This is a genomic window from Pseudomonas sp. PDM04 (assembly GCF_014851765.1).
GTDB lineage: Bacteria > Pseudomonadota > Gammaproteobacteria > Pseudomonadales > Pseudomonadaceae > Aquipseudomonas.
On the sequence record NZ_JACVAI010000002.1, the window covers coordinates 402,281 to 457,794 of the forward strand.

The following is a 55,514-nucleotide window of genomic DNA, read 5'->3' on the forward strand; positions in this document are numbered from 1 at the left end:
GAGTCCCGGATCATCGTGCCTTCCGGCCAGTACCGCGATATCCGTCACGTAACTCTCCAGGTCCGCCAGCACCTGCGCCGAGTTGCCCACCCGTATCGACACATCGATGCGCGGATAGCGCTGGAGGTAGTTGTCGACCATTTCGATCACGTGAAACGGCCCTACGGCCCCCAGCTTGAGCTCGCCACTGTCGAGCTGACCCGAATCACGCAGCAGGTTGTGCGCATCCAGATCCAGCGCAGCCATCGCCTGGGCGATGGGCAGCAATTGCCGACCGACATCGGACAACTCGATCCGCCGCCCGCGACGATGAAACAGCTCCAGGTTGTACTGACGCTCCAGGCTTTGAACCTGGGTGGTCAGTGTGGGCTGGCTAAGCCCCAGGGCACGCGCGCCAGCACTGAAACTGGCATGCCGTGCGACGGCCAGGAAGGCGCGCATTTTGGCGGTCGACATCCATAGACTCCATCAATAGTCAGCTGCGAAAAGCCATATTGAATTGATCGTATGACTGTCACGTGACATTTCTAGCCTGAGGCAACTTCCATCCCACTCCGGAAATGCCATGAAAAACCTGTCCAGATTCCTGCGTGTCGCCGCCTTGGCCTGCCTTTCGATCAGTGCTGCCAGCCAAGTGGCGGCCAGCGACAAACTCAGGATCGGCCTGATCCCTTCAGAAGATTCACAGGCCATGATCGAGTCCAGCAAACAGGTACTCAGCACACTCGAAAGCAAACTGGGCATGCCCGTCGAACCCTTTGTGGCGACCGACTACAACGGCATCATCGAAGCACTGCGCGCCGGCAAACTGGACGTGGCTTACCTGGGCCCGTTCTCCTACGTTCTGGCAACGTCGGTCGCGGATGTCGAGGCCTTCGCCGTAGCCGTCACGAAAAAAACCGGCCAGAGCGCCTACAAGAGCCTGATCCTTGCCCGCAAGGACAGCGGCATTCATCAATTGTCCGACCTCAAGGGTCACACCTTCGCGTTTGTCGACCCCAGCTCTGCGTCTGGCCATCTGTTCCCCAAGGCCGGGCTGGAACAGGCCGGGTTTGACCCGGGCACGCTGTTCTCGCGAGTGATCTTCTCCGGCTCGCACGACGCCAGCATCCTGGCAGTGGCCAACCGGAAGGTGGACGCCGCCGCCGTCGCCGACCGCATTCTGGCCAACGCCGTGGCCAAGGGTCTGGTGAAGCAGGACGACTTCGATGTGGTGTGGAGTTCCCGTCCGATCCCGGAGTCGCCGATGGTCTGGCGCAAGAACCTCGACCCGGCGCTCAAGCAGAACGTCGCGGCAGCCCTGGCTTCGATCAAGGACGTGCCATGGGGCGATCAAGGCCAGCTGGATGGCTTTCAGCCCACGACCGATGCCGCTTACGACGTCGTTCGCGACACGGCCAAAGTGCTCGATCTGGATTTACGGGGGCTGAAATGATCAGCATCCGCCAATTGACCAAGCACTACGGCTCGAACCCGGTATTGCGCGGGATCGATGTGGAGGTTGCAGCGGGAGAATTCGTGGTGGTGCTGGGGCAATCCGGGGCGGGCAAATCCACCCTGCTGCGCTGCATCAACCGACTGGTCCAGGCGGATTCGGGGACCCTCACCGTGGCCGGGATCGATGCGTTGGGGTGCCGCGACACCCGTGTGTTGCGACGGCAAACGGCGATGATCTTCCAGCACCACAACGTGGTGCCCAGGCTCAGCGTGCTCAAGAATGTACTGACGGGGCGCCTGGGCGCGGTGTCGACGCTGTCATCGATCCTGCAGCTGTTCCGACGCGAGGACGTCGCGCTGGCCATGCAGTGCCTGGCGCGCGTGGAACTTTCACACAAGGCCGGCGAGCGCACCGACGCGCTTTCCGGCGGGCAGATGCAACGCGTGGGTATCGCCCGAGCCCTGGCGCAGCAACCCAAAGTGATCCTGGCCGATGAGCCCGTGGCCAGCCTCGATCCCAAGACCGCACGCCTGGTGCTGCAGTACCTGCGAGAGGCTACGCGGGAACTGGGCATCACCGTCCTGTGCAACCTGCATCAGGTGGATTACGCCCGTGAGTTTGGCGATCGAATCATTGGCCTGGCGCACGGCAAGCTGGTTTACGACGGCAACGCTCGCGACATGACCGACGCCGACTTGCAACGCATCTACCCCGGCCAGGCGACGCACGCCGAGTGCGAGGCGGCAGGGGCTGTCGACGCGAAGGTCCATCCCGCCGAACTGAGGGTCTCAGCATGAAAAAGCAACACTATCTGTGGACCGTGGATCTGCCTCGCGGCACGCGTGGCTGGTTGTCCACCAGCGCGATGGTGCTGATCGTTATCCTGGCGCTGCAATGGAGTGCCTCGGGTGCGCAACTGAGCTGGGGTGAACTGGCAGCCGGGTTGCCGCAGATCGGCGATTTCCTTGCCCGCACCGTACCGCCTGACCTGAGCATTCTTCCCCGATTGCTGGCACCTGCGGTCGAGACCGTTCAGATCGCTATCTGGGGAACCTTGCTCGGCGTGCTGATCGCCGTTCCACTGTCGTTCCTGGCGGCACGCAACCTGAGTAAAACCCGCCTGGTCTTCCACGCCACCCGACAATTCCTCAATTTCACCCGCAGCATCAACGAACTGATCCTGGCCCTGGTCTTTGTCTCGGCCGTGGGCCTGGGCCCCTTCCCCGGCGTACTTGCGCTGGCCCTGCATGGCCTGGGCATGCTGGGAAAATTCTTCGCCGAAAGCATCGAGGAGATCGACCAGGGCCCGATCGAGGCGCTCCAGGCAACCGGTGCCCGGCCGTTGCAGGTCATCGTCTTCGGCGTGTTGCCGCAAGTCATCACTGCGTGGATCGCCGTGGTCCTTTACCGCTTCGAAGTCAATCTGCGCTCGGCCACGGTATTGGGCATGGTCGGTGCCGGCGGGCTTGGGTTCGAGCTGGTGAGCAGCCTCAAACTGTTCAAGTATCAGGAAACCGCGACCTGCATCATCGTCATCACGTTCATGGTGATCATCGCCGACGCCGTGTCGGGCAGGTTGCGCAACGCGATCCAGCGCGGCGCGCACGACTGAGCGCCACCCCAGCCAGCCCCACCTTGAATCAGGTATCGGTTCAGCCGATTGATACCTGCGAATTATCGATTTGAGCTGTTGTTGAAGCGCCCCGAGTATGGGGCCACTTCCAACAACAAAAACAAAGGATCCGCCATGATTGCCCGATTTCACAATCCGGTCGACACACGTTTCGGCTGGGGCAGCCTTCTGCAACTTGCCGACATGACCGAGAACCAGAAAGTCGCCCTTGTGACCTTTCCAGAAGCACGTGGCCTGGGATTGGTCGATCGCCTCCAAGACCTTCTGGGTGACCGCCTGGTGTATGTGATCGAAGAGGTGCAACCCAATCCGGACGTTGCCCAGCTTCGAGTGACCTATGAGCGCTTCTGGCAGGAAGCCGGCGAATGCGACGTGGTCATCGCGGTCGGAGGTGGCAGCGCCATCGATACGGCCAAGGCATTGATCGTTGGCACCGAGTCGGGTCGGTTCGATGAGCTGCTCGCGTTGCTGGCAACCGGCAAGCCCTTCGTTCCGCCACGCAGCAAGTTGCTGATCGCGGCCCCGACCACGGCGGGCACGGGCAGTGAAGTCACCCCCTGGGCGACGATCTGGGATTCGGCGAGCCAGAAAAAATACTCGCTGCACCTGGAATGCACCTGGCCCAAGGTCGCGATCATCGACCCGCAATTGATGCTCACGGTGCCGGGTACAGTCACCGTTTCGACCGGTCTGGATGCCTTGTCCCACGCGCTGGAGTCCGTGTGGAACATCAACGCAAACCCGGTCTCGGATACATTTGCCATCTCCGCCATCGCGGACATCCTCGAATGCCTGCCGCTGTTGCGTCGCGATCTGTCCAACCGCGAATTGCGCTCGCGCATGGCACTGGCCGCGCTGAAAGCGGGGTTGGCGTTCTCCAACACCAAAACCGCCCTCGCCCATTCGATTTCCTACGAAATGACCCTGCGCTACGGTTTGCCGCACGGGATCGCCTGCTCCTTCACCTTGCCGCTGGTGCTGGGCCTCGCCTGGGGCCACGACGAAGCGCGTGACCGGACCCTCCAGCGAATCTTCGGCAACGACCTGCAGAAGGCTCAAGGCCAGTTGCGTGAATTCCTGCATAGCCTGGAAGTGAAAACCGAGTTTTCCGACTACGGTGTTACGGCATCGCAAGCCGAGGAAATGATCAGTTACGCCATGCAGGGCGCAAGGGGCAAAAACTTCATCGGCTCTCAAGCCGCCTAGGACCTGCCCGCCACAACCAAGCACTGTCAGCGGCATCACCCGCCGCGACGATTTCCTGCCGCACTCACAAAAGAGTGCACCCGCCGACGCCAATCGGCGGGACCGAACAATAATAAGGAAAAGATCATGAATCGTGCCCAAACCATGCCTGCCCTGGCTGTACACACCGCCTCGTTTCGAGTCGCTCAATGGCGCATGCTGCTGGCGGCGATGTTCTGTTACCTGTTCTTCTACACCGGCAGACAAACCTTCGGTTTTGCCATTCCGGGCATTCAGGCCGAGTACGGGTTTACCAAGGAGCACCTGGGCTGGGCATCGGCTGCCATGCTGTGGGCCTACGCCATTGGCCAGGCAATCAACGGCAACCTCGCCGACAAGTTCGGCGGGCGCCGCATCATGACCCTGGGCGCCGTATTGTCCTGCGGTGCCAACTGGGTGACCAGCTTCGCCAGTAACTTCGCCGCCCTGATCCTGCCCTGGGGTATCAACGGTTATTTCCAGGCATTGGGTTGGGCACCGGGCAGTCGGCTGATCTCCAACTGGTGGAGTGCCGGCGAGCGCGGCAAGGTGTATGGCTTTTACGTGTTCGCCGCCGGTTGCGCCTCGGTGCTGTCTTACGTCACCTCAATCGTAGTGCTGGATGTGATGCACCTGGAGTGGCGCTGGATTTTCCGGTTGCCGGTGCTGTTGATGCTGGCAGGCGGCATCATTTTCTACCTGGTGGCCCGTGAACGCCCGCAGGACATGGGCTTCGAACCGCTCGCCGATACCGGTGTCGCCAACGCCGAAGACAAAAATCACGAAGTGGCGCACGGCGAAGAGGAAACTTCGGCGCAACGCTACAAAGCCGTGCTGAAAAACGTCCGGCTGATCATCGCCGCCGTGTCCCTGGGTTTCCAGAACGCGGCCCGCTACGGCCTGATCGTCTGGGTACCGGTGCACTTCCTGGGTGCCAACTGGAAAAGCGGCGACAGCATGATCGATCCGAAGTGGATCACCGTCGCCCTGCCCGTCGGCATGGCCATCGGCGCGCTCAGCAATGGCTGGATCTCGGACAAGCTGTTCGGCTCCAAACGCTACCTGGCGATCATGCTCTACATGTTTCTCGGCGCAGCCACCAGCCTGTGGATGTGGAGCCTTGCCCCTCACAGCGCGACCGGCCTCGTGGCGTTGTTTCTCTGCGGTTTCTTCGTCTACGGCCCTGCCTCCAGTTTTTGGGCACTGTGTCCGGACCTGGTCGGGGCGAAGCGTGCGGGCACCGCGACGGGCGTGATGAACTTCTCGTCCTATCTGTTCGCCGGCCTGGCGGAACCGCTGATCGGCAGTATGCTCGACAGTACCGGCAACACCTCCTTGATCTTTATCGTGGTCACCACGGCATGCCTTTGCAGCGCGGTGGTCGCACTGTTCATCCGGCGCTGATGCCCGGCTGAAACTTCAATGACTGGCGACTACTCAGGAACAGGATCTCTTCATGTACCAGTACCACAAATGGCTGCGTTCCTTTCATGCGGTGGCGAAGACGGGCAGCTTCACCCTTGCCGCCGAGTACCTGAGCGTCGGCCAGCCGACCGTCAGTGAACAGGTCAATGCGCTGGAGAAGAAGTTTTCCGTGGAGCTGTTTCACCGTCGCGGTCGTTTCATCGAAATGAGTTCGGCAGGACACAAGTTGTATGCCATCACCCAAGGCCTGTTCGGCCAGGAGGATGAAGCCGTGCAGTTACTGCAAAGTTTCAAGCAACGTAAAACCGGAATGCTGCGACTGGGCGCCGTCTCGCCTCCGATTGCAATGAACCTGACTTACGAACTGATGCAACGCCATCCGGATATCGAACTGGAAACCTCTTTCTCTCCTGAAAAGGAAACGCTGGATCGGCTCTTCAACTTCGATATCGACGTGGCGATTCTGGCCCTGTCCGAATTCGACCAGCGCTTTGATACGCAGCTTTACCGACGGTATCCGATCATTGCCGTTGTCCGCGACGACCATCCCTGGGCCCACCAGGAAGCGGTGCACGTCGAGCAGATCAGCGAGCAAAAGTGGGTCCTTCGGGAAAAAAGCTCACGCACCCGCCAGTTGGTCGAGGAAAGCTGCAAGCGACTCGACGTCTCGCTGAACTGCGTCATGCAACTGAACAGCCGGGAAGCCATCGTCCACGCCATCGCCAAGGGCATCGGGATCGGTTTCGTGTCTGCCGTGGAATACGCCGAAACCCCTGGCACAAAACCTATCACCTTCGTCAATCACCCGTTTTCCATCGACTACCACCTGTGCTGCCTCGGTATTCGCAGAAACCGGCCAATGATCGCCGAGTTGTTCGACTCAAGCCCGACGCCGGCAACCTGATTACGCAACACGTTCGAACCCTCCCCAGGCTTACTTCTTTTAGAAGAGGGACGGCCTGACCCTACCTCAAAATGGAGACTCACAATGCAATACAAACAACCGACTCAGTTGCAAGCCGTGGTACTGGATTGGGCGGGCACCGTCGTTGATTTCGGTTCCTTCGCACCCACGCAAATTTTCGTCGAAGCGTTTGCCGAGTTTGGCGTGGCGGTTTCCCTGGAGGAAGCACGCGGCCCCATGGGTATGGGCAAGTGGGACCACATCCGCACCTTGTGCAATCAACCGCAGATCGCCGAGCGATATCGTGCAGTGTTTGATCGCTTACCGACAGACGATGACGTGACGGCTCTCTACGAGCGGTTCATGCCGCTGCAGATCGAGAAGATCGCCCTGCACTCCGCCCTGATCCCCGGGGCGCTGGACGCCATCGCAGCCTTGCGCGACAAAGGCCTGAAGATCGGTTCGTGCTCCGGCTACCCGGCCGTCGTCATGGCCAAAGTGGTCGAACTGGCCCGTCACAATGGCTACGTTGCCGACCACGTGGTCGCCACCGATGAAGTGCCCAATGGTCGCCCCTATCCTGCCCAGGCCCTGGCCAACGTTATCGCCCTGGGGATCAGCGACGTCGCGGCCTGCGTGAAGGTCGACGACACCTGGCCCGGCATTCTCGAAGGCCGCAGCGCCGGGATGTGGACCGTCGCGCTGACCTGCTCGGGCAACGCACTGGGCCTGACCTACGATCAGTACAGGGATTTACCGTCTGACCAACTGGCCGAAGAACGGGCCCGCATCACCCGGATGTTCGAAGGTTCCCGCCCGCACTATCTGATCGACACCATCGTCGACTTGCCCGGGGTCATCGACGACATCAACGCCCGTCTGGCGCGTGGGGAAACCCCACAGCAAAGCTGATCGCCCTCAGGCCTGACCCATGGCGCAGCCGGCACGCTGGACTGCGCCAAGGGTATCGACGGCGATCCACGTTACATCCTTTGGCCGATCCATTATGGCGCCCTCGCCGCGATCACCAATACAGTGGAGCCTGCTTTCATGGCCTGGACACCGACCTTGTTTATGAAGGGCAACGCATCCTCGAGCAGGCCAATCCTTCGAACGACAAAAAAGGGAATCCACGATGAAAGGGTACTGGATCATTCTCGGGTCTGCCGTCACCGATACGGATGCCCAACAGGAGTACGCCCGGTTGTGGGCGCCCATCGCTGAACGATACGGCGCAAAGCTCAAAGCGCTGGACCCGGCGGCATTGCTGGAATCGCACAACAGCAAACGCGTATTGGCCGTCGAATTCCCCAGCTACGCCCTGGCGAAAGCTTGCTATGAGGACCCGGCCTACGCAGAAGCGAAGGCGTTTGCATTACGCGCGGCGCGGCGTGAATTGATGGTTATCGAGGGTATTTTGGGGGATTGAGGAGTGGTTGAGGTCAGCCGTGGGCCGAACACAGAGATTACTACCGGCGATTAAGCGCTCTCCTTTCACATAAAAGCGGCAAACCTTCTCCCCCGTAAACAAAAAGCGGGCGCCTTGGCGCCCACCTCCATTCACACCTTCGACTGCGCCCGCAATCGCCGCCCTACCACGTCCATCAGGTCAGATCCGTCCGGCAACGGGATGGCCAGTAGCGGAGAGAAATCTTTCAACACCTTGCTTTATACATATGGACATCCGTATATTCGCCTATCCATATGTTTAAGGCATCCGGCATGCTCACCCCTCCTGAAGTCTTCAAAAGCCTGGCCGACGAAACACGCGCCCGCGCCACCTTGCTGATCGCTCACCAAGGCGAACTGTGCGTCTGCGAACTGATGTGCGCCCTCGACGACAGCCAACCGAAGATCAGCCGCCACCTCGCCCAACTGCGCAGCAGTGGCCTGCTGCTAGATCGGCGCCAGGGGCAATGGGTCTACTACCGGCTCAATCCCGACCTTCCCGACTGGGTACACGAGATGCTTCGGCTGACGTTGCAGGGCAACGCCGAGTGGCTGCAGACCAACGCTTCGCGCCTGCAGAACATGGACGGGCGACCTGTCCGCGATGCGGCGTGCTGCTGAACCCCCAATGGGACTTTTCGACCCATGTCCGCAAGAGCTGAAGGAGCAATCATGCGAGTCCTGTTCATGTGCACGGCCAACAGCTGCCGCAGCATCCTCTCGGAGGCCCTGTTCAATCACCTGGCGCCACCGGGATTCGAAGCCGTGAGTTCCGGCAGCTTTCCCAAGGGCCAGGTGCTGCCGCGCAGCCTGACCACACTGCAACACGCCGGCATCGCCATCGACGGTTTGAACAGCAAGGGCAATGACGCCTTCGTGGATAACCCGCCGGACATCGTCATTACCGTGTGCGACAAAGCAGCCGGTGAAAGCTGCCCGGTGTATTTCGGCCCGGCGCTGAAAGCCCATTGGGGCCTGGAAGATCCTTCCGACGTAGCAGGCGATGAAGCCGTGATCGACGCTGCTTTCCGCGCCACGCTGGCACACATCGAGCAACGCTTCACCGCCTTCTTCGCCCTGCCCTTCAACGACCTCGACCGCGATGAACTCAAACGCGAACTGGACCGAATCGGCGCTCTTTGAGCCGGAGTCAACATGACTGAACAACTGCCCAACCTTGACCTCTCTCTGTTCGACGAATCGCCAATCGCATCCCGTGCGGGCGAACACAAACCGCGCATCCTGTTGCTCTACGGCTCCACCCGCGAGCGCTCGTTCAGCCGGCTGATGGTGGAAGAAGCTGCGCGCCTGCTGCAGCACTTCGGTGCAGAAACACGCATCTTCAATCCCAGCGGTTTGCCACTGCCCGACGATGTGCCGGTGGATCATCCCAAGGTGCAGGAACTGCGCGACCTGGTGTTGTGGTCGCAAGGTCAGGTCTGGTGCTCGCCGGAACGGCACGGCGCCATGTCCGCCGTGTTCAAGGCGCAGATCGACTGGATCCCCCTCGCACTTGGCGCCGTGCGCCCGACACAGGGCAAGACGCTGGCGGTGATGCAGGTCTGCGGGGGCTCGCAGTCGTTCAACGCGGTCAATCAGCTGCGCGTCCTGGGCCGCTGGATGCGCATGTTCACCATCCCCAATCAATCCTCGGTGCCGAAGGCCTACATGGAATTCGACGACGCCGGCCGGATGAAGCCTTCGCCGTTCTACGACCGGGTGGTGGACGTCATGGAGGAACTGGTGAAGTTCACCCTGCTGCTGCGCGATCACCAGGCGTATCTGGTGGATCGCTACTCGGAACGCAAGGAAAGCGCCGAGCAGCTCATGGCGCGGGTGAACCAGCGTTCAATCTGAGGTCAGCATGTGCATCGAAATCGGGGTGCATTGGCGACGAAATCGCGACCCTGTCAGCGCGCTCAGCCAAAACGCCTGCTCCTCAGGACGAATAAACCTCAGCCCCCTGCCGCACCGGCGCCTTGAACCTGTGCGGTTGCTGCCACGCCAGCTGCGCCTGGACATCCGCGACCGCCTCCAGGACGCGCTGCGCCCAGCGCTCATCATCCGGACGCACCACCACCACGCGAAACCCGTGGTCATGGCCTTCGAGCTTCACGCCCTCGGAATCATCGACATGCAAATCGATGTCGAAGGCTCGCGGCAGTTTCGAAGGTGCATTCAACAGCCCGCGTTCCGCCAGGACACGCTCGTGCCGTACGCTGTTGACCACCCCGTCGACATGGATGCCGTACAGCATCAGCCAGCGTCGGATGTAACCCGGTGTCCGGCCGGACGAGGTATAGACCCAGACACTGCAGCCCTGGCGCCGCAACTCACCCATCAGCTCGCGAGCGCCCCTGCGCAGCGGCTCGCCCAGCCAGCGATGTACACAGGCCGGAAGCCGGCTCTGCTCGGCCGCGCTGTGATGGGGCAGACAGGCCAGGGTGTCATCGATATCAAACGAAATACGCACGCGCTGGCACCCGGACATCGGGATGAAAGCCTGGGTGGCCTGCCACGCCTGACTCACGGCGTCGCGGCATTTATCGAGCATCGGATAGCGGCTCATCATGCGCCCCCCTGGTAAGCAGGCAGTTTTCGTTCGTAGAGGAAAAACTTCCTTGGGTCCGGTGACTGATCTTCCAGGAAAGCGGCGTATTTTTTCTTGATCTTGGGCAATTCATACAACGACTTGACACCATGCTTGGCGGAGTTGCGGATGACCGATGACGGGTTGAAGTAACCCTTGGCGTTGTCCAGCGTCAGCACGAACGGCGGCAACCCGGCGCGCATGAGCAGGTAGCTGACGATCAGCGAACCACTGCGGTGGTTGCCCTCGATGAACAGTTGCGGCTTGCTGAGAACGCGGACATAGACACCGGCCGCACGCTTCCACACCGACTCGCTGCGATAGGCGCAATACCAGTTGTAAAGGTCCTTGATGCCGCCCTCGACATTGTTGAAGAAGTGCGCTTCGGTGGCCTCCAGGTGCTGGGCGAATTCGATCCGGCGTGCCGGGTCCTTGCCGCATAGCACGGTGGCATTGATTTCCAGCATCAGGTTCAGGTGCTGAAGATGGAACAGGTCGACATCCTGTGCGACGTATTCATCAATCAGCGCATACCCCTGCAACACGTTTTGCAGCACTTCGTCGGTGAACGGGTCACGGGGTTCGGTGAACTGCATGCTGAGCTCGACAAAGCGGCCCTGTACTTCACGCAGTGCCCCTTCAATCGCGGCGAGATCAAGACGACGCTTGGCAAACATTGGCAATCCTGAGCAAGAGATCGGTAAGACGGAAAACGGCCGCACACCCACCAAAACCCTTGGCGGCATGCGGCCCTGGCCGGACGAGGTTGATCAGCTGAACTTGCCGCTGATGTAGTCCCCGGTCATCTGTTCGCGCGGGTTGTCGAAGATCTGGGTGGTAGGGCCCATCTCCACCAGATAGCCGGTGCGCGTGCCCTGGGAAATATCCACCGAGAAAAACGCGGTCGTGTCCGCGACACGGATGGCCTGCTGCATGTTGTGGGTCACCAGGGCGATGGTGTAGTCCTTCTTCAACTCGACCATCAACTCTTCGACCCGGCGAGTGGCGATCGGGTCGAGTGCCGAGCAGGGTTCGTCCAGCAGCAGGACTTCCGGTTCGGTGGCGATGGCGCGCGCGATACACAGGCGTTGCTGCTGGCCACCGGAGAGCGACAGGCCGCTGACCTTGAGCTTGTCCTTGACCTCATCCCACAGCGCGGCGCCCTGCAGGGCGTGCTTCACACGGTCACCGATATCGCCCTTGTAGCGATTGAGGCGCAGGCCGAACGCAACGTTGTCGAAGATGCTCATCGAGAACGGGTTGGGCTGCTGGAACACCATGCCGATGTAGCGACGCACGACCACGGGATCAACGCCCTTGCCGTAGACGTCCTGGCCGAGAAAATGCACATGGCCTTCGAAGCGAAAACCCTTCACCAGGTCGTTCATCCGGTTGAGGCTGCGCAGCACGGTACTCTTGCCGCAGCCGGACGGGCCGATGAAGCCGGTGATCTTGTTCTTTTCAATCGGCACGTGGCTGTCACGCACGGCCATGAAGTTGCCGTAGAAAATCTTGTCGAGCTTGCAGTCCATGACCACAGGGGCCTGGGTCTCGAACGGGGCAGCTTTTGGCATGGATAAGGCGGTCATAATTCAGATGCTCCGATTCTCAATACTTGGGCTTGCCGAAAATACGGCTGACGACGTTCACGACCAGCACGATCATCACCAACACCAGCGAGGCCGCCCAGGCGAGCTCGAGCTGGTTGTCAAAAGGCATGCCGGAGAAGTTGTAAATCAGCACGGCCAGCGATGCCGTGGGGTTCATCACCGCCAGGCTGCCCTCGTGGTAGATCCAGTAGTTGCTGAACAGCGCGGTGAACAACAGCGGCGCGGTCTCGCCCGCTGCACGGGCCACAGCCAGCATGACGCCGGTGAGGATCGCCGGCATGCCGGTGGGCAGGATGATTTTCCAGATCACTTGCGAGCGGGTGCAGCCCATGCCGTAGGCGGCGTCCTTCATGATCTTGGGCACCATCTTCATCGACTCTTCCGCCGTCAGCACCACGATGGGCAGCATCAGCACGGCCAGGGCCACGCCACCGGCAGGTGCCGAGTACGTACCGGTGGTCATCACCACCAGCGCGTAGGCAAACACACCGGCCAGAATCGAAGGCAGCCCGGTGAGCATCTTGGCGGCAAAGCGCGCGGCGTTGGCCAGCTTGCTTTCCGGACCCAGCTCAGCCAGGAAAATGGCTGCCATGATGCCTACCGGCACGGCGATGGCCGCGGCGATACCGACCATGACGAAGGTGCCCGCCATCGCGTTGCCGAAGCCGCCACCGGTCTCGAACCCGGTGGGCGGCAGTTCGGTGAAGACTTCCAGGCTCAGGCGTGCGCCACCGCGGGTGATCAGCATGTAGAGCACCGACAGCAACGGCACGCTGGCGATCACGGCGCCGAGCCAGACCAGCGTGGTCAGTACCAGGCTGCGCAATGCACGGCCCTCGAACTTGCGCTGCAGGCTGGGCAACGCGTCTATAGGGGTCGTCAGGCTCGTCATTATTTATTACCCCGCTGGGCATAGACCATGATCATGGAGCCGATGACGTTCACGACCAGCGTGATGAACATCAGCACCAGTGCGGCGTACATCAACACCTCGATCTCGCTCGGCCCGGCTTCGGGGAAGTTCAGCGCCAGCAAGGCCGCCAGGGTGTTGGCCGGTGCGAACAGGGAAAGGGAGATGTTGTTGGCGTTGCCCACCAGCATCGCCAGGGCCATCGTTTCACCCAGCGCCCGGCCCAGGCCGAGGACCAGCGAGCCGAAAATGCCGGTGGCGGCGGACGGCACCATCACCTTGAGAATCGCTTCCCAGTGGGTGGTGCCCATGCCGTAGGCCGCCTGTTTGGTTTTCATCGGGACGGCGGTCAGCGCGTCCTGGGAAACGGCCGCGATGGTCGGCAGAATCATGATGGCCAGTACCAGCGCCGCGGGCAGCAACCCGGGGCCGCTCAGGGACGTGCCGAAAAAAGGAATCCAGCCAAGCTCGGTGTGCAACCACGTCGTCAGGGGCCGAATCGCCGGGATCACTACGTAGATCCCCCACAGGCCGTAAACGACGCTGGGGATGGCTGCGAGCAATTCGACGATGGTGCGAAAAACAGCTGCAAGCTGGGCGGGCAGGAAATCCTGGGTCAGGAAAATCGCCATGCTGACACCGAAAAAGCCTGCGATCATCAAGGCAATCAGGGCGCTGTAGAGCGTGCCCCAAATGGCCGGCAGAATGCCGTACTTGCCTTGGTTAACGTCCCAGACGCTCCCGAACAGGACGTCCAGTCCGTGCTTTTCCATCCCTGGAAGCGCCTTGTGCCCGACCTCGAAGACCAGGGCGAACACCACTGCCAGAATCAGCACCACGCCTACGCGCGCAAGCGCACGGAAGGTCCGATCGACCAGAAAATCCTTTGCGGAAGGCGGTTTGCAGGCGGAGTCCGGATTGACCGGTACGACAAAAGGTTTGTTCATGGGCTGATTCCGGAACGGTGGGGGAAACTCCCCCGGCGTGGCTGGCAGCACACGCCGGGAGAGGCCACGCGGGCGTTACTGGATGTTGGCAGACGCTTTGCGAACCTGTTCAACGACCGACTGCGGCAGCGGGATGTAGCCCATCGAATCGGCGATCTTCTGACCTTCGGTCAGGCTGTACTCGACCATTTCACGCATGGCCTTGGCTTTTTCCGGGCTCTCGTTCTTCTTGCGGAAGATCATCCAGGTGTAGGACGTGATCGGGTAAGACTTGGCACCGTCCGGATCCGGCAGCCAGGACACCAGGGACTCCGGCATCTTCACCGCCGCCAGTGCTTCGGCGCCGCTTTCGGCGTTTGGCACAACGTACTGACCGGCCTTGTTCTGCAATTGGGCGAAGTCGACCTTGGCCAGTTTGGCGAAGCCGTATTCGATGTAACCGATGGCGCCCGGGGTCTGGCGTACGGTGGCGGTGACGCCATCGTTCTTCGGCGACTTGATGAATTTGTCACTGGCCGGCCAGTTGACGGTGTTGCCTTCACCCAGGTCCTTGTTGAAGGCGGTGTTGATCGCCGACAGGTGCTTGGTGAAGACCGCCGTGGTGCCGCTGGAGTCTGCACGCACGACCACGGTGATCGGCATGTCAGGCAGTTTCAGTTCCGGGTTGGCGGCGGCGATCTGCGGATCGTTCCAGTGGGTGATCTTGCCCAGGAAGATGTTGGAGTAAACGTCACGTGGCAGCTTCAGGCCTTTAGGGCTGCCTGGCAGGTTGTACGCCAGAACGATTTCACCCGCCGTCATCGGCAGCAACTGCACGCCTTCGGCAACCTTGGCGATGTCTTCGTCTTTCATGGCCGAGTCACTGGCGGCGAAGTCGACGGTCTTGTTCAGGAAATCCTGTACGCCCGCACCGCTGCCCTTGGACTGGTAGTCCACGGTGACGCCCGCAGTTTTCTTGCTGAAGTCCTTGAACCAGGTGAGGTAGATCGGAGCCGGGAAACTGGCACCCGAACCTGTCAGGCGTACGCTTTCCGCAGCGAAAGACACTGAGGTGGCGCACAGAGATACTGTCACGGCCAGCGCAGCAGACTTAAACAAACTCTTCATCAAAGGAACTCCATGTGTTTACGGGGCTACGGCACTCTGCACCTCTTTTGTTAAAGGTTTATGACAAAGGAATGGCAAACGGCCCGCTGTGCGATCGGTCTGTCATGTTTCGCGGGGCATTCCACGTGCATCAGGCGCAAAAAGAATGATCGATGGCTCCCGACAGTCATCCAACCGACACATTGAATCCCTACGCTAGGGACAGGAGCTGTCCCCTGGAGGCTCTGTCCAGCCAACCGATTCGGAACAGCGCGCATGAAGGCAATGGACACTGCTACGGCAAAAAGAAAGGGCATCAAGCTGCGTGCCACGGTGATTTACCGCAGGGATGGAGAAGTGCTGTTTGTGCGCAAGCGCAATTCGAAATGGAACCTGCCGGGTGGGACGGTGGAGCGCGACGAGACGCCTCTGCAGGCGGCCCGCCGGGAGATGGCCGAAGAAACCGGCCTGGCGTGTGACGAATTGCGCTACATCGCCGAGTTCCGCGAGGACAAGGTCATCCACTACCTGTTCGAAGCCAGGACAGCGGCTTGCAAACCTCGGCCCTGCAATGAAATAGACGCCTGCCGCTGGATCAAGCCCAAGGAAGTGTCGAAGCGCCGGGTGCGGCGACCGATCAAGGTCATTCTCAAGCGTTGCGCCTGAGAAAGACGGCCCCTGTTCTTCGCGCGGAGTCGTCAGTGAAGCGCATGACGCGCTAGGCATCGCCCTCCACTTCACTTTCGACCGCATCGCGCAGTGCACTGTCGGCCTCCAGGCCGATCATCTCCCACTTGTGTTTGCCGTGATTACCCACGTAAGCGTCATGGGCAGCATCGGGGTACACGGTCGCATCTTTATTCAAGTGCCCAGGTCCAAAAAAGAACCAGACGCCCTTGGCTTTTGTGGCGATGCAATCTATCTGCCCGTCTTCATAAGCCACTGCCCGCGAAGAACCACCTGCATCCCCGGGGCGCATTTTCGGCAGTTTGCGGGTGATATTCACAAAGTAGCCTCGACCGTTTTTATGGACAGAGGATTTCTTTATCTGAACTTTGTGGATGACACTTCCATCGTCCACGAGCAGGTCGTAATGCGCGTTATCGCCCATCGGTTGGCTCACCACTGCACCGCGACTGATGCATTCGAGAGCAAATTCAAGCTCCAGGACCTGCCCGGCAAGACGTGTTTTTGAACCGCTCATTGCTTGCTTCCTTTCAATCTCATGAGTTACCAAAAATTCCCTGCAGGAGCGAGCAGGCCCCGGGCGGTGTTCCGACGATGGTCGTCAAATGCGACGCGGGGCATCAGGCTTCCATTAACGTTTCACGTTGGCCCGCGCGCTGTGCAGCTTCTTGTAGCTCTCGATCAGGCGCAGGTGCCGATCGAGCCCTTCCAGCTTCATGCTGGTCGGCGTCAGGCCATGGAAGCGCACGCTGCCGTTCACCGAGCCGATCGCCGCGTCTGTGCGCTCGTTACCGAACATGCGCCGGAAGTTGACCTCGTAGTCCGCCAGTTCCAGGTCTTCGTCCAGCTCCATCTCCAACACCACATTGACCGCCTGGTAGAACAACCCACGCTCGACCGTGTTGTCGTTGTATTGCAGGAAGGTTTCCACCGCCTCCTTCGCTTCCTCGTATTGCTGCAAGGCGAGGTAAATCAGCGCTTTCAGCTCGAGGATCGTCAACTGGCCCCAGGCGGTGTTGTCGTCGAACTCGATGCCGATCAGGGTGGTGATGTCGGTGTAGTCGTCCAGCTCGCTTTCCACCAGCCGCTCCACCAGGTCCTTCAATTCGGCGTCGTCCAGGCGATGCAGGTTGAGGATGTCTTCGCGGAAGAACAGCGCCTTGTTGGTGTTGTCCCAGATCAGGTCGTCGACCGGATAGATCTCCGAATAATCCGGCACCAGGATGCGACACGCCGTGGCACCGAGGTGCTCGTATACCGCCATGTACGATTCCTTGCCCATGCTCTCGAGAATGCCGAACAGCGTGGCGGCTTCTTCGGCGTTGGAATCTTCACCCTGGCCCGAGAAGTCCCACTCCACGAACTCGTAGTCGGACTGGGCGCTGAAAAAGCGCCAGGACACCACGCCGCTGGAATCGATGAAGTGCTCGACGAAGTTGTTCGGCTCGGTCACCGCGTGGCCTTCGAAGGTCGGCTGCGGCAGGTCATTGAGGCCTTCGAAGCTGCGGCCCTGCAACAACTCGGTCAGGCTGCGTTCCAGCGCCACTTCAAAGCTTGGGTGCGCGCCGAACGAAGCAAACACACCGCCGGTGCGCGGGTTCATCAAGGTGACGCACATCACCGGGAATTCCCCACCCAGAGACGCATCCTTCACCAGCACCGGGAAGCCCTGCGCTTCCAGGCCCTGGATCCCGGCAAGAATCCCCGGGTACTTGGCCAGCACTTCGCTCGGCACATCCGGCAGCGCAAATTCGCCTTCGATGATTTCGCGCTTGACCGCGCGTTCGAAGATTTCCGACAGGCACTGCACCTGGGCTTCCGCCAGGGTATTGCCGGCGCTCATGCCGTTGCTCAGGTACAGGTTTTCGATCAGGTTGGACGGGAAGTACACCACCTCGCCGTCGGACTGACGCACAAACGGCAGCGATACGATGCCGCGCGCCTCATTGCCGGAGTTGGTGTCGTACAAATGCGAGCCACGCAGCTCGCCGTCGCGGTTGTAGATTTTCAGGCAGTAGGCGTCGAGGATTTCCGGCGGCAGTTCATCCTTGCGCCCCGGCTTGAACCAGCGCTCATCCGGGTAGTGCACGAACGGCGCGTTGGCGATCTCCTCGCCCCAGAACTGGTCGTTGTAGAAGAAGTTGCAGTTCAGGCGCTCGATGAACTCACCCAGCGCCGAGGCCAGTGCACTTTCCTTGGTCGCGCCCTTGCCGTTGGTAAAGCACATCGGCGACTGCGCATCGCGGATGTGCAGCGACCAGACGTTGGGCACGATATTGCGCCACGACGCAATCTCGATCTTCATGCCCAGCCCCGCCAGGATGCCCGACATGTTGGCGATGGTCTGCTCCAGCGGCAGGTCCTTGCCCACGATGTAGGTGCCTTCCTGCGACGCCTGGGTCGGCATCAGCAGTGCCTGGGCATCGGCGTCGAGGTTTTCCACTTCCTCGATGACGAATTCCGGCCCGGCCTGCACCACCTTCTTGACCGTGCAGCGGTCGATGGAACGCAGGATGCCCTGGCGGTCCTTGTCGGAAATATCCGCGGGCAACTCGACCTGGATCTTGAAGATCTGGTTGTAGCGGTTTTCCGGATCGACAATGTTGTTCTGCGACAGGCGGATGTTGTCGGTCGGGATATTGCGGGTCTGGCAGTACAACTTCACGAAGTAAGCCGCGCACAACGCCGACGATGCCAGGAAGTAATCGAACGGACCTGGAGCCGAACCGTCGCCCTTGTAGCGAATCGGTTGATCGGCAATCACAGTGAAGTCGTCGAACTTGGCCTCAAGCCGAAGGTTGTCGAGAAAGTTGACCTTGATTTCCATAGGGGATTACCAGAATAACGAGCCAAAACGAATTGGCCGCCATTATCCGGCTTTTGCGGCAGAAGTCCTGCGCTTTCATCAGGGGCTGCCGACCGGTCCGGCAATCACCCCACTCCGTGGCCATGTATCGCAATGTATCTGGCGGCGTTCTGGATACATGCGTTTTCACCCGCCCGGCGATTCGACACAGGCCAGATACGTCCTTGCGTTGAAATGCACCCACGGTTTCAAGGGGATCATCCAGAGCCCCGGACCAACGGCTCGCAACGGAGACATCAGCATGAAGATGGCACTGCACAACACCCCCGGCACCCACCGCCGCCGTCTGGTCGGTTCGTCGATCCTCGCGATCGCGCTGTTTGGCGCGTTGGGCACGGCCCAGGCACAAACGGCGGCCCAGCCCGTCGCCCCACAGGCCAGTGCGAGCTACTCGGCGCCCTCCCCCTTCGGCCCGCTCAAGCACATCAAGGCCGGCCTGCTGGACGTGGCCTACGCCGAAACCGGCCCGGCCAACGGCCCGGTGGTGATCCTGCTGCACGGCTGGCCGTACGACATCCACAGCTATGACGACGTCGCGCCGATCCTCGCCGCCAAGGGCTACCGCGTGTTGATGCCCTACGCACGGGGCTATGGCGATACGCAGTTCCTTTCCAGACAAACCCTGCGCAACGGCCAACCCGCGGCGCTGGCCAGCGACGTGATCGACTTCATGGACGCACTGAAGATCAAGCAAGCGGTGCTCGGGGGTTATGACTGGGGCGCACGCACCGCCGATATCGTCTCGGCGTTGTGGCCGGAGCGGGTCAAGGCACTGGTGTCGGTCAGCGGCTACCTGATCGGCAACCAGGCCGCCGGCCAGAACCCGCTGCCGCCCAAGGCTGAATTGCAGTGGTGGTACCAGTTCTACTTCGCCACCGAGCGCGGTCGTGCCGGTTACGAGAAAAACACCCATGACTTCGCCAAGCTGATCTGGCAACTGGCTTCGCCAAAATGGGCCTTCGATGACGCCACCTTCGATCGCAGCGCCAAGGCCCTGGAGAACCCCGATCACGTCGACATCACCGTGTTCAACTACCGCTGGCGCCTGGGCCTGGTCCAGGGCGAGAGCCAGTACGAAGCGCTCGAGCAGAAACTGGCCACGGCACCGTCCATCGGCGTGCCGACCATCACCCTCGAAGGCGACGCCAACGGCGCCCCTCACCCGAAACCCGAGGACTACGCCAAGCGCTTCACCGGCAAGTACGAGTTCCGCCTGATCAGCGGCGGCATCGGCCACAACCTGCCCCAGGAAGATCCAAAGGCGTTCGCCCAGGCCGTGATCGACGCCGATCACCTCTGAGCGCACTCACCGAGTTCGATGGCTGTAAAAAAAGGCTCGTTGCTGCAACGAGCCTTTTTCGTCTTTCGATCATCCGTCGAGCAACGAGATCAGGCGCGGATCGATCACGGTCTCCGACACCTCCAGCACGGCCAGGGTGACCGGTAACTTGAAACGCCGGCGACCCGCGCTGCCGGGGTTGAGATACAAACGTTGGCCGCGCCATTCGATATTCGGTTTGTGCGAGTGGCCGGTTATCACCAGCCTGATGGCCGCGTCCAACTCGGCCGGGACATCGGCAATGTCGTGCACCAGCAGTGTTTCCCAGCCTGCGATATCGAAACGCAGAGCGTCAGCGATGTCTTGCGCCCACTCGGCCTTCAGGTCGTTATTACCGCGCACGACGTACAGCTGCGCGATTGTCCGCAGCTGATCCAGAATGTCCGGATGGCCGATGTCGCCGGCATGGACGATCCGCTCACAGCCCTGCAACGCAGCAAGCGCCTCGGGACGGAGCAGGCCATGGGTGTCCGAGATGACGCCGATTTTCATGCGGTGGTCCCCTGTAGGAGCGAGCGTGCTCGCGAAAAACGCAAGAACACCGCGGGGCATCTGACACCCCGCGTCATCGTTAACGACCATCGCGAGCAAGCTCGCTCTTGCAGGGGCGAACGTCAGGCTTTGGCGGCCATTGCGGTCACTTCCACGCGCATGCCTTCCACCGCCAGGGCGGCGACGCCGACGGCGGCGCGAACCGGCCATGGTTTGGCGAAGAAGCGTTTGTACACTTCGTTGAACGCGGCGCGGTCGGCCATGTCGGTGAGGTAGATGGTCAGGTGCAGGACGCGGTCCATGGAACTGCCGGCGCGCTCCAGCGCCACTTTCAGCGCTTGCAATGTACATTCGCTTTGCAGGGTGATGTCGCCCAGTTCCAGACTGCCGTCGGCACGGGTCGGGATCTGGGTCGACACCAGAATGCCGCCGAAACCGGCCACGTCGGAGGAGATGGAATCGGCGTCCGGATCGGGCGTGAAGGCGATGTCTTGGTTAGCCATGGGGTTCTCTTGTTTGTGAAATAAAAGGGGCAGGCAGTTTACCGCGTCACCTGACGACGTGCGCCTCTTTACCGAACACCGGCGCTGCGCCGGGTAAATTGCTGCTCGGTGACCAGGCTGCCCCACTGGCTGCCAGGCTCCTCCAGCGTCAATTCAAACCCGGCCGCTTCGTAGAGCTGGCGGGCCGCGTCCAGCCCCTTGAACGTCGACAGCTCGATCGCGTCGAAGCCAAGACGGTCGCAAAACGCCACGGCCTCGTGCAGGAGGCGACGGCCCACGCCGCTCCCACGGCAACCCTCGTCCAGGATGAACCAGCGCAAGTGCGCCTGGTTATTGCCCATGTCCTGCCCGTCGATGGCGATCGAACCGACGATGCGATCGTTCATCATCGCCAGCCAGATTTGGTTGCAGGGCTGATCCAGGCGCCCCACGAACTCGGCGAGGCCGCTGGCGACCCGGCTTTCAAAGAACTGCCCGAACCCGGAATGCCTGGCATAGAAAGCGGCATGCATTTCGGTCACCCGGCCTACGACACCCGGGCGGTAGCCGGTGCAGATCTCGATCGATCCGCTGGACGCTTGACCCTCACCGGTCCGGTGTGCCTGCAGCGCCCGGGCATAGGCCGTGAGCCCCTGCGCGACCGCCTGTTGTTGCGATGGATTCAAGTGTTCCAGCGCCAATTTGACCTGCAGCTGACTATAGGCATGGATCGCCGCCACCGTGCGCTTGCCCTGCGCCGTCAGTTGCAATCGCTTCACCCGACCATCGGCATCGGCGCTTTCCACCACCTCGCCGGCCTTGATGAGCTTGCCCACCATACGGCTGACGCTGGACTTGTCCAGGTCCAGCAACTGCACGAGCTGCGCGGCGGACAGAGCGCCCTGGGTCTCGATTTCCAGCAGCGTGTGCACGGCGGAGGGCGAGTAATCCGTGGCCGCCAGCGTGGCGCGCATGAAGCCCCACTCACGAACCATGGTGCGCGATGCACCGCGAATCTGTTCAATCAATGCTGGATGAGTGGTCACACCAGAAGCCCTCAAAATTTAGTTGTACTATACAACCATATTCTCGTGCGCGACTTCAACCACTTCGAAAACGAACGCTCTGCATCAGTTATTTATACTCAAATGCCAGCTTAATAATATTTTACCGATACAAGGGTCATCCCTAGTCTTGAACCCAAGAAATGGCAGGCCGTTCGCGTCCTCAATCCAACTCGAAGGGTACACAGATGACCATCGACACAATAAAAACAGACACGCTGATTGTCGGCGCCGGTCAGGCGGGCGTGGCCATGAGTGAACACCTGAGCAAACTCGGCGTGCCGCACCTGGTGCTGGAGCGCCAGCGCATCGCCGAACGCTGGCGCTCCGGGCGCTGGGATTCGCTGGTGGCGAATGGTCCGGCCTGGCACGACCGTTTTCCGGGCCTGGCCTTTGCCGATCTCAGCCCCGACGCGTTTGCCCCCAAGGAACGGGTGGCCGATTACTTCGAAGCCTATGCCCGCCAGTTCAACGCACCGATCCGCACCGGCGTGGACGTGCTGAAGGTCGAACGCAATGTCGGCCGCCCGGGGTTCACCATTGAAACCTCCGACGGCGTGATCGAAGCCAACCGCGTGGTGGCCGCCACCGGCCCCTTCCAGCGTCCGGTCATCCCGCCGATCGCCCCGCAGGATCAAGCCTTTTTGCAGATCCACTCCGCCGACTATCGCAACCCGTCGCAACTGCCCGAGGGGGCGGTGCTGGTGGTCGGTGCCGGCTCTTCAGGGGTGCAGATCGCCGATGAACTGCAGCGCTCAGGCAAGCAGGTCTACCTCTCCGTCGGCGCCCACGACCGCCCGCCTCGCGCCTACCGCAACCGCGATTTCTGCTGGTGGCTGGGGGTGCTCGGCGAGTGGGATCAAGCGGCGATGAAACCGGGTCGCGAGCACGTCACCATCGCCGTGAGCGGTGCCCATGGCGGGCGCACGGTGGACTTCCGTGAACTGGCCCATCGCGGCATGACCCTGGTCGGCCTGACTCAGTCGTTCGAAGGCGGGGTCGCCACATTTCAGCCCAACCTGGCGGAGAACCTGGCCCGAGGCGACGAGAACTACCTGGCGCTGCTCAATGCCGCCGACGCCTACATCGAACGCAACGGCCTGGACCTGCCGCTCGAACCGCAAGCGCGCATCACTTTCCCGGACCCGGCCTGCGTCACGCAGCCGATCCTGCAACTCGACCTGGCCAAGGCCGGCGTGACCTCGATCATCTGGGCCACCGGTTTTGCCACCGACTACAGCTGGCTGAAGGTCAACGCCTTCGACGACCAGGGCAAGCCGCAGCATCAACGGGGTGTATCGAGCGAACCGGGCGTGTATTTCCTGGGCTTGCCGTGGCAATCGCGACGCGGATCGTCGTTCATCTGGGGCGTCTGGCATGACGCCAAGTACGTGGCCGATCACATCGCGATCCAGCGCTCCTACCTTGACTACCACGATGCCGCGCTACGCGCGACGCAAGTCGTCCCGCCCGCCGCCAAGAAAACCGTCAGCGCTTAATCGTTCAGGAGCTTGAAATGGCCACGCCAACCCACACCCGCATTCGCATGTTCAACACTCGGGAAACCTACCCGAACCAGAGCCTGGACAACGACCTGTGCCAAGCGGTTCGCGCCGGCAACACCGTGTATGTCCGGGGCCAGGTCGGCACCGATTTCGAAGGCCGGCTGGTGGGCCTGGGTGACCCGCGCGCGCAGGCCGAACAGGCCATGCGCAACGTCAAGCAGTTGCTGGAAGAAGCCGGCAGCGACCTGAGCCACATCGTCAAGACCACCACCTACCTGATCGACCCGCGCTATCGCGAGCCGGTGTACCAGGAAGTCGGCAAATGGCTCAAGGGCGTGTTCCCGATCTCCACCGGGCTGGTGGTGTCGGCGCTGGGGCAGCCGCAGTGGCTGATGGAAATTGATGTGATTGCGGTGATACCCGAGTAGACCGCGTTGCGGCTATCGCGAGCAGGCTCGCTCCCCCCATTGATCGCATTCCAGGGCGGGAGCGAGCCTGCTCGCGCTGAGGCCCGCACCAACCGGCACTTCGCCCAGGCACACCCAGGAGCCAACCCATGACCTTCTCCATCACCGCCCGCTGCCCCGACACCGGCCAGTTCGGCATCGCCATCAGCTCCTCGAGCATCGCCGTCGGCGCCCGCTGCCCATGGCTGCTGCCGGGTGTCGGCGCCGTGTCCACGCAAAACATCACCCTGCCCTCCCTCGGCCCGGAGGTCCTGGCCCTGATGGAGCAAGGTCTCGCCCCCGCCGAAGCACTGGACAAAGTGCTCACGCGCAATGGCTACAGCCAGTACCGGCAGATCACCGCCATCGACCACCTCGGCCAGAGCGCGCATTTCAGCGGTGCCCAGACCCTGGGCAAGCACAACGCCGTGTCCGGCGAACACTGTGTCGCCGCTGGCAACATGCTCGCCGACCCGTCGGTGATCAGTGCCATGGTCACGGCCTTCGAACACGGCGAAGGCCAGCTCGCCGACCGCCTGCTCGCCGCCCTGCAAGCCGCCATCGGCGCCGGGGGCGAAGCCGGGCCAGTGCATTCGGCGGCGCTGGTGGTGGTCGGCGAACTGACCTGGCCAATCATCAACCTGCGTGTCGACTGGGCCGACGACAACCCCATAGGCGCGCTGGAAAAACTCTGGAACGCCTACCGCCCCCAAGTCCAGGATTACATCGACCGCGCCCTCGCCCCTGACCGTTCCCCCGGCTATGGCGTCGCCGGAGACGACCGATGAGCAGCAGCCGCGACCTGTTGCAAACGCTGGTGGCGTTCGACACCACCAGCCGCGAATCCAACCTGCACCTGATCGGGTTCGTCCGCGATTACCTCGCACGCTTCGACGTGCCGTGCGAGCTGACCTACAACGAGACGCGCAGCAAGGCCAACCTGTTCGCCACCCTCGGCCCGGCCCATGTACCGGGCATCGTGCTGTCCGGGCACACCGACGTGGTGCCGGTAGACGGTCAGCCGTGGACGCTGCCGCCGTTCCAGCTCACCGAGCGCGACGGCAACCTGTACGGACGCGGCACTGCCGACATGAAAGGCTACATCGCCTGCGTACTCGCGCTGGTGCCCGCCCTGGCGAACGCCAACTTGCGTGTGCCGGTGCACATTGCCCTGTCCTACGACGAAGAGGTCGGCTGCCTTGGCGTGCGCTCGTTGCTCGCCGAACTGGAGCAGCGGCCGGTCAAGCCGATGCTGTGCATCATCGGCGAACCGACCGGGTTGAAACCGGTGCTCGGGCACAAGGGCAAACTGGCGATGCGTTGCGACGTTCACGGGCAAGCCTGCCATTCGGCGTATGCGCCGCTGGGGGTCAACGCGATTGAATACGCGGCAGAGCTGATCGGCGAACTGGGCCGCATCGGCCAGCGCCTCAAAGCACCGTCGCTGCACGACCCGCGTTTCGACCCGCCCTGGTCCACGGTGCAGACCGGCGTGATCTCAGGGGGCAATGCCCTGAACATCGTCCCCGCCGACTGCCGCTTCGACTTCGAAATCCGCGCCCTGCCGACGCAGGATCCGAACGAGGTGGCACAGGCGCTCAAAACCTACGCCGAACAACAGCTGGTGCCCCGCATGCGCGCAGTGAGTGAGCACAGTGACATCCGCTTCAGCGAGTTGTCCGCGTACCCCGGCCTGGCCACCGATGCACACAGCGAAGCGGCCGGATTGATCGCCGCGTTCTGCGGCTCCCGGGACTTCACCACCGTGGCCTTCGGCACCGAAGGCGGCCTGTTTGACGCCGCCGGCATCCCCACCGTCGTCTGCGGCCCCGGCAGCATGGAGCAGGGGCACAAGCCGGACGAATTCGTCAGCGTCGAGCAACTCAAGCGCTGTGACGAAATGCTGGCCAGGATGCTGAAGTCGATCAGCTGAATCTCAACCCGGCGCTCCGCCGTGGGAGCGCGCCTGCTCGCGATGAAGCCCTGACAGCCAGCGCAAAATTCCCCCTTGTCAGGGCTCAAGCCAAAATTTAATGAACCCCGCCCCTCCCAGCCCGCCTAACGCTAAGACCATCAGGAGGGCACCCCATGCAAATCGAAACCATCTGGATCCTACTCGCCGCCATTTTGGTGATCATTGAAATCTGGGCCATCAACCGGGTCCGCAAAGCCGAAGGCAAATCCAGCAACAAACTGTTATGGATCGTGTTCATTGTCTTCGTGCCATTGTTCGGCTTGATCGCATGGCTCGTGGCCGGTCCGAAACACACCCAGCACAACCCGCATTCACCGCAAACACGACAGTGAGATGGGAGGCGCTCGGACGACCATTTGGGCTTCCGAAAAACGTGTAGGAATTTACCCTTTGTCACGGGGGTTATTACCCCCGCTTGACCGCGAACCCGCCCCGTTACCTGCCGCCCAATTCCCACCGTACGCCATAACCCCCGCCATAGCGTGAAAGCCGCTAAAACAGTGGCACACAGACTTGCTCCATGCTTTGCAAGCTGGTCCTACAGGTCGGTTGTGAGCGTCAAAAACGGTGCCTATATTCGGGTTGTCGCTGAGCATTGTCAGCGATTGGGTTTCGCAGCCCTTGATTGACTCCTAAATCTCATCAGGCATGATTCAGCCCGCTGCATGATCATGGCGGTTGTGCGTGGGAGACCCTCGGGTCTGCCGGAGTTTGGGGATGTCATCCGGTCTGCGAACTTACGCACAACTGCCACCCATTTGATTCGCAGCAAAGAGGTGGCGATCTGACTTGATTGTGAGGTTTACATGACAACCCAACTTCCTCCGCACCGCTTCATCCCCATGGCTCAATTCGCAACCGATTACCCCGTCCTGGTCATCGATAGCGACGCCCCGCTGCGCGAACTCCACAACTGCATCAGCGAACGCCTCCACGCCGTCCTCCCCTACCTGCAACTCATGGGCTGCACCCACCTCCCCGACTACGCCGAAAACGACATCAACACCGTCGCCAACATCGCCCGGATACTGCTCCAGGACGTGAGCGATGTGTTTCGGGTGGTTGAGCAGAGGGGGTTTGCCAGCGCGAAAGGTGAGTAAACTATCTTCAAATGTAAAAAACCCGCGAAATCGCGGGTTTTTATCAACTTGAGCAAAACAATCAGGTCAGTTTGTCCAGCACATAACGTTTGAACCAAGCCGGCTGAGTATCAGAAACGATGTCTATATTCTCCCCCTCCGTTATTTCAGCAATCTGAGCAAAACTCGAGTCTCCATCCCTCGAGTTGTCGAAGATATACGCCCTGTTAGACACCAAAATAGCATCGGCCAAATTATCCAGGGATCTCCCATAGCGCGACCGAATTTTATCCGGCGGGACGTCATGCCCCCCTATTGAGGCGCGATAGGCGACTCGAGCCACATTGATCTCAGCATCAGCCGTAGCGACGTAGTAAACGTACACCCGATACCCAGCCAAGCGCGCCTGCTGCAACAACGCTATCTTGCTAAGATCTGACATTACAGTTTCGAAAGTAAAACTTGCCCGCTCTTGGATAAGTGACACACGGATGAAATCGGAAAGGACCGACGCGATATAGGAGTCAACTTGCCGCGAAGAAAAGACAAGAACGCCATCCTCAACGATCAAGCCATCAAGCTTGGCTAAAGACTCGGCAGATCGAGCAAGAAAATGACTGGCGCGCAGAAATGGGAGAGCTTGATCAGCATAGAGCTGAAGTTTGAACTGTGCGAAATCCAGCTTGCCCGTTTCACGGATACCCAGTTCGATCGCATCAGGATTGATGTAGTTGACGAGCAAGTGAGCCGGAACTTTCGAGTTGAACGTACTTTTTCCGCTGCCATTCGGCCCAGCGAAAATTCTGACCCTAGGTGTGCTCAAGCTTGTAATTGAGGAACAAGGTCCTCGTGCAGACGCTTTTTGACCTTGAGCCGGGTGCCGGCCTTGATCGTTCCATACGTTTCGACAGAGCGTATAACCACCGTCTCAGCACTGGAAACTCTCACCAGATTACCCTCGCGAACCACAAGCACAGACTCACCCTTCGAAAGGGCGACGTTGTAAGCATCTCGAAACGCCTTCGCTGCAATCGAGGGAATCATGGATTCCTGGGCAATAATTTGCGCTTCGGTCTTGGGTTGTTTTTCTCTCTTACGAGACATATCTGGCTCCGGTTCGCACGTTGCACACACAATCAATAACTATCATACATCCGACCGACCGTCGAGCGGCCAGCCCAGAGGTAGTAGCGAAACGTCCGCCCATCCATGCACACACGATCCCTGTTGGGGTACAGCGTTCATCCGGAAAAATCAGAAATTCGCCGGGGTGTTGGCGCTGATGATTTCCGCTTCGTCCTGGCCGATGTTGCGAAACTTGTGCGGCAAGGTCGTGGGGAAGTAGTAGCCGTCACCGGCGTTCAACACGCTCACTTGCCCGTCGACGGTCAGTTCGACGGTGCCGCGTGTGACCAGGCCGCACTCCTCGCCTTCGGCGTGCACGATCGGCTCTTCGCCGGAACTGGCACCCGGCGCGTATTGCTCGCGCAGCAGGCGCATCTGGCGGCTGGGCACCGAGGCGCCGATCAGCAGCAGGCGCAGGCCGTGGCGGCCGAGGTCGGGCTGTTCGTTGGCGCGGAACACGTATTGGTGCTCGCGGGGCGGTTGGTCGAAGGTGAAGAAGTCGGCCAGGGACATCGGAATGCCTTCGAGCAGCTTTTTCAGGGAGCTGACCGAGGGGCTGACGCGATTCTGTTCGATCAGGGAGATGGTGGCATTGGTGACACCACTGCGGCGGGCCAGCTCGCGCTGGGAGAGTTTGTAGCTTTCGCGTACTAGTTTGAGTCGTGAGCCCGTATCCATGACAGCCTTATGCAAGAAGAACTTAAGGGTTATGGGGGTGGATGGCGGGCGACGCTAGGTCGCGAAAGTGCCGCTTTCCCTGTCCCGGAAATATGAAAGGCGGGTATTAAATCACGTTTGCGGGTGTTGGCCAGCAGGTTCGATGAATGGTGGGATTTCCTGGGTGTTTGCCGGCCCATTTCGCGAGCAGGCTCGCTCCCACAAAGTTTTGAGTGACCCACAAGATTGGCATGTACCTCATAACCTGTGGGAGCGAGCCTGCTCGCTCCCACACTTGATCTACGGTGTCAGCATCAAATTCCAAACCGATCCCGCAGCGCGTAGTACGCGGCCCCCATGGCCGTGAGGGGGGCCTGGAAGGTGCGGCCGCCGATCATGGGCATGTGCGGCAGCGAGGCGAAGGCGTTGAAGCGTTCGGCGTCGCCGCGGATCATTTCCGAAATCAGTTTGCCGGCCAGGTGCGAACAAGTGACGCCGTGGCCGCTATAGCCTTGCATGTAGTAGGCGTTTTTCTCGATGCGGCCGAATTGCGGCATGCGTGACATGGTCAGCAGGAAATTGCCGGTCCAGCGGTAATCGATTTTCACGTCCTTGAGTTGCGGGAAGGTCTTGAGGATTTTCGGGCGGATCAATTGTTCGATGTCGTCCGGTTCGCGGGCGCCGTAGACCACGCCACCGCCGTAGAGCAGGCGGTTGTCGGCGGTAAGGCGGTAGTAGTCGAGCAGGTAGTTGCAGTCTTCGACGCAGTAGTTGTTCTTGATCAGGCTGCGCGCCACCTGTTCCGACAACGGCTCGGTGACGACGATCTGCGAGCCGCACGGCATGCTTTTGGCGGTGACGCGGTTGTCCAGGCCTTGTGGCAGGTAGGCGTTGCCGGCGATCAACAGGTACTTGGCGCGAACCTGGCCCTTGGCGGTGCGCACGGTGATCGGTTCGCCATAAGTGATTTCCAGCGCTGCCGATTGTTCGAAGATCCGGCCACCCAGGCCGATGATCGCCGAGGCTTCGCCCAGGGCCAGGTTCAGCGGGTGGACGTGGCCGCCTTGCAGGTCGAGCAGGCCGCCGACGTAGTTGTCGCAACCCACTTCACGCTTGATGTCCGATGCGCTGAGCAGGGTCAGGTTCATGTTGCCGTAGCGCTCCCAGCTGCTTTTCTGCTCGGCCAGGCCCTTGAGCTGCTTTTTGTTGAGCGCGGCGAAGATCCCGCCCGGACGGTAGTCGCACTGGATGTCGTAATGCTGGATGCGCTGACGAATGATGTCGGCACCTTCGAAGATCATGCTGCCGAGGACTTCGGCGGTCTTGTCGCCGTAGCGTTCCTCGATGACATCGACGTCGCGGCTGTAGGAATTGACCAACTGCCCGCCATTGCGACCGCTGGCGCCGAAGCCGACCTTGGCCGCTTCGAGCACGGTGACGCTGTAGCCGGCCTCGGCCAGGAACAGCGCCGAGGACAACCCGGTGTAACCGGCGCCGATGATGCAGACGTCGCAGTCCACCGCTTGCTCGAGCACCGGGAAGTCACCGGTGAAGTGGCGGGTCGCGGCGTAGTAGCTGTTGACATGGGTTTGTTTGACAGAGTCGTGTTTCATAGGTTTCTCCGAAGGTCGCCGGCAGTGGCGGACGACCGCCGTTCTTTTTATAAGGGTTAGAGCTTGATCCAGGTCGCCTTGAGCTCGGTGTACTTGTCGAACGCGTGCAGCGATTTGTCCCGACCGTTACCCGACTGCTTGTAACCACCGAACGGCGCGGTCATGTCGCCACCGTCGTACTGGTTGACCCAGACACTGCCGGCACGCAAACCGCGCGCAAAGGTGTGGGCCCTGCTGAGGTTGCGGGTCCAGACGCCGGCGGCCAGGCCGAAGATGCTGTCGTTGGCGATGGTCAGCGCCTCTTCCTCGGTGTCGAAGGTGATCAGCGACAGCACCGGGCCGAAGATTTCCTCACGGGCGATGGTCATGGCGTTGGTCACACCGTCGAAAATCGCCGGTTCCACGTACAGGCCGCCCGTGCTCTCCAGGGTACGACTGCCGCCCGCGATCAGTTGCGCGCCCTGGTCCTTGCCGAGCTGGATGTAGCGCAGCACGTTGTCCAGTTGACGCTGGTCGACCACAGCGCCGACGTTGGTTTGCGGGTCCAGGGCGTGCCCCGGTTTCCAGGCTTGCAGCGCTTCCACCAGCAGCGGGATGAACTGATCGCGGATCGACCGCTCGACCAACAGGCGCGAACCGGCGGTGCACACTTCGCCCTGGTTGAAAGCGATGCCGCTGGCTGCCGCCTGTGCCGCCGCGCGCAGATCCGGCGCGTCGGCGAACACCACGTTGGGGCTCTTGCCCCCCGCTTCGAGCCAGACACGTTTCATGTTGCTTTCGCCCGCGTAGATCAGCAGTTGCTTGGCAATGGCGGTCGAGCCGGTGAACGCCAGCACGTCGACGTCCATGTGCAACGCCAGGGCCTTGCCGACCGTGTGGCCGTAGCCCGGCAAGACGTTGAACACGCCTTTGGGGATGCCGGCTTGCAGCGCCAACTGAGCGATGCGGATCGCGGTCAGCGGCGATTTTTCCGAAGGCTTGAGGATGAACGAGTTACCGGCCGCCAGCGCCGGCGCGAACTTCCAGCTGGCCATGATCAACGGGAAGTTCCACGGCACGATGGCGGCCACCACGCCCGCAGGCTCACGGGTGATGAGGCCAAGCTGGTCGTGCGGCGTGGCGGCGACTTCGTCGTAAAGCTTGTCGATGGCTTCGGCGCTCCAGCGGATCGCGTTGGCGGTCGCCGGGATGTCGATGTTCATCGAGTCGTTGATCGGTTTGCCCATGTCGAGGGTTTCGAGCAGGGCCAGTTCTTCACGGTTGGCCAGGATCAGGTCGGCGAAACGGATCAGCGTACGCTTGCGCTCCGCCGGCGCCAGGTGGGCCCAGATGCCGGACTCGAAGGTACGGCGGGCAACGGCCACCGCTTCGTTGGCATCGGCTTCGTCGGTGCTGGCGACGTTGGCCAGGAAGCGGCCGTCGACCGGGCTGAGGCATTCGAAGGTGGCGCCACTGATGGCCGGGCGGTACTCGCCGTCGATGAAGGCGCGGCTTTCGAGGGAGAGGGACTGGAAGTGTTGTTCCCAGTCGCTGCGGGTCATGGTCATGGAGTCGACTCACACAGAGAGGTTGTTGACCGCGTCCCCATGGGAGCGAGCCTGCCCGCGATGGCGGTGGGTCGGTCGACAGGATCGTCGCCTGACCTGGCCTCATCGCGAGCAGGCTCGCTCCCATGGGGGTCGGGTTTTGGCAGGGTCGTCAGACCGTGTGCAAATACCAGTTGTACTCAAGGTCGGAGATGGAGTTTTCGAACTCGGCCAACTCACTTTCCTTGCACGCCACGAACACGTCGATGTACAGCGGATCGATGTACCGGGCCATGATTTCGCTGTCGTCCAGCACGCGCAATGCATCGCGCAGGTTGTTGGGCAGGCTCTGCTCGTTCTGCTCGTAGGAATTGCCTTCCACGGGCGCGCCCGGCTCGACCTTGTGGGTCAGGCCGTGGTGAATGCCGGCCAGGACCGAAGCCATCAGCAGGTACGGGTTGGCGTCGGCACCGGCGACACGGTGCTCGATGCGCACGGCATCCGGCGAGCCGGTGGGCACGCGAACCGCAACGGTGCGGTTGTCGATGCCCCAGCTCGGCGAGTTCGGCACGTAGAACTGGGCGCCGAAACGGCGGTACGAGTTGACGTTCGGGCAGAGGAACGCCATCTGCGCCGGCAGGGTTTCCAGCACGCCACCGATGGCGTGGCGCAGCGCGGCATTCTGCTCGGGATCCTCGCTGGCAAAGATGTTGTTGCCGGCCTTGTCGAGAATCGAAATGTGCACGTGCAAGCCGTTGCCCGCCTGGCCCGGATACGGCTTGGCCATGAAGGTGGTGTCCATCTCGTGGTCGTAGGCGATGTTCTTCACCAGACGCTTGAGCAACACCGCGTAGTCGCAGGCCTTGATCGGGTCATTGACGTGGTGCAGGTTCACTTCGAACTGCGCCGGGGCGCTTTCCTTGACGATGGCGTCGGCCGGGATGCCCTGTTCTTTCGCGCCTTCGAGGATGTCCTGCAGGCAATCGACGTATTCGTCGAGGTCGTCGATCAGGTACACCTGGGTCGACATCGGGCGCTTGCCGGAGACTGGCGAGCGTGGCGATTGCGGACGACCGTTCACGTTGTCCTGGTCGATCAGGTAGAACTCCAGCTCGAACGCGGCGCAGATGGTCAGGCCCAGGTCGTCGAACTTGCTCACGATCTGGCGCAACACTTCTCGCGGGTCGGCGAAGAAAGGTTCACCTTCGAGCTCGTGCATGGTCATCAGCAGTTGCGCGGTCGGGCGCTTCTGCCAGGGTTCGATGCTGAGGGTGCCGGGAATGGGGAAACAGATCCGGTCGGAGTCGCCGATGTCCAGGCCCAGACCGGTGCTTTCCACCGTGGAGCCGTTGATATCCAGGGCAAACAGCGACGCCGGCAGGTTGATGCCTTTTTCGTACACCTTATGAAGACTGGTGCGTTCGATGCGCTTGCCGCGCACCACACCGTTCATATCCGCAATCAGAAGGTCGACGTACAAAACCTCAGGATATTTCTTAAGGAATGCGTTTGCTTCGTTGAGTTGAACGGTACGCAGAGGGACCGACATGATGCACCTATTAGCTGTTAATTATTATGTTCACTGCACTTTCGCCGAGCCAGTCAACCCGAACGGCAAAGTGAAGTCAATAGCGAACACCTGGCCTTTCATCCTTTATTTTCAAGGCTTTCTGGCGGACGAAAGTGCCAAATCAGGGGAACGAGCCACGTAAATCCTGAGGATCGGACGTGCGGCGTTTAGAATTTTTTACATGGCAGTTGTCAATTAAAATCAACAAGGCTAAGCTCCGGAAAAGCTCGTTCAAGTGTCAAACTTCGAGGTGATAAAAATGGCATTCAAGCCATTGATCGGCGTTACTGCGTGCGTCAAACAGATTGGCCTGCACCCTTACCACATCAGCGGCGACAAGTACCTGCGTGCAGTCAGCGTGGCTGCGCAAGGGCTGCCCGTGGTCATTCCTTCCCTGGGCGAACTGACTGAAATCCCTGAGCTGCTCGCCCGTCTCGACGGCCTGCTGCTGACCGGCTCGCCGTCGAACGTGGAACCCTTCCACTATCAAGGCCCGGCCAGCGCGCCCGGCACGGATCACGATCCGGCGCGGGACGCCACCACCCTCCCCCTGTTGCGCGCAGCCATCGCTGCCGGTGTTCCGCTGCTGGGCATCTGCCGCGGCTTCCAGGAAATGAACGTGGCTTTCGGTGGCAGCCTGCACCAGAAGGTCCACGAGCTGCCGGGCATGCTCGACCACCGCGAAGCGGACAGCCCCGAGCTGGCGGTGCAATACGCCCCGGCCCACGCGGTCAGGGTGCAACCGGGCGGCGTGTTCGAAGCACTGCAATTGCCAGCCGAATTCAGGGTCAATTCGATTCACAGCCAGGGCATCGACAGGCTCGCGCCAGGCCTGCGGGCCGAAGCGATTGCGCCGGACGGTTTGATCGAGGCGATCTCGGTGGACCACAGCCCGACTTTCGCCCTCGGCGTGCAATGGCACCCGGAATGGCAGGTGCTGGACAACCCGAACTACCTGCGGATATTCCAGGCGTTCGGCGAGGCCTGCCAGCAACGGGCGGCGCGGCGCAACCAGCGCTGACCCAACCCAAGAATACGTAACGATTGACTGCCCCCTCGGAGGTCGGGTGTGCCTGCGCACATCCGTCATCCGTGAAAAACAACACCCGTAATAACAACAAGTACGACCCAGGCAGCCAGGACGGCGGCGCCGAACAAGCCGGATCGGTACGGGTAATGCCAGCCAGGCATCCCGTACAGGCTTGCAATCCACTTAAGCCCGGCCACGTTGACCGAGCGAACGAAACCTGTTGGGAGTTTCACATGGCAAACGCCTCCAGCACTTACAGGAAGGCTCTTGAAGGTCATCAATCACCGAAAAAGGTGTTGGTGAAAGTCGACCGCGTCACCAAGAAATTCGACGAAACCACGGCCGTGGACGATGTCTCGCTTGAGATCCATCAAGGGGAAATCTTCGCCCTGCTGGGTGGTTCCGGCTCCGGCAAATCGACCCTGCTGCGCATGCTCGCCGGCTTCGAGCGCCCGACCGAAGGGCGGATTCTGCTCGATGGCGTGGACATCACCGACATGCCGCCCTACGAGCGGCCGATCAACATGATGTTCCAGTCCTACGCGCTGTTCCCGCACATGACCGTGGCGCAGAACATCGCCTTCGGCCTCAAGCAGGACCGTTTGCCGGCCGCCGAAATCGACGCCCGTGTGCAGGAGATGCTGCGCCTGGTGCACATGACCCAGTACGCCAAGCGCAAACCCCATCAGTTGTCCGGCGGCCAGCGTCAGCGTGTGGCCCTGGCCCGCTCTTTGGCCAAGCGGCCGAAGCTGCTGTTGCTCGACGAACCGATGGGTGCGCTGGATAAAAAGCTGCGTTCGCAGATGCAACTGGAACTGGTGGAAATCATCGAACGCGTGGGCGTGACCTGCGTGATGGTGACCCATGACCAGGAAGAAGCCATGACCATGGCCCAGCGCATCGCGATCATGCACCTGGGCTGGATCGCCCAGATCGGCAGCCCGGTCGACATCTACGAAGCACCGGTCAGCCGCATGGTCTGCGAATTCATCGGCAACGTGAACGCCTTCGACGGCACCGTGGTGGAAGACCTCGAAGGTCATGCGATCATTCACAGCCCGGACCTGGAACAGAAGATCTACGTCGGCCACGGCGTCAGTACCTCGGTGCAGGACAAGTCGATCACCTACGCGATCCGTCCGGAAAAACTGCTGGTCAGCACCACCCAACCCGAGTTCCGCTACAACTGGTCCCAGGGCAAGGTGCATGACATCGCTTACCTGGGCGGACATTCGGTGTTCTACGTCGAGCTGCCGGGCGGCAAGATCGTCCAGTCGTTCATGGCCAACGCCGAACGCCGTGGCGCACGCCCGACCTGGGACGACCAGGTCTATGTGTGGTGGGAAGACGACAGCGGCGTGGTACTGCGCTCATGAGCACTCTCAATCAACAGTTCATGCGCCTGATCCCCAGTGGCCGCAAGCTCGTCATCGGCATCCCGTTCCTGTGGCTGTGCCTGTTCTTCCTGTTGCCGTTCTTCCTGGTGATGAAGATCAGCTTTTCGGAAGCGGCGCTGGCCATCCCGCCCTACTCGGAGATCTACACCTACGCCGAGCAGAAATTCCAGCTGTTCATGAACGTCGGCAACTACCTGTTGCTGACCGAAGACGAGCTGTACATTTCGGCTTACTTCGGTTCGTTGAAGGTTGCGTTCTTCAGCACGCTGATGTGCCTGCTGATCGGTTTTCCGATGGCCTACGCGATCACCCGCACCCGCAAGGAAACGCAAAACGTCCTGCTGCTGTTGATCATGATGCCGACCTGGACGGCGATCCTGATCCGCGTCTACGCCTGGATGGGCATCCTCAGCAACAACGGTTTGCTGAACGCGTTCCTGATGTGGAGCGGGCTGACGAATCACCCGATCGAGATCCTCAACACCAACACGGCCGTCTATATCGGGGTCGTCTACGCCTACCTGCCGTTCATGGTGCTGCCGCTGTACGCCAACCTCGTCAAGCACGATCCGAGCCTCCTGGAGGCGGCGTCGGACCTGGGCTCGAGCAACTTCAACAACTTCTGGAAAATCACCGTGCCGCTGGCCCGCAACGGCATCATTGCCGGCTGCATGCTGGTGTTCATCCCCGTGGTCGGCGAGTTCGTGATTCCGGAACTGCTGGGCGGCCCGGAAACCCTGATGATCGGCCGTGTGCTGTGGCAGGAATTCTTCAACAACCGCGACTGGCCGGTGGCGTCTGCCCTGGCGGTGGTGATGCTGTTGATCCTGATCGTGCCGATTCTGCTGTTTAACCGTAGCCAGGCCAAAGAGATGGAGGGTCGGGGATGAAACGCTTCGGATTTTCAACGTTCATGCTGGTGTTCGGCCTGTCATTCATCTACCTGCCGATGCTGATCCTGGTGATCTACTCGTTCAACGCCTCGAAACTGGTGACGGTGTGGGGCGGCTGGTCGGTGAAGTGGTACGTCGGCCTGCTCGACAATACGCAACTGATGGGCTCGGTGGTGCGCTCGCTGGAGATCGCCTGCTACACGGCGATTGCCGCAGTCGCGCTGGGCACCCTGGCGGCATTCGTGCTGACTCGCGTCACGCGTTTCAAAGGCCGCACGCTGTTCGGTGGCCTGGTCACCGCGCCGTTGGTGATGCCGGAAGTGATCACTGGCCTGTCGCTGTTGCTGCTGTTCGTGGCCATGGCGCAGTTGATCGGCTGGCCGATGGAACGCGGCATCGTCACCATCTGGATCGCCCACACCACGTTTTGTGCAGCCTATGTGGCGGTGGTGGTCTCGGCGCGCCTGCGCGAGCTGGACCTGTCCATCGAAGAGGCGGCCATGGACCTGGGGGCCAAGCCGTTCAAGGTGTTTTTCCTGATCACCATCCCGATGATCGCGCCGTCCCTGGCGGCCGGGGGCATGATGTCGTTTGCCCTGTCGCTGGACGACCTGGTGCTGGCCAGCTTCGTCTCCGGCCCGGGTTCGACGACCCTGCCGATGGAGGTGTTCTCGGCAGTGCGCCTGGGGGTGAAACCTGAAATCAATGCCGTGGCCAGCCTGATTCTGCTCGCCGTTTCGCTGGTGACCTTCCTCGTCTGGTACTTCAGCCGTCGCGCCGAAGCCACCCGTAAACGGGCGATCCAGGAAGCCATGGACCAGACCGCCAACGAAGCCTGGCAACCCGCCAGAAAAACCATGACAGAAGCGACGGCCTAGTGCCGTCGCGTTTCACCACGTGGTGCCATGAATAAAAGAAGGAAGTTGTACCGATGAAAATGCTTGGCAGGACTCTGCTGACCCTGTCCTTATTGGGCGCGATCGCCACCACCGCACAGGCTGCCGACAAGGAGCTGCGCGTCTACAACTGGTCGGACTACATCGCCCCGGACACCGTCAAGAAGTTCGAAGACGAGACCGGCATCCACGTGACCTATGACGTGTTCGACAGCAACGAAACCCTTGAGGCACGCCTGCTCGCGGGTAAATCCGGCTATGACATCGTCGTGCCGTCCAACAGTTTCCTGGCCAAGCAGATCAAGGCCGGGGTTTATCAGGCGATGGACAAGTCGAAACTGCCCAACTGGAAGAACCTCAACCCGGTGCTGCTCAAGAACGCCTCGGCCAGCGACCCGGACAACGCCCATGCGTTCCCCTACATGTGGGGCTCGATTGGCATCGGCTTCAACCCGGCCAAGGTCAGGCAAGTGCTGGGCGCCAATGCGCCGACCAACTCCTGGGATTTGCTGTTCAAGCCGCAGAACGCCGAGAAGCTCAAAGCCTGCGGCATCAGCTTCCTCGATTCACCCACCGAGATGCTCCCCGCCGCCCTGCACTACCTGGGCTACCCGGTGAACTCCAGGGACAAGGCGCAGATTGCCGAGGCGCAAGACCTGTTCATGAAAATCCGGCCGTCGGTGGCGTATTTCCACTCCTCGAAATACATCTCTGACCTGGCCAACGGCAACATCTGCGTCGCGGTCGGTTACTCCGGTGACGTGCTGCAGGCCAAGGCCCGCGCGCAGGAAGCGGGCAACGAGGTGCAGGTCGACTACAGCATTCCGAAGGAAGGGGCCGGCAGTTTCTACGACATGGTCGCGATCCCCCGGGATGCAGCGAACGTGGAAAACGCCCACCTGTTCATGAACTTCCTGATGCGTCCGGACATCATTGCCGAGATCACCAACAACATCGGCTACAGCAATGCCAACGCAGCCGCCACGCCCCTGGTGGACGAGGCGATCCGCGACGATCCGGGCTCGTACCCGCCGCAGGCGGTGCTGGCGACCTTGTATGCGATTCCGGACATGCCCATCGCCGTCCAGCGGGTGATGACCCGGGGGTGGACGCGGGTCAAGCTTGGGAAGTAATCGTCGATGCTGAAATCGCCATGGAAGCCCTGAAATCCACCATCAATCACCGTTTTCCGTTCACGCAGCGCCTTACCACCGCTGCATCCTCTTGAGCAGAACGGCCTCACCTGGCTTCCTCGGTCAGGGTGAGATTGGGCGCCCTCCCCGGGCGCCTTTTTTTTCAGGCGGGGACCAGCGGCCATTCCGCCAGCGCCCGATAGCGGCCCTTGTGGGATTCGAACAGGGTAAATCGATCAGCCCGCAGCACCCACTCCGGTGGCGTCGCCGACTCGGGCACCGGTTCGCGAAAGTCGCGCATCAGGGTCAGGTGCGGCCGAAACTCCTTCGGCACCTCTTCCAGTCCGAACGGCAACATCGCCTGCTCCAGCGCATACACCAGCCGCAACAACGCCGGCGGCGGCTGTTCAGAGGCCAGCACCAGCGCCCCGGCGCGACGCCAGACCTCCAGCCGATCCAGCGCCACGCTCAATGCCACGCCTGGCGTGCGCACCTGCGCCGCCGCGCAACAGATCTGGGCGATCTGCGCCACGTCCACCGCCCCCAGGAACAACAGGGTCAGGTGGAAGTTTTCCGCCGACACCGGCCGCCCACTGCGCAACCGCAGCTCACCGCGCCAGCGGGCGATGGCCTTGCGTTGCTCGGGCGCACAGCCCAATGCGAAGAACAACCGTTTGACCGGTTCGCGGGTTTCGTCGCTCACGCCTGGCACCTCCTGACATGCACGTTATAGTTGAAAACACCGAATGAACGGGACAGGGCCATGCGAGAAATCATCAGCAAAGAGCCATGGTGGGCCAGGCCACCTCAGCCGGGTCAAAACGAGTCCGAGCTGGAATGGGGTTGGCTGGTTCACTATAGCGAAGGTGAACCGCGTTTCGAATTCGTCAGGGAACGCCCCACGGACAGCGAGATCCGTCATCGCAAGAGTTGCAGGATCACTCCGACGGCGGAGTAATCGGGTGCGTGATCAGGGTTGAGGCTCGAAGGACGATTCGGGCGGGCTCCAGTCCATGGTGGGATTGCCCGAACTGACCGGCGGTACGTCTGCGCTCCCTGCCAGGTTGCCCTCGATCTGTCCTGCCAGGTACAGCGTCCCCGCCATCACTCCGGTGGTCGGGTTCTGCACCAGTTTTATCCAGGCCTTGTCGAAGGTGTTGCCCAGACTGCTGCGGATCAGCGCTTCGCTGTCCGGGCGGTCGCTGGCCTGGATCAGCGCACGAATCCCGGCCACGCCCACGGTAATCAGGCCGCCGGCGAGTTTGCCGGCAGCGGCGGCCACCGCACTGGCGGCACCGCGCGGGGCCATTTCCGCTTCCATGCGCTGGCTGGCGCGCTTGGCCACCGGCGCCATGGCGGTGTCGGTCGAGTCGACACCCTTGTCGCCGCCGGCCTTGTGGATCTTGTCGATCAGCGCCGCGTACGCCGGCAAGGTGTTCAGCGGCTGGGTGTGCACGACCTGGTACAGCGAAGCGTCGCGGGCCGCCGGTGGGCCCAGAGCGATGGCCGGGATTTTCTGCAAGCGACCGTTGAGCTGGGCCATGGGCACGCCGTAACGCTGCGAGATTTTCTGCAGTTCTTCCTGGAGGATGTCCACGTAAAACGCGGTGGCGAGGCCGAGGATCTGGTCGGGATCGATTTCCACCGCGACCGGGTTCAGCACACGTTCCTGATATTCCTCCAGCAGGTAGGCCGCCAGGCGCTTGGCCGAAGCATCCTGCTCGCCCTTGGCGCTGATGGTGTACCAGCTGACTTTCATCGACAGCCATTCCTGGGTCCAGTAGCTGCTGAACCAGGGAATGAAGTTTTCCTCGGTGAGTTGATAGACCCGGGTTCGCCAGTAGTCCATGGCGCCACGGGAATAGATTTTCGCTTGCTCGGTGGCGGACCGCGACGCGGCCACGATGTCACGGTCAACCTGCTGCCAGGTGCTCTGGGCGATGATCACCGGCGGCGCTGGCGCCGGCGCGCGCGAAGTCGTGGCGCATCCCGCCAACAGTATCAGCACGGCGACAATCAGCGAACGCAGGTTCAAGGCCGCAGCGTCCTACAGGCTTCCCCTGAACGAAGGTTTCAGGGGTCAGAGGCATTCCTGGGTTGAAGTATAGCCCCGGGGATTCCCACAGGGGCTCGAGGGCCTGCTCGCGATGAAGGCCGTATTAACGACACGACACCCAAACCATCATCTGCATCGATATCCACCATCGCCACGAATGCCTTCCGCTCATAAACCGTCAGCGTAGGATCACCTTCAATCCACCACAAAATTCCACGCCGGAGGGGCGCAACCATGTTGATTCATCTAATGACCTGTCTGGCCCTGACCGCCTTCACGCTCAGTGTCTTTGCGTGGTACGTCCTGACCGAGGAGTGCTCTTCATGATGCCTGTCATTACCCTTTGCGTGAGTTTCCCGGTGTTCGGCAAGAACTACTACGCGCAACAGGTGGTCTCGCGCAAACGCCGTGCGCTGGTGTTCAACAAGCAGTTCGAAGACTTGCTGATGCCCGCCGCCGCCCATCACTTCAGCAATGAAGTGGTCGGCCTCAACGATCAGTTCCGCTTCCTCAACGACGTGCTGGCCGAACACTTGCTGGATGTCGAGCTGGCCCGCCAGGGGTCGCGCTCGTTCGCGTTCTGATGTTCCGGGCATCGCTCGTTATTGCCCGCAGACTTCCCGTACACACCCGCGCAACCAGCGATGCACCGGGTCCGCGTCCATACGCGGATGCCAGAGCATCGCGACCGTGAACGCCGGCAAGACAAATGGCAGGTCGAAGCTGTGCATCCCCGTGCGCAGGCTTTCGGTGTAATGCGCGGGGATGGTCGCGACCAGGTCGGTGGCGCGGGCGAGTGCCAGGGCGGTGGAGAAGCCGGCGACCGAAGTCACGATGTGCCGTTGCAGATCCAACCGCGCCAACGCCTCGTCCACAGGGCCTTTGTCCAGCCCGCGCCGAGAAACGGCGACATGGCCACAGGCGGCAAAGCGCCCGGCGCTGATGTGGCCCTGACTCAGCGGATGACCGGCGCGCACCACGCCGATGAAGCGGTCTCGAAACAGGCCCTGGGTGCGTAGCTCAGGGCTGGCCGAATCCCCCACCACCCCGGTTTCCAGATCGACGTTGCCCTCGCGCAACGCGGTGCTGTCCTTGTCCGGCTTGCCGATGAAGCGCAGGCGCACACCCGGGGCCTGCCCGGCCACCCGGGCAATCAGCGCCGCGCCGAAACTGTCGACGAACCCTTCGCGAGTGCGCAGCGTGAACGTGCGGACCAATTGGCTCAGGTCCGGCTGTTGCGCCGGGCGCAGCATCGCTGTGGCCTCCTGCACCAGCGGGCCGATCCGCTCACGCAGCTCCAGCGCCCGGGGCGTCGCCACCAGGCCCCGGCCGGCACGCACCAGCAGTGGATCGCCAGTGGTTTCACGCAACCGGGCCAGCGCCCGGCTCATCGCCGACGGGCTCAGGCGCAAGCGCTTGGCCGCTCGCGCCACGCTGCCCTCGGTGAGCAGCACGTCCAGGGTCATCAACAGATTGAAATCGGGAGTGGACATGGTTCGCCCCATGACAGTGAGATGGCGTTATATGCATGAATAAAGTGCAACCCATGCGTATTCCGCCATGTTAGGCGTCGGCGTAGATTTCCGATAGCCACACACTGCCCGCTCAGGAGTCCCCATGAAGCCGACGATCGCCACCGTGGACAACGCGTCAGCCGCACCGACGGTGCGCTGGGCGCTGGTCAGCCTTTCGCTGTCGATATTGCTCTCCTCCCTCGGCACCAGCATCGCCAACGTCGGCCTGCCGACACTGGCACAGGCATTTGACGCAAGCTTTCAGCAGGTGCAATGGGTGGTGCTGGCCTACCTGCTGGCCATCACCACGCTGATCGTCAGCGCGGGCCGGCTCGGTGACCTGATCGGCCGGCGACGCCTGCTGCTGGCCGGCATCGGGGTGTTTACCCTCGCTTCGTTTCTGTGCACCCTGGCGCCGACCCTGGGTGGGTTGATTGCTGCCCGGGCGCTGCAAGGCCTGGGAGCAGCGGCCATGATGGCGCTGACCATGGCCTTCGTCGGGGCCACGGTGCCCAAGGAAAAGACCGGCAGCGCCATGGGCTTGCTGGGCACGATGTCGGCGATCGGCACCGCGATGGGACCTTCGCTGGGCGGCCTGCTGATCACCGGGTTCGGTTGGCAGGCGCTGTTCCTGGCCAGCGTGCCAGTGGGCCTGCTGGCGTGGTATCTGGCGTATCGCTATCTGCCGGCTGATCGCCAGCAATCGGCGAGCGGCCGCAGCGGTTTTGACGCCATGGGCACCCTGCTGCTGGCACTGACGCTGGCGGCGTACGCGCTGGCAATGACCCTCGGGCGCGGGCAGTTCACTGCGCTCAACCTGGGCTTGCTGTTGGCGGCCGGGGCCGGCCTGGGGTTGTTCGTGTTCACCGAGACGCGCGTCGCTTCGCCGCTGATTCGCCTGTCGCTGTTCCGTAACCGGGTGCTGAGCAGCAGCCTGGCCATGAGCACGCTGGTGGCGACGGTGATCATGACCATGCTGGCGGTCGGGCCGTTCTACCTGACCCACGGGCTCGGGTTGAACCCGATGTCGGCCGGGTTGGTACTGGCGGTCGGCCCCGGCGTCGCGGCGCTCACCGGTGTGCCCGCCGGACGCATCGCCGACCGTTTTGGCGCGCAACGGATGACTGTCGTCGGGTTGCTCGCCATGGCGCTCGGTTGCCTGGCCCTGTCGCTGTTGCCGCAGACCGTCGGCGTCGCCGGCTACGTCGCCTCGGTGGTGGTGCTGACACTGGGCTATGGCGTGTTCCAGACCGCCAACAACACCACGGTCATGAGCGATGTCGCGGCCGATCAGCGCGGCGTCGTCTCGGGCATGCTCAACCTGTCGCGCAACCTCGGGCTGATCACCGGCGCCTCCGTGATGGGCGCGGTGTTCGCCTTCGCCTCACAGTCGGTCGATCCGCAGGCGATTGGCCACGGGATGCGGGTGACCTTTGCAGTGGCGCTCGCACTGATCAGCGGGGCAGTGACGCTGTCACTCTGTGGGAGGGGCCACGGATAAAGGCACCCGCCAGCGACCGTTGGCCGCGCCGGGTTGCGAGGGACGCCATCGCGGCCTATGGTCCAAGCAATGCATTGCAGGCGACTGGCACGCAATGACGCACTGCCGGTGGCCCCCGCTTGCTCACAAGAGGTGACCCCATGCCGAATGACTCCCGCCCTGCCGTACTCGAACTGATCGGCAACACGCCGTTGGTGCGCGTCAGCCGTTTCGACACCGGCCCCTGCACGCTGTTTCTCAAGCTTGAATCGCAAAACCCCGGTGGCTCGATCAAGGACCGGATCGGTCTGGCGATGATCGACGCCGCCGAGCGCGACGGCTCGCTGAAACCCGGCGGCACCATCGTCGAAGCCACCGCCGGCAACACCGGACTGGGCCTGGCCCTGGTCGGTCGGGCCAAGGGCTATCGGGTGGTGCTGGTGGTGCCGGACAAGATGTCCACCGAGAAAGTCCTGCACCTGAAGGCCATGGGCGCCGAGGTGCACATCACCCGATCCGACGTCGGCAAGGGCCACCCCGATTATTACCAGGACGTCGCCGCACGCCTGGCGCTGGAAATACCCGACGCATTCTTCGCCGACCAGTTCAACAACCCCGCCAACCCGCTGGCCCACGAGTGCAGCACTGCGCCCGAGATCTGGGCGCAGACCCAGCATGACGTGGACGCCATTGTCGTCGGCGTCGGCTCGGCCGGCACGCTGACGGGGCTGACCCGTTTCTTCAAGCGGGTCCAGCCCGACCTGGCCATGGTGCTGGCCGATCCGGTCGGTTCGGTGATGGCCGAATACAGCCGCAGCGGCACCATGACCACCCCCGGTTCCTGGGCGGTGGAAGGCATCGGCGAAGATTTCATTCCGTCGATTGCCGACCTGTCCAGCGTGCGCCACGCCTACTCGATCAGCGACGAGGAAAGTTTCGATCACGCCCGCCAGTTGCTGCGCGCCGAAGGCATTCTCGGCGGCTCCTCCACCGGCACCCTGCTGGCCGCCGCGTTGCGTTATTGCCGCGAACAGACCGAGCCCAAGCGCGTGGTCAGCTTCGTCTGCGACACCGGCACCCGTTACCTGTCGAAGGTCTACAACGACCAATGGATGAACGATCAGGGCCTGCTGGCGCGCAAACCCTATGGCGACCTGCGCGACGTGATTGCCCGGCGTTTCGAGGACGGCCGGGTGATCAGCGTCAGCCCCGACGATACCCTGCTCACCGCCTTCCAGCGCATGCGCCTGGCGGATGTGTCGCAATTACCGGTGTTGAGCGATGGCCGGCAACTGGTCGGCGTGATCGACGAATCCGACATCCTGCTGGGCATGCAGGCGGATCCTTCACACTTTCGCTTGACCGTGGCCAGCGCAATGACCGACAAAGTGGAAACCCTGCCTGCCAGCGCCAGCCTCGCCGAGTTGCAGGTGGAACTCGATCGCGGCCTGGTGGCGATCATTGCCGACGCCTCGGGCTTTCACGGGCTGATCACCCGCGTCGACCTGCTCAATCATCTACGGAGATCCCTTGCATGAGTCAACACGATGAAAACGCCGCGCCACGTGCCTTCGCCACTCGGGTGATCCACGCCGGGCAAGCGCCGGACCCCACCACCGGGGCGTTGATGCCACCGATTTATGCCAACTCCACCTACCTGCAACAAAGCCCCGGCGTGCACAAGGGCTTCGACTACGGGCGCTCGCACAACCCGACGCGCTTCGCCCTGGAGCGTTGCGTCGCCGACCTCGAGGGCGGCACCCAGGCCTTTGCCTTCGCCTCCGGGCTGGCAGCCATTTCCACGGTGCTTGAGCTGCTCGATGCCGGCTCGCACATTGTCTCCGGCAACGACCTGTACGGCGGCACCTTCCGGCTGTTCGACAAGGTGCGCAAACGCAGCGCCGGGCACCGTTTCAGCTTCGTCGACCTGACCGACCTGTCGGCCTTCGAAGCGGCGCTGGAAGACGACACGCGGATGGTGTGGGTCGAGACGCCGAGCAATCCCTTGCTGAGCCTGACCGACCTCGCAGCCGTTGCGCGTATCTGCCGCGCCCGCGGCATTATCTGCGTCGCCGACAACACCTTTGCCAGCCCCTGGATCCAGCGTCCGCTGGAGCTGGGTTTCGACGTCGTGCTGCACTCCACCACCAAATACCTCAATGGCCACTCCGACGTGATCGGCGGCATTGCGGTGGTCGGGCAAAACCCGGAACTGGCCGAACGCCTGGGCTTCCTGCAGAACTCGATTGGCGCGATCTCCGGGCCTTTCGACGCGTTCCTGACCCTGCGCGGGGTGAAGACCCTGGCGCTGCGCATGGAACGTCATTGCAGCAACGCCCTGGAACTGGCGCAGTGGCTGGAGCGCCAGCCGCAGGTCGCCCGCGTCTACTACCCGGGACTGCCCTCGCACCCTCAGCATGAGCTGGCCAAGCGGCAGATGCGCGGGTTTGGCGGGATGATTTCCATCGACCTGAACACCGACCTGGCGGGCGCCCGGCGCTTCCTCGAGAACGTGCAGATCTTCGCCCTGGCCGAAAGCCTGGGCGGCGTGGAGAGCCTGATCGAGCACCCCGCCATCATGACCCACGCCACCATCCCCGCCGCCACCCGTGCGCAGCTGGGCATTGGTGACGGGTTGGTGCGTTTGTCGGTGGGGGTCGAGGATGTCGAGGACCTGCGCGCCGATCTGGCGCAGGCGTTGGCGCAAATCTAAGGTCGTCTGCAATCCCTTGTGGGAGCGAGCCTGCTCGCGATGGCGGACTGTCAGCCGGCATCTTTACCGTCTGATACACCGCCATCGCGAGCAGGCTCGCTCCCACAGTTAGAGGGGGTGATCAGGCATTACTTATCGGACTTGATGCTGGTCCACACCCGCGTGCGCACCCGCTCCATTTTCTGCGGCAGCGGTTGCACCACATACAGGGTTTTCAGCGCTTCGCTGGTCGGGGTCAGGTTCGGGTTGCCGGTGATTTCCTTGTTGATCAGCGGCAGCGAGTCCTTGTTGGCGTTGGGGTAGCCGAGGAAATCACTGATCGGGGCGATGACTTTCGGGTCCAGCAAGGTGTTGAGAAACGCGTGGGCTTCTTCGACGTTCTTCGCGCTTTTCGGGATGGCGAAGGTGTCGAACCAGATCGGTGCGCCCTGCTTCGGCAAGCGCCAGTCGACCACCACGCCATTGCCCGCTTCTTTCGCGCGGTTGCCGAACTGGTAGAAGCTGCCGGAATAACCGATGGCGACGCAGATGTCACCGTTGGCGATATCGGTCATGTACTTGGCGGAGTTGAAGTAGGTCACGTACGGACGCACCTTCATCATCAGCGCCTTGGCTTTCTCGTAGTCGTCCGGGTTCTGGCTGTTAGGGTCCAGGCCGAGATAATGCAAGGCGATCGGGAGGATTTCCGACGGTGAATCAAGCATGGCCACGCCGCAGGATTTCAGCTTTGCCATGTACTCGGGCTTGAACACCAGGTCCCAGCTGTCCACCGGCGCATTGTCGCCCAGCGCCGCCTTGACCTTGGCCGGGTTGAAGCCGATCAGCACCGTGCCGTACATGTAGGGCACGCCGTACTGGTTGCCGGGGTCGTTCTTGTCCAGCAGCTTGAGCAGCGCCGGGTCCTGGTGCGACCAGTTGGGCAGCTTGGACTTGTCCAGTTTCTGGAACACGCCGGCCTTGATCTGGGTTTCAATGAACTGGTTGGACGGCACCACCAGGTCGTAGCCCGAGTTGCCGGTCAACAGTTTGGCTTCCAGCGCCTCGTTGGTGTCGAAGGTGTCCCAGGTCACTTTGATCCCGGTTTTCTGGGCGAAATCCTTGGGCACGGACGGCAGGATGTAATCCGCCCAGTTGTACACCCGCAGTTCCTGATCTTTGGCGTGCACGGCGCTGGCCAGCAGCGTCAGCCCACAAACGGTGGCGCCCAGTATGCGTTTCATCATGACCATGAAGAATTCCCCAAGTGTGTCGCGTGGTTTTTATGTTCTGTACACGGCAGGCCTTGAAATTGCCTGAGGCAAGGAAAACAGGATTCTAGTTGTGGTTTCGCGAACGTGCTGCGATCGCTGTCTGGCCTCGATTCTTGCCGACGGGATCAACAGTTCACAGTGCGAGGTCGGCCAAAAGGGGATCGAAATGGCCATTATGAATGTCCGAGACGATCCGGATCATCGGAGAATCTCTGTGGAAGCGAGCCTGCTCGCGATGCTAGTGAACGATAACGTTGAATGCCTGACACCCAGCAGCGTCCTCGAGTCCAGCGCGAGCAAGCTCGCTCCAACAGGGGGACAGGAGCGGCTGCAAAAACGTCAAAGCCCGCACAAGGCGGGCTTTGGTGGTTGAGTAGGTGGCCGGTGCTGGTCTCCGGCTTACAAGGTTTATCGGGCCTCTCACACAAGCGTTATGTCCGCTTGTGCCTCACACGGCATAAGGGCTGGATCTCAGCGCGGAGATCTTTCTAACCGTGTACCCTTCGGGACGCGCCCCACGTGTCCTTGCCATCCGCTTGCGCATCAGTCTGCGTCTTCACCTACCTGTACAAGAATAGCCCGCTGCCGGCGACTCGGACGGCTGTTTTTAGATCGATTTCGTCCGCTGCGAAGCCCTGCAGAAAGCAAAGAAAATAACCACCGGCCACGACCACCACGGATTCTTGCGCAATTCGGCAACAGTGTTTGTCTTTGCGCCTGCTATTTGAGCCCGCCACAAATCCCTAGCATTCACCTCAACCCGGCAGTCAACCCAACGCCGGGCGACAACCCCAATCAAGATGAGGTGAATCCCATGAAAGCATTGAAAATCGCGCTGTTGGTTGCCCTGACCGGCGTCGCCGCCCAGGCGTTCTCCGACGACACGCCGGCCCCCGCAGCAGCCAGCCAGATTCCGGTCGAGCGCTACCAGTACGGCATGCAGCTCGATATCCAGAAGGTCATCACCGTGTCGGAGATCGCCAACGAGTGCGCCCCCGTACCGGCACAAATGACCTATGAAGACTCGCAGGGCAAGCGCCACATCCTGCAGTACCAGGTCATGGGCACAGGCTGTTCAGCCGGTTGATCACCGTGCGGACGCTGGAGGGTCGACACTCCATGCCTGCCGCTCACGCTTCAGGGTTTCCCGGCGGAACCGGCAACCTGCTCATCGGCGGCCAGCAACACCGGCATGTAATCTTTCAGAAACTCCACCCAGGTTCTTGTTTTCGCGTCGACGAACTTTCGTGACGGGTAAATCGCATACAAGTTGAACTCCTCGAAGTGGTAGTCCGGCAACACTCGCACCAGGGTGCCCGCCTTCAAACCCGCAACCGCCGAAGCAATCGGCTGAATCCCGATCCCCATCCCCTTGTTGATGGCGACCGTCATCGCGTCGGCGGTATTGACGTGAAATGGCGACAGCGGCAGGTCCACCGTTTCCATACCGTCAGGCCCCTCGAAGACCCAGCTTTCCACCGGCATGACCGTGTTCACGATGCGCAGGCAGTCATGTTCGGCCAGCGCTTGCGGCGAGTCGGGGTAGCCGCGTTTGTGCAGGTAGTGGGGTGATGCGCAGAGAATGCTGTAGGTGATGCCCAGCCGTTGCGCCACGAACCCCGAATCGGGCAGGTCCCGCGCCAGCACGATCGACATGTCGTAGCCCTCCTCCAGCAAATCGGGCAGCCGGTTGGTCAGGGCCAGGTCAAACATCACCGACGGGTGCATCTCACGGTATCTGGCAATGGCGTCGATCACGTAATGATTGCCGATGGCCGACATGGCATGAATCTTCAGCCGCCCCACTGGCGTGGTGAGAGCGGTGCCCGCTTCCTCATCGGCCTCCCGCACTTGGTCAAGAATGCTCTCGCAGCGTTGCAGGTAACGCACCCCGGCCTCGGTCAATGCCTGGCGTCGGGTGGTGCGGTTGATCAGGCGCGTCTGCAACCTGGCTTCCAGGCCGGTGATTGCCTTGGACACGTTGGTCGTGGTGGTGTCGAGGGTGTGGGCCGCCGCCGTGAAGCTGCCGCTTTGCGCGACGGCAACGAAAAAACGCATGGTCTGGAACAGGTCCATCGCGAGCCTCGCAAGGGAATCAAAAAGGGCGACCTTACACAAGGCCGCCCTCCTCGTCGTCGGTTATTTCTTGCGTGGAATGAACCCCGGCACACCGGTTTCCACCACCGAATTGAAGCGTATCCGCGTCGTGATCTCCGCCCGGATTTCCAGCATCGCCCGCTGCGGCAAGGTGGACAGATCGAAGTTCTCGCGGATGTGAGCCGGTGTCGCCGAGGTGGTCAGAAACGCCGAGCCGCGCTGCACCGCCCAGGCCAGCGCTACCTGCGCCGGAGTTTTCTGCACGCGCCGGGCGATCCCGGTGATCACCGCGTCTTCCAGAACGTTGGGCTGCATGCCATGGCCCAGCGGAGCGAACGCCAGCACGATGATGCCCTGGGCCTTGCAGAACTCGAGCAGCTCCCATTCCGGCAGGTAAGGATGAGCCTCGACCTGCACCACCGCAGGCTTGATCCGCGCCTGGGCGACAATCGCCTGCAAGGCCGGCAGGGTGATATCCGACAGACCGATGGCTTTGCATCGTCCTTCATCCACCAGGCGTTCCAGTGCCCGCCAGGTTTCGATCAGGGTCACGCCGGCGTCGTAGATGACGTTACCGTGTTCATCCCGTGGGTCCTGGTTGTCACCGGGTTGAAAGGCAAAAGGCGTGTGGATCAGGTAGCAGTCGATGTCGTCGAGCTGCAGGCGCCGACAACTGGCTTCGAACGCCGGCAGAACCCGTTCGGGACGATGGTTGGTGTTCCACAATTTGCTGGTGACGAACAGGTCTTCGCGGCGCACCGCCCCGCTGTCCAGCGCTTGCCTGAACGCAACGCCGACCGCTTCTTCATTGCGATAACGCTCGGCGCAATCGAAATGCCGGAATCCTGCCTCCAGCGCGTCGGTGATGGCCTGGGTGGTGACGCTCAGATCGCGGAACAAAGTGCCAAAGCCAACGGCCGGCATCTCGCCCGCCCCATTGACCAGGGGATACCGGGTATCGCGAAGTCCATCGTGAAACGCTTCATATGACATGTCGTTACTCCACTGCTGGCGGCCGAAGCCGTTACTGATAGAAAGATCCTGAGTGTTCGCGAGCGGCCAACCGCTGCTCGGAAGCACCGACGGCATTGCCTCCGAGCGCCACGTAGAGCTGGACCGTGTCGAGGTACTGCGCGGTCTTCGCGCGGAGTTGCCCGAGCAGCGCCTGCTGATAGGCGCGTTCCGCTTCCAGCACCTGGAGAATGCTGGTCTCGCCCTGGGCATAGGCTTGCCGGTTCAACTGCACACTGGTTTGCGCCGCCCGCAACGCCTGTTCCTGCGCCTGGTATTCCTCGGCGTCGTGGTTGATCGCTTGCAACGTGTCGGCGACCTGGCCGAACGAACTGATCACGGTCTGCCGGTACCCGGCGAGTGCCGCCTTGTAGCCATCGACCGCTGCCTGACGTTCAGCCTCCAGGGTGCCGCCATCGAACAACGGACCGGCCAATCCGGCGGCGAAGCCCCAGAGTGCGGCCCCGCCATTGCCAGAGGCGGCCTGGGCCAATGAGGCGGAAAGCGTGACGCGCGGATACAGATTGGCGGTCGCGACGCCGATGGCTGCACTGGCCATGTGCAACTGGGCCTCGGCTTGCAGGACGTCCGGGCGGTCGTGGGCCATTTCCGAGGGCAGGCTGACCGGGACGCTGGCCGGCAAGACAAACTCGTCGAGGTCGAAGTCCGGCGCGATCCAGTCACCCGGCCCCTTCCCCGCCAGGATCGACAACGCGTGGCGTGCCGCATCGCGCTGCTGCGCCAGGGCAGGCAACAGCGTGCGGTCCTGAGCCAGCCGGGTTTCGGCCAGCGAGACGTCGATCTGTGTTGTGCTGCCATTGGCGTGGGCCATGCGCACCAGTTCGAGGTTGCGCATGTCATTGGCCAGCAGCGTGTGCACGGCCCGCATCTGCGCGTTGGCCGAAGCCACCAGCAGCGCCTGGCTGGCGACGTTGCCGGTCAAGGCCAGGTACGCCGCGTCATAGCGATGTTTGTGCAGATCGCTGAAGGCTTGCTGCTGCTCGACCCGGCGCTGGTTGCCAGCAAAAACGTCAAGGTCGAAACCGACCCGTGGGCCGATGGCATAGACGTTCGAAATCGACGGTTCTTTCGCGTTATGCACCCGTTGGCGGCCGGCCTGGGCGCCCAGGTCAACCTGCGGATACAGCGCGCCCTGCGCCGCCGCCACCGAGGAAGCGGCCTGGCGCAGGGTGGCGTCGGCCGCGACCAGTTCGAGGTTGCCATCAATGGCGCGACGAACCACACGATCCAGTGTTGGCGACTGGAACGCTGCCCACCAATCGCCCTTGATCGTGTGGCCAAGGGCGATGCGCTGCTGGCCAGCGCCGCCGAGGTGCTGTTCGGCCTGTCGGTCGTAATGCTGCGACGGGCTCGGCGGCGGCCCCTGATAATCGGGGCCGACGGTGCAGGCACTGAGGAACGCCAGCGCCGCCATGGCGCCGAAGCTGTTGTTGAACCGGTTGAAGCGTGCAGGGGATGTCATGGGATGATCTCCACGGAAACTAGTGAGCCGCAGCAGGCCTGCGCAGAAAGACAACCAGCGGGCTGACCAGAAGCATCGCCACCAGCAAAATCCTGAACTGGCCGACCACGGCGATAAAAGCGGCCTGGTGGGTGATCAGGTGGTTAAGTCCCTCCAGCGTTTGCAGCGAGCTGGACGCCAGGGCGTGGTACGGCGTCAGGTGGCTGGCCAGCGCCTGGTGCATCGCCTGGGTGTTGTTGAAGAAAAACAGCTGCACAATCGCCACCCCGAGGGTGCTGCCATAGACCCGCGACAAGTTGAACAGCCCCGTGCCCTCCTGGCGCAACGCCGGGTCGAGGGTGCTGAACGCCACCTGGGTCAGCGCCGGCATCAGGATGCCGATACCGATGCCCTGGATCGCGCCCGCCACGGCCACCGGCGATGCGTCCATCAGCGGCGAATAGCCGAGCATCAGCCAGTTGGCGTAGATCACCAGTGCCACCCCGGTCGCGACGAACAGGCGGCGGTCGAAACGCTCGGGCACCCGCCCCATCAACAGAAACGCGCCCACCAGCCCGATGCCGCGGGGAATCGTCAGCACGCCGGTGGTGTCCGGCGGGTAGCCGAGGATCTCGTCGAGCATCGGCGAGGTCAGCGCCATGGTCGACAACAGCACGAAACCGACAGCGAAGAAGATGATTGTCGACAGCACGAAATTGCGATCGGCAAACAAGCGCTTGTTGAGGAAATGCACCTTTCGCGTCAGCAGGTGCACCGCAAACAGGTACGCCCCCAGTGCACACCCCAGGGCCTCCAGCCAGATTTCGGTCGAGGCGAACCAGTCCAGGCGTTCGCCACGGTCGAGGAGCATTTGCAGGCTGATCAGCGCCAGGGTGAAGGTGCCGAAACCGAAGAAATCGAACGCCGGCACCTGCGCCGCCGGTTTCTCTTTCAGCCACAGCGCCATCACCATGAAGAGACAGGCCGCCAATGGCACACTGATGTAGAAGATCGGCCGCCAGTCATGGTGCTCGCCGATCCAACCGCCCAGGCTTGGGCCGCTGACGATGCCGAACAGCACGATGGCGGTCCAGGTCGCGCCAAACTTCGCGCGTTGTTCCGCTGCCAGGGTATCCAGGGCAATCGCCATCGACAGTGGCGCGAGCACTCCGCTCGCCAGCCCCTGCAGAATCCGCGCACCGATGAACTGCAGCGAAGTGCTGCTCAGCGTGCCGAGGATCAAGCCGAGCGCGAAGCACAGCAGGGCCGTCAGGTACACCCGTTTAACGCCAAAGCGTGCCGCCAGCCACGACGCCATCGGCAAGGTAATGGCGCTCGCGGCGAGGTACGCGGTGAAAATCCAGCCGGCCTGGTCGTCGGTCATCGACAGGCTGCCCTGGATCAACCGCAGTACCGCATTCGGCAGCGGCAGGTTCGCCGACTGCATGTAGGTCGCCAGCAGCGCGGCCAGCCTCAACGTTCGCCCGTTCATGACTCGGTCCCTGCGGACAACAGCGCCTTGAGCGGATGCCACCAGGGTCTGCGGTAGCCGGTGTCGACCTTGACCGTGGCGCTGGTTCCGGAATACAGCGGCAGTGCCGGATTCGCTTCATCCAGTTCGAGACGCACCGGCACCCGCTGCACCACCTTGACCCAGTTGCCGGTGGCGTTTTCCGGCGGCAGCAAGGCGAAGTCCGAACCGGCTCCCGGGCTCAGGCTGGTGACGTGGGCCTTGAACAGGTGATCGGGGTAGGTGTCGATGCGAATGGTCGCTTCCTGGCCGGGACGCATGTGCGTGACGTCGGTTTCGCGGAAGTTGGCCTCGATCCAAAGTTCCCGGGCGGACAGCAGCGCGAAGGCCGGCGTACCGTTGCTGACGTAATTGCCCACCTGCAAATCGTCGACCTTGGCCACGATACCGTCGGCAGGCGCGGACACCGTCGCATACGACAGATACAGCTGCGCCTCGTCGAGCTGGGCCCGGGCTTCGCGAACGCTCGGATGGCTGTCGGCGTCGATTGCCGGATTGCCGTTCAGGGCGACCACGGTGTTGGCGAGCTGTTGCTCGACAGCGGCGATACGTTGCCGTGCAACCTTGACGTCGGTGTCGGCACGCTCATACACCGCACGGGAGACAAACTCCGACGCCACCAGGGCTTTTTTGCGCGTCAGTTCCTTCTGGTCGAACGCTGCCGACTCCCTGGCCGATTGCAGCTCAGCCTGTTGCTGGCGATAACTGGCTTTGAGCCCGTCGATGCGCAGGCGCGCCACGCTCAGTTGCGCTTCGGCGCGGTCGACCGCGATCTGCAAGGGTTTGGGGTCGATGCGAAACAGCACCTGGCCCTTGTGCACGAGCTGGTTGTCCTGCACCGCGATCTCGATCACCTGACCGGAAACGCGCGCATTGATCGCTGCCTTCGCCACCCGGGCGTAAGCATTGTCGGTGGACACGAAGGGCTCGCCGGCCAGGTAATACGCGTAGCCGACGGCGGCAACGATGGCCGGAACCCCCACCATCAGCAGCAGCCGCATCCTTTCCTTGAGTGGTTTGCTGCCAGGCGCGTCGGTCGGGTGCGGCCCTGCAGAAGCGATCTGTGTAGCTGGAATCTCGAACTGTCTGGTCATGATCGAATGCACCTGTAACCGGGAAATCGGGCTGGCGCCCACTAGAAAACAGCCTCGCCGTGCGCCAACGGAGGATCGCTCCGCCGCGCCTGTTTCGTAGCGGCGCGACCCGGTTCGAGCGGCGCTTCAACAAACCTGCAACCAAGGAATTTCTGATTCCTTAATTTTGTGCGATGGTGTAAGAATATCCACAGAACGATTCACCACTCAAGGATTTTGTACGACATGGCACAAAATAAACCCACTGAGGGCAAGGGACGCGGTCGTCCTCGCGCCTACGACCCGCAGACCGCCTTGCAGCAGGCGCTGGGGGTG

Annotated in this window: 59 protein-coding genes (2 of these 59 running past the window's edge); 32 read left to right on the forward strand and 27 right to left on the reverse strand. The window is 61.8% G+C overall.

Going from position 1 to position 55,514, the window contains the following annotated elements:
- Positions 1-456: the 5' portion of a LysR substrate-binding domain-containing protein gene (locus IB249_RS08625; protein ID WP_192303573.1), read on the reverse strand. It extends 417 nt beyond the left edge of the window; the window shows 456 of its 873 coding nt (coding positions 1-456); it begins with the start codon at positions 454-456; its stop codon lies off the left edge, out of view.
- Positions 457-565: 109 nt separating this feature from the next.
- On the opposite strand from IB249_RS08625, the gene phnD reads away from it, so the two are divergent.
- The 11 genes from phnD (at position 566) to arsH (ending at position 9,930) form a co-directional block, all read left to right on the forward strand.
- The gene (gene phnD / locus IB249_RS08630) at positions 566-1,435 is read left to right on the forward strand and encodes a phosphonate ABC transporter substrate-binding protein (RefSeq protein WP_192303575.1); all 870 of its coding nucleotides are present in this window, start codon (positions 566-568) and stop codon (positions 1,433-1,435) included.
- Positions 1,432-2,235, forward strand: a complete 804-nt coding sequence (phnC, locus tag IB249_RS08635) for a phosphonate ABC transporter ATP-binding protein (RefSeq protein ID WP_192303577.1) — start codon at positions 1,432-1,434, stop codon at positions 2,233-2,235. Before phnD ends, phnC begins: the two co-directional genes overlap by 4 nt.
- Positions 2,232-3,050 carry a phosphonate ABC transporter, permease protein PhnE gene (phnE, locus tag IB249_RS08640; RefSeq protein ID WP_192303579.1) on the forward strand — a complete coding sequence of 273 codons (819 nt, stop codon included), beginning with the start codon at positions 2,232-2,234 and terminating at the stop codon, positions 3,048-3,050. The genes phnC and phnE overlap by 4 nt, the downstream gene beginning before the upstream one ends.
- Before the next feature lie 135 nt (positions 3,051-3,185).
- Complete coding sequence (gene psrA / locus IB249_RS08645) at positions 3,186-4,277, forward strand: iron-containing alcohol dehydrogenase PsrA (RefSeq protein WP_192303581.1); 1,092 nt, start codon at positions 3,186-3,188, stop codon at positions 4,275-4,277.
- Positions 4,278-4,403: 126 nt separating this feature from the next.
- On the forward strand, positions 4,404-5,699 hold the full coding sequence (locus IB249_RS08650; protein ID WP_192303583.1) for an MFS transporter: 1,296 nt from the start codon (positions 4,404-4,406) through the stop codon (positions 5,697-5,699).
- A gap of 52 nt (positions 5,700-5,751) precedes the next feature.
- Positions 5,752-6,624 carry a LysR substrate-binding domain-containing protein gene (locus IB249_RS08655; RefSeq protein WP_192303585.1) on the forward strand — a complete coding sequence of 291 codons (873 nt, stop codon included), beginning with the start codon at positions 5,752-5,754 and terminating at the stop codon, positions 6,622-6,624.
- 84 nt (positions 6,625-6,708) lie between these two features.
- Positions 6,709-7,536, forward strand: a complete 828-nt coding sequence (gene phnX, locus IB249_RS08660; protein WP_192303587.1) for a phosphonoacetaldehyde hydrolase — start codon at positions 6,709-6,711, stop codon at positions 7,534-7,536.
- A 223-nt stretch (positions 7,537-7,759) separates the two neighbouring features.
- Positions 7,760-8,053 (forward strand): DUF1330 domain-containing protein, encoded by a 294-nt coding sequence (locus IB249_RS08665; RefSeq protein ID WP_192303589.1) that lies wholly within the window; start codon positions 7,760-7,762, stop codon positions 8,051-8,053.
- A gap of 293 nt (positions 8,054-8,346) precedes the next feature.
- Positions 8,347-8,694, forward strand: a complete 348-nt coding sequence (locus IB249_RS08670) for a metalloregulator ArsR/SmtB family transcription factor (RefSeq protein ID WP_192303591.1) — start codon at positions 8,347-8,349, stop codon at positions 8,692-8,694.
- A 51-nt stretch (positions 8,695-8,745) separates the two neighbouring features.
- Complete coding sequence (locus IB249_RS08675) at positions 8,746-9,216, forward strand: arsenate reductase ArsC (RefSeq protein WP_192303593.1); 471 nt, start codon at positions 8,746-8,748, stop codon at positions 9,214-9,216.
- Between the two features lie 12 nt (positions 9,217-9,228).
- Positions 9,229-9,930 (forward strand): arsenical resistance protein ArsH, encoded by a 702-nt coding sequence (arsH, locus tag IB249_RS08680; protein ID WP_192303595.1) that lies wholly within the window; start codon positions 9,229-9,231, stop codon positions 9,928-9,930.
- A gap of 82 nt (positions 9,931-10,012) precedes the next feature.
- On the opposite strand, the gene IB249_RS08685 is transcribed toward arsH, so the two are convergent.
- The 6 genes from IB249_RS08685 to pstS all read right to left on the reverse strand — a co-directional run bounded on the left by IB249_RS08685 (position 10,013) and on the right by pstS (position 15,237).
- On the reverse strand, positions 10,013-10,564 hold the full coding sequence (locus tag IB249_RS08685) for a hypothetical protein (protein WP_225606916.1): 552 nt from the start codon (positions 10,562-10,564) through the stop codon (positions 10,013-10,015).
- 77 nt (positions 10,565-10,641) lie between these two features.
- Positions 10,642-11,340 (reverse strand): hypothetical protein, encoded by a 699-nt coding sequence (locus IB249_RS08690; protein ID WP_192303597.1) that lies wholly within the window; start codon positions 11,338-11,340, stop codon positions 10,642-10,644.
- Positions 11,341-11,433: 93 nt separating this feature from the next.
- On the reverse strand, positions 11,434-12,195 hold the full coding sequence (pstB, locus tag IB249_RS08695) for a phosphate ABC transporter ATP-binding protein PstB (protein ID WP_025214260.1): 762 nt from the start codon (positions 12,193-12,195) through the stop codon (positions 11,434-11,436).
- Positions 12,196-12,271: 76 nt separating this feature from the next.
- Positions 12,272-13,165: a phosphate ABC transporter permease PstA gene (gene pstA / locus IB249_RS08700; RefSeq protein ID WP_192303601.1), complete on the reverse strand. Its 894-nt coding sequence runs from the start codon at positions 13,163-13,165 to the stop codon at positions 12,272-12,274.
- On the reverse strand, positions 13,165-14,130 hold the full coding sequence (gene pstC / locus IB249_RS08705) for a phosphate ABC transporter permease subunit PstC (RefSeq protein ID WP_192303603.1): 966 nt from the start codon (positions 14,128-14,130) through the stop codon (positions 13,165-13,167). The genes pstA and pstC overlap by 1 nt, the downstream gene beginning before the upstream one ends.
- Before the next feature lie 75 nt (positions 14,131-14,205).
- A complete protein-coding gene (gene pstS / locus IB249_RS08710; protein ID WP_192303605.1) occupies positions 14,206-15,237 on the reverse strand; it encodes a phosphate ABC transporter substrate-binding protein PstS in 1,032 nt (343 codons plus the stop codon).
- Between the two features lie 255 nt (positions 15,238-15,492).
- Here pstS and IB249_RS08715 point away from each other — a divergent pair, with 255 nt between their 5' ends.
- Positions 15,493-15,882 carry an NUDIX hydrolase gene (locus IB249_RS08715; RefSeq protein ID WP_192303607.1) on the forward strand — a complete coding sequence of 130 codons (390 nt, stop codon included), beginning with the start codon at positions 15,493-15,495 and terminating at the stop codon, positions 15,880-15,882.
- A gap of 52 nt (positions 15,883-15,934) precedes the next feature.
- Here IB249_RS08715 and IB249_RS08720 read toward each other — a convergent pair whose 3' ends face one another.
- Both IB249_RS08720 and IB249_RS08725 read right to left on the reverse strand, forming a co-directional pair.
- Positions 15,935-16,420: a group I intron-associated PD-(D/E)XK endonuclease gene (locus IB249_RS08720; RefSeq protein WP_192303609.1), complete on the reverse strand. Its 486-nt coding sequence runs from the start codon at positions 16,418-16,420 to the stop codon at positions 15,935-15,937.
- A gap of 114 nt (positions 16,421-16,534) precedes the next feature.
- Complete coding sequence (locus IB249_RS08725; RefSeq protein WP_192303611.1) at positions 16,535-18,730, reverse strand: OsmC domain/YcaO domain-containing protein; 2,196 nt, start codon at positions 18,728-18,730, stop codon at positions 16,535-16,537.
- Between the two features lie 280 nt (positions 18,731-19,010).
- Here IB249_RS08725 and IB249_RS08730 point away from each other — a divergent pair, with 280 nt between their 5' ends.
- Positions 19,011-20,069 carry an alpha/beta fold hydrolase gene (locus IB249_RS08730; RefSeq protein WP_192303613.1) on the forward strand — a complete coding sequence of 353 codons (1,059 nt, stop codon included), beginning with the start codon at positions 19,011-19,013 and terminating at the stop codon, positions 20,067-20,069.
- A gap of 69 nt (positions 20,070-20,138) precedes the next feature.
- On the opposite strand, the gene IB249_RS08735 is transcribed toward IB249_RS08730, so the two are convergent.
- From IB249_RS08735 to IB249_RS08745, 3 genes are all read right to left on the reverse strand, one after another.
- Entirely contained in the window at positions 20,139-20,600 is a 462-nt protein-coding gene (locus tag IB249_RS08735) for a metallophosphoesterase family protein (protein ID WP_192303615.1), read from the reverse strand.
- A gap of 122 nt (positions 20,601-20,722) precedes the next feature.
- Positions 20,723-21,103, reverse strand: a complete 381-nt coding sequence (locus tag IB249_RS08740; RefSeq protein WP_192303617.1) for a RidA family protein — start codon at positions 21,101-21,103, stop codon at positions 20,723-20,725.
- A gap of 68 nt (positions 21,104-21,171) precedes the next feature.
- Complete coding sequence (locus tag IB249_RS08745; RefSeq protein ID WP_192303619.1) at positions 21,172-22,128, reverse strand: GNAT family N-acetyltransferase; 957 nt, start codon at positions 22,126-22,128, stop codon at positions 21,172-21,174.
- Positions 22,129-22,334: 206 nt separating this feature from the next.
- Between IB249_RS08745 and IB249_RS08750 the strand changes: the two genes are divergently transcribed.
- The 6 genes from IB249_RS08750 (at position 22,335) to IB249_RS08775 (ending at position 27,172) form a co-directional block, all read left to right on the forward strand.
- A complete protein-coding gene (locus tag IB249_RS08750) occupies positions 22,335-23,645 on the forward strand; it encodes a flavin-containing monooxygenase (RefSeq protein ID WP_192303621.1) in 1,311 nt (436 codons plus the stop codon).
- Between the two features lie 17 nt (positions 23,646-23,662).
- Positions 23,663-24,079, forward strand: a complete 417-nt coding sequence (locus tag IB249_RS08755; RefSeq protein WP_192303623.1) for a RidA family protein — start codon at positions 23,663-23,665, stop codon at positions 24,077-24,079.
- Between the two features lie 128 nt (positions 24,080-24,207).
- Positions 24,208-24,885, forward strand: coding sequence for a DUF1028 domain-containing protein (locus IB249_RS08760; RefSeq protein ID WP_192303625.1), 678 nt, complete (start codon positions 24,208-24,210; stop codon positions 24,883-24,885).
- On the forward strand, positions 24,882-26,030 hold the full coding sequence (gene argE, locus IB249_RS08765; RefSeq protein WP_192303627.1) for an acetylornithine deacetylase: 1,149 nt from the start codon (positions 24,882-24,884) through the stop codon (positions 26,028-26,030). The genes IB249_RS08760 and argE overlap by 4 nt, the downstream gene beginning before the upstream one ends.
- 155 nt (positions 26,031-26,185) lie before the next feature.
- Positions 26,186-26,404 (forward strand): PLD nuclease N-terminal domain-containing protein, encoded by a 219-nt coding sequence (locus tag IB249_RS08770; protein WP_192303629.1) that lies wholly within the window; start codon positions 26,186-26,188, stop codon positions 26,402-26,404.
- Between the two features lie 474 nt (positions 26,405-26,878).
- Positions 26,879-27,172 carry a fructose-bisphosphate aldolase gene (locus tag IB249_RS08775; RefSeq protein WP_192303631.1) on the forward strand — a complete coding sequence of 98 codons (294 nt, stop codon included), beginning with the start codon at positions 26,879-26,881 and terminating at the stop codon, positions 27,170-27,172.
- 61 nt (positions 27,173-27,233) lie between these two features.
- Here the strand turns inward: IB249_RS08775 and IB249_RS08780 are convergent, their stop codons facing one another.
- The 6 genes from IB249_RS08780 to IB249_RS08805 all read right to left on the reverse strand — a co-directional run bounded on the left by IB249_RS08780 (position 27,234) and on the right by IB249_RS08805 (position 33,621).
- Positions 27,234-27,893, reverse strand: a complete 660-nt coding sequence (locus tag IB249_RS08780) for a zeta toxin family protein (protein ID WP_225606886.1) — start codon at positions 27,891-27,893, stop codon at positions 27,234-27,236.
- A gap of 77 nt (positions 27,894-27,970) precedes the next feature.
- A complete protein-coding gene (locus IB249_RS08785; RefSeq protein ID WP_192303635.1) occupies positions 27,971-28,255 on the reverse strand; it encodes a hypothetical protein in 285 nt (94 codons plus the stop codon).
- A gap of 150 nt (positions 28,256-28,405) precedes the next feature.
- Positions 28,406-28,954, reverse strand: coding sequence for a cupin domain-containing protein (locus tag IB249_RS08790; RefSeq protein WP_192303637.1), 549 nt, complete (start codon positions 28,952-28,954; stop codon positions 28,406-28,408).
- A 293-nt stretch (positions 28,955-29,247) separates the two neighbouring features.
- Entirely contained in the window at positions 29,248-30,546 is a 1,299-nt protein-coding gene (locus IB249_RS08795; RefSeq protein WP_192303639.1) for an NAD(P)/FAD-dependent oxidoreductase, read from the reverse strand.
- Between the two features lie 56 nt (positions 30,547-30,602).
- On the reverse strand, positions 30,603-32,093 hold the full coding sequence (locus IB249_RS08800; protein ID WP_192303641.1) for an aldehyde dehydrogenase: 1,491 nt from the start codon (positions 32,091-32,093) through the stop codon (positions 30,603-30,605).
- Positions 32,094-32,244: 151 nt separating this feature from the next.
- A complete protein-coding gene (locus IB249_RS08805) occupies positions 32,245-33,621 on the reverse strand; it encodes a glutamine synthetase family protein (protein WP_192303643.1) in 1,377 nt (458 codons plus the stop codon).
- 280 nt (positions 33,622-33,901) lie between these two features.
- Here IB249_RS08805 and IB249_RS08810 point away from each other — a divergent pair, with 280 nt between their 5' ends.
- The 5 genes from IB249_RS08810 (at position 33,902) to IB249_RS08830 (ending at position 38,991) form a co-directional block, all read left to right on the forward strand.
- Positions 33,902-34,663 (forward strand): gamma-glutamyl-gamma-aminobutyrate hydrolase family protein, encoded by a 762-nt coding sequence (locus tag IB249_RS08810; protein ID WP_192303645.1) that lies wholly within the window; start codon positions 33,902-33,904, stop codon positions 34,661-34,663.
- Between the two features lie 242 nt (positions 34,664-34,905).
- Entirely contained in the window at positions 34,906-36,048 is a 1,143-nt protein-coding gene (potA, locus tag IB249_RS08815) for a polyamine ABC transporter ATP-binding protein (protein ID WP_192303647.1), read from the forward strand.
- A gap of 29 nt (positions 36,049-36,077) precedes the next feature.
- Positions 36,078-36,959 carry an ABC transporter permease subunit gene (locus IB249_RS08820; RefSeq protein WP_192304849.1) on the forward strand — a complete coding sequence of 294 codons (882 nt, stop codon included), beginning with the start codon at positions 36,078-36,080 and terminating at the stop codon, positions 36,957-36,959.
- The gene (locus IB249_RS08825) at positions 36,956-37,840 is read left to right on the forward strand and encodes an ABC transporter permease subunit (RefSeq protein ID WP_192303649.1); all 885 of its coding nucleotides are present in this window, start codon (positions 36,956-36,958) and stop codon (positions 37,838-37,840) included. Before IB249_RS08820 ends, IB249_RS08825 begins: the two co-directional genes overlap by 4 nt.
- A 53-nt stretch (positions 37,841-37,893) precedes the next feature.
- Positions 37,894-38,991, forward strand: a complete 1,098-nt coding sequence (locus IB249_RS08830) for a polyamine ABC transporter substrate-binding protein (RefSeq protein ID WP_192303651.1) — start codon at positions 37,894-37,896, stop codon at positions 38,989-38,991.
- Positions 38,992-39,154: 163 nt separating this feature from the next.
- Here IB249_RS08830 and thpR read toward each other — a convergent pair whose 3' ends face one another.
- Positions 39,155-39,694, reverse strand: a complete 540-nt coding sequence (gene thpR / locus IB249_RS08835) for an RNA 2',3'-cyclic phosphodiesterase (protein WP_192303653.1) — start codon at positions 39,692-39,694, stop codon at positions 39,155-39,157.
- A gap of 60 nt (positions 39,695-39,754) precedes the next feature.
- Here thpR and IB249_RS08840 point away from each other — a divergent pair, with 60 nt between their 5' ends.
- Complete coding sequence (locus IB249_RS08840; protein WP_192303655.1) at positions 39,755-39,949, forward strand: hypothetical protein; 195 nt, start codon at positions 39,755-39,757, stop codon at positions 39,947-39,949.
- A gap of 12 nt (positions 39,950-39,961) precedes the next feature.
- On the opposite strand, the gene IB249_RS08845 is transcribed toward IB249_RS08840, so the two are convergent.
- Positions 39,962-41,026, reverse strand: coding sequence for a hypothetical protein (locus tag IB249_RS08845; protein ID WP_192303657.1), 1,065 nt, complete (start codon positions 41,024-41,026; stop codon positions 39,962-39,964).
- A 344-nt stretch (positions 41,027-41,370) separates the two neighbouring features.
- On the opposite strand from IB249_RS08845, the gene IB249_RS08850 reads away from it, so the two are divergent.
- A complete protein-coding gene (locus tag IB249_RS08850; RefSeq protein WP_192303659.1) occupies positions 41,371-41,631 on the forward strand; it encodes a hypothetical protein in 261 nt (86 codons plus the stop codon).
- 18 nt (positions 41,632-41,649) lie between these two features.
- On the opposite strand, the gene IB249_RS08855 is transcribed toward IB249_RS08850, so the two are convergent.
- A complete protein-coding gene (locus IB249_RS08855) occupies positions 41,650-42,540 on the reverse strand; it encodes a LysR family transcriptional regulator (RefSeq protein ID WP_192303661.1) in 891 nt (296 codons plus the stop codon).
- Positions 42,541-42,664: 124 nt separating this feature from the next.
- Here IB249_RS08855 and IB249_RS08860 point away from each other — a divergent pair, with 124 nt between their 5' ends.
- From IB249_RS08860 to IB249_RS08870, 3 genes are all read left to right on the forward strand, one after another.
- On the forward strand, positions 42,665-44,062 hold the full coding sequence (locus tag IB249_RS08860; protein ID WP_192303663.1) for an MFS transporter: 1,398 nt from the start codon (positions 42,665-42,667) through the stop codon (positions 44,060-44,062).
- A gap of 140 nt (positions 44,063-44,202) precedes the next feature.
- Positions 44,203-45,579: a pyridoxal-phosphate dependent enzyme gene (locus IB249_RS08865; RefSeq protein ID WP_192303665.1), complete on the forward strand. Its 1,377-nt coding sequence runs from the start codon at positions 44,203-44,205 to the stop codon at positions 45,577-45,579.
- Positions 45,576-46,754: a cystathionine gamma-synthase gene (locus tag IB249_RS08870; RefSeq protein ID WP_192303667.1), complete on the forward strand. Its 1,179-nt coding sequence runs from the start codon at positions 45,576-45,578 to the stop codon at positions 46,752-46,754. Before IB249_RS08865 ends, IB249_RS08870 begins: the two co-directional genes overlap by 4 nt.
- Positions 46,755-46,882: 128 nt before the next feature.
- On the opposite strand, the gene IB249_RS08875 is transcribed toward IB249_RS08870, so the two are convergent.
- Positions 46,883-47,983: a polyamine ABC transporter substrate-binding protein gene (locus IB249_RS08875; protein ID WP_192303670.1), complete on the reverse strand. Its 1,101-nt coding sequence runs from the start codon at positions 47,981-47,983 to the stop codon at positions 46,883-46,885.
- Positions 47,984-48,170: 187 nt separating this feature from the next.
- Here IB249_RS08875 and IB249_RS08880 point away from each other — a divergent pair, with 187 nt between their 5' ends.
- Complete coding sequence (locus tag IB249_RS08880) at positions 48,171-48,377, forward strand: hypothetical protein (RefSeq protein WP_225606888.1); 207 nt, start codon at positions 48,171-48,173, stop codon at positions 48,375-48,377.
- Positions 48,378-48,818: 441 nt separating this feature from the next.
- On the forward strand, positions 48,819-49,091 hold the full coding sequence (locus IB249_RS08885) for a DUF2790 domain-containing protein (RefSeq protein WP_192303672.1): 273 nt from the start codon (positions 48,819-48,821) through the stop codon (positions 49,089-49,091).
- 50 nt (positions 49,092-49,141) lie between these two features.
- On the opposite strand, the gene IB249_RS08890 is transcribed toward IB249_RS08885, so the two are convergent.
- The 5 genes from IB249_RS08890 to IB249_RS08910 all read right to left on the reverse strand — a co-directional run bounded on the left by IB249_RS08890 (position 49,142) and on the right by IB249_RS08910 (position 55,199).
- Positions 49,142-50,080, reverse strand: coding sequence for a LysR family transcriptional regulator (locus IB249_RS08890; RefSeq protein WP_192303674.1), 939 nt, complete (start codon positions 50,078-50,080; stop codon positions 49,142-49,144).
- 63 nt (positions 50,081-50,143) lie between these two features.
- A complete protein-coding gene (locus IB249_RS08895; protein ID WP_192303676.1) occupies positions 50,144-51,094 on the reverse strand; it encodes an aldo/keto reductase in 951 nt (316 codons plus the stop codon).
- A gap of 31 nt (positions 51,095-51,125) precedes the next feature.
- Positions 51,126-52,595: an efflux transporter outer membrane subunit gene (locus IB249_RS08900; RefSeq protein ID WP_192303678.1), complete on the reverse strand. Its 1,470-nt coding sequence runs from the start codon at positions 52,593-52,595 to the stop codon at positions 51,126-51,128.
- 19 nt (positions 52,596-52,614) lie between these two features.
- On the reverse strand, positions 52,615-54,066 hold the full coding sequence (locus IB249_RS08905; protein ID WP_192303680.1) for a DHA2 family efflux MFS transporter permease subunit: 1,452 nt from the start codon (positions 54,064-54,066) through the stop codon (positions 52,615-52,617).
- Positions 54,063-55,199, reverse strand: a complete 1,137-nt coding sequence (locus IB249_RS08910) for an HlyD family secretion protein (protein ID WP_192303684.1) — start codon at positions 55,197-55,199, stop codon at positions 54,063-54,065. Before IB249_RS08910 ends, IB249_RS08905 begins: the two co-directional genes overlap by 4 nt.
- A gap of 225 nt (positions 55,200-55,424) precedes the next feature.
- Here IB249_RS08910 and IB249_RS08915 point away from each other — a divergent pair, with 225 nt between their 5' ends.
- On the forward strand, positions 55,425-55,514 hold the beginning of the coding sequence (locus IB249_RS08915) for a TetR/AcrR family transcriptional regulator (protein ID WP_192303685.1). 534 nt of this gene lie beyond the right edge of the window; the window shows 90 of its 624 coding nt (coding positions 1-90); the start codon lies at positions 55,425-55,427; the stop codon falls past the right edge of the window.

Excerpts from the sequence above, each read along its gene's own strand:
- argE (WP_192303627.1), top strand. The coding sequence starts at position 24,882 with ATGAGCAGCAGCCGCGACCTGTTGCAAACGCTGGTGGCGTTCGACACC.
- phnX (WP_192303587.1), top strand. The coding sequence starts at position 6,709 with ATGCAATACAAACAACCGACTCAGTTGCAAGCCGTGGTACTGGATTGG.
- IB249_RS08650 (WP_192303583.1), top strand. The coding sequence starts at position 4,404 with ATGAATCGTGCCCAAACCATGCCTGCCCTGGCTGTACACACCGCCTCG.
- IB249_RS08865 (WP_192303665.1), top strand. The coding sequence starts at position 44,203 with ATGCCGAATGACTCCCGCCCTGCCGTACTCGAACTGATCGGCAACACG.
- IB249_RS08910 (WP_192303684.1), bottom strand. The coding sequence starts at position 55,199 with ATGACCAGACAGTTCGAGATTCCAGCTACACAGATCGCTTCTGCAGGG.
- IB249_RS08690 (WP_192303597.1), bottom strand. The coding sequence starts at position 11,340 with ATGTTTGCCAAGCGTCGTCTTGATCTCGCCGCGATTGAAGGGGCACTG.
- IB249_RS08790 (WP_192303637.1), bottom strand. The coding sequence starts at position 28,954 with ATGGATACGGGCTCACGACTCAAACTAGTACGCGAAAGCTACAAACTC.
- IB249_RS08725 (WP_192303611.1), bottom strand. The coding sequence starts at position 18,730 with ATGGAAATCAAGGTCAACTTTCTCGACAACCTTCGGCTTGAGGCCAAG.
- IB249_RS08685 (WP_225606916.1), bottom strand. The coding sequence starts at position 10,564 with ATGTCCGGGTGCCAGCGCGTGCGTATTTCGTTTGATATCGATGACACC.
- IB249_RS08730 (WP_192303613.1), top strand. The coding sequence starts at position 19,011 with ATGAAGATGGCACTGCACAACACCCCCGGCACCCACCGCCGCCGTCTG.
- potA (WP_192303647.1), top strand. The coding sequence starts at position 34,906 with ATGGCAAACGCCTCCAGCACTTACAGGAAGGCTCTTGAAGGTCATCAA.
- arsH (WP_192303595.1), top strand. The coding sequence starts at position 9,229 with ATGACTGAACAACTGCCCAACCTTGACCTCTCTCTGTTCGACGAATCG.
- pstS (WP_192303605.1), bottom strand. The coding sequence starts at position 15,237 with ATGAAGAGTTTGTTTAAGTCTGCTGCGCTGGCCGTGACAGTATCTCTG.
- IB249_RS08890 (WP_192303674.1), bottom strand. The coding sequence starts at position 50,080 with ATGGACCTGTTCCAGACCATGCGTTTTTTCGTTGCCGTCGCGCAAAGC.
- psrA (WP_192303581.1), top strand. The coding sequence starts at position 3,186 with ATGATTGCCCGATTTCACAATCCGGTCGACACACGTTTCGGCTGGGGC.
- pstA (WP_192303601.1), bottom strand. The coding sequence starts at position 13,165 with ATGACGAGCCTGACGACCCCTATAGACGCGTTGCCCAGCCTGCAGCGC.
- IB249_RS08830 (WP_192303651.1), top strand. The coding sequence starts at position 37,894 with ATGAAAATGCTTGGCAGGACTCTGCTGACCCTGTCCTTATTGGGCGCG.
- IB249_RS08855 (WP_192303661.1), bottom strand. The coding sequence starts at position 42,540 with ATGTCCACTCCCGATTTCAATCTGTTGATGACCCTGGACGTGCTGCTC.
- IB249_RS08875 (WP_192303670.1), bottom strand. The coding sequence starts at position 47,983 with ATGGTCATGATGAAACGCATACTGGGCGCCACCGTTTGTGGGCTGACG.
- pstC (WP_192303603.1), bottom strand. The coding sequence starts at position 14,130 with ATGAACAAACCTTTTGTCGTACCGGTCAATCCGGACTCCGCCTGCAAA.
- IB249_RS08715 (WP_192303607.1), top strand. The coding sequence starts at position 15,493 with ATGAAGGCAATGGACACTGCTACGGCAAAAAGAAAGGGCATCAAGCTG.
- phnD (WP_192303575.1), top strand. The coding sequence starts at position 566 with ATGAAAAACCTGTCCAGATTCCTGCGTGTCGCCGCCTTGGCCTGCCTT.
- IB249_RS08720 (WP_192303609.1), bottom strand. The coding sequence starts at position 16,420 with ATGAGCGGTTCAAAAACACGTCTTGCCGGGCAGGTCCTGGAGCTTGAA.
- IB249_RS08755 (WP_192303623.1), top strand. The coding sequence starts at position 23,663 with ATGGCCACGCCAACCCACACCCGCATTCGCATGTTCAACACTCGGGAA.
- IB249_RS08885 (WP_192303672.1), top strand. The coding sequence starts at position 48,819 with ATGAAAGCATTGAAAATCGCGCTGTTGGTTGCCCTGACCGGCGTCGCC.
- IB249_RS08675 (WP_192303593.1), top strand. The coding sequence starts at position 8,746 with ATGCGAGTCCTGTTCATGTGCACGGCCAACAGCTGCCGCAGCATCCTC.
- IB249_RS08905 (WP_192303680.1), bottom strand. The coding sequence starts at position 54,066 with ATGAACGGGCGAACGTTGAGGCTGGCCGCGCTGCTGGCGACCTACATG.
- IB249_RS08870 (WP_192303667.1), top strand. The coding sequence starts at position 45,576 with ATGAGTCAACACGATGAAAACGCCGCGCCACGTGCCTTCGCCACTCGG.
- phnC (WP_192303577.1), top strand. The coding sequence starts at position 1,432 with ATGATCAGCATCCGCCAATTGACCAAGCACTACGGCTCGAACCCGGTA.
- IB249_RS08860 (WP_192303663.1), top strand. The coding sequence starts at position 42,665 with ATGAAGCCGACGATCGCCACCGTGGACAACGCGTCAGCCGCACCGACG.
- IB249_RS08670 (WP_192303591.1), top strand. The coding sequence starts at position 8,347 with ATGCTCACCCCTCCTGAAGTCTTCAAAAGCCTGGCCGACGAAACACGC.
- pstB (WP_025214260.1), bottom strand. The coding sequence starts at position 12,195 with ATGGACTGCAAGCTCGACAAGATTTTCTACGGCAACTTCATGGCCGTG.
- IB249_RS08750 (WP_192303621.1), top strand. The coding sequence starts at position 22,335 with ATGACCATCGACACAATAAAAACAGACACGCTGATTGTCGGCGCCGGT.
- IB249_RS08825 (WP_192303649.1), top strand. The coding sequence starts at position 36,956 with ATGAAACGCTTCGGATTTTCAACGTTCATGCTGGTGTTCGGCCTGTCA.
- phnE (WP_192303579.1), top strand. The coding sequence starts at position 2,232 with ATGAAAAAGCAACACTATCTGTGGACCGTGGATCTGCCTCGCGGCACG.
- IB249_RS08775 (WP_192303631.1), top strand. The coding sequence starts at position 26,879 with ATGACAACCCAACTTCCTCCGCACCGCTTCATCCCCATGGCTCAATTC.
- IB249_RS08760 (WP_192303625.1), top strand. The coding sequence starts at position 24,208 with ATGACCTTCTCCATCACCGCCCGCTGCCCCGACACCGGCCAGTTCGGC.
- IB249_RS08840 (WP_192303655.1), top strand. The coding sequence starts at position 39,755 with ATGCGAGAAATCATCAGCAAAGAGCCATGGTGGGCCAGGCCACCTCAG.
- IB249_RS08810 (WP_192303645.1), top strand. The coding sequence starts at position 33,902 with ATGGCATTCAAGCCATTGATCGGCGTTACTGCGTGCGTCAAACAGATT.
- IB249_RS08895 (WP_192303676.1), bottom strand. The coding sequence starts at position 51,094 with ATGTCATATGAAGCGTTTCACGATGGACTTCGCGATACCCGGTATCCC.
- IB249_RS08655 (WP_192303585.1), top strand. The coding sequence starts at position 5,752 with ATGTACCAGTACCACAAATGGCTGCGTTCCTTTCATGCGGTGGCGAAG.
- IB249_RS08665 (WP_192303589.1), top strand. The coding sequence starts at position 7,760 with ATGAAAGGGTACTGGATCATTCTCGGGTCTGCCGTCACCGATACGGAT.
- IB249_RS08785 (WP_192303635.1), bottom strand. The coding sequence starts at position 28,255 with ATGTCTCGTAAGAGAGAAAAACAACCCAAGACCGAAGCGCAAATTATT.
- IB249_RS08880 (WP_225606888.1), top strand. The coding sequence starts at position 48,171 with ATGGCCATTATGAATGTCCGAGACGATCCGGATCATCGGAGAATCTCT.
- IB249_RS08740 (WP_192303617.1), bottom strand. The coding sequence starts at position 21,103 with ATGGCTAACCAAGACATCGCCTTCACGCCCGATCCGGACGCCGATTCC.
- IB249_RS08800 (WP_192303641.1), bottom strand. The coding sequence starts at position 32,093 with ATGACCATGACCCGCAGCGACTGGGAACAACACTTCCAGTCCCTCTCC.
- IB249_RS08735 (WP_192303615.1), bottom strand. The coding sequence starts at position 20,600 with ATGAAAATCGGCGTCATCTCGGACACCCATGGCCTGCTCCGTCCCGAG.
- IB249_RS08770 (WP_192303629.1), top strand. The coding sequence starts at position 26,186 with ATGCAAATCGAAACCATCTGGATCCTACTCGCCGCCATTTTGGTGATC.
- IB249_RS08850 (WP_192303659.1), top strand. The coding sequence starts at position 41,371 with ATGATGCCTGTCATTACCCTTTGCGTGAGTTTCCCGGTGTTCGGCAAG.
- IB249_RS08805 (WP_192303643.1), bottom strand. The coding sequence starts at position 33,621 with ATGTCGGTCCCTCTGCGTACCGTTCAACTCAACGAAGCAAACGCATTC.
- IB249_RS08900 (WP_192303678.1), bottom strand. The coding sequence starts at position 52,595 with ATGACATCCCCTGCACGCTTCAACCGGTTCAACAACAGCTTCGGCGCC.
- IB249_RS08795 (WP_192303639.1), bottom strand. The coding sequence starts at position 30,546 with ATGAAACACGACTCTGTCAAACAAACCCATGTCAACAGCTACTACGCC.